Origin of the sequence: Microcoleus sp. D2_18a_B4 (assembly GCF_036702475.1) — a bacterium.
Classification (GTDB): domain Bacteria; phylum Cyanobacteriota; class Cyanobacteriia; order Cyanobacteriales; family Microcoleaceae; genus Microcoleus.
The window spans coordinates 1-57,671 of the sequence record NZ_JAUBTL010000046.1 but is presented as its reverse complement, the minus strand read 5'-3'; the positions used below and the strand labels follow the sequence as shown (position 1 = coordinate 57,671).

The following is a 57,671-nucleotide window of genomic DNA, read 5'->3' as shown; positions in this document are numbered from 1 at the left end:
CTTCGGTGATTTCCAATTCGGTGGTCATAGACTTCCCTTCTTCCAGGGAAATCACGCCTTCCTTGCCCACCTTGTCCATTGCGTTAGCAATCATTTGGCCGACTTCATCGTCGTTACCAGCAGAGATGGAGCCGACTTGAGCGATGGCTTTGGAATCTTCTACTTGTTTGGCGTGTTCGGCAATTTTTTCGACCAAAAACGTGGTTGCTTTGTCAACACCGCGCTTGAGGGCGATCGCATTTGCGCCGGCTGCTACGTTACGCAGACCTTCTTTGACCATTGCGTGAGCCAAAACGGTAGCAGTTGTTGTACCGTCGCCTGCTGCGTCGTTGGTTTTGGAAGCTGCTTGACGGATCAGGGCAACGCCTGTATTTTCTACGTGGTCTTCTAGTTCGATTTCTTTGGCGATGGTAACACCGTCATTGACGATCTGAGGAGCTCCGAATTTCTTTTCGAGAACCACGTTACGGCCTTTGGGGCCGAGGGTTACGGCCACTGCTTCGGCCAAAATGTCCATACCGCGTTCGAGGGCGCGACGTGCATTTTCGTTGTAGATGATACGCTTAGCCATAGTTTTTGGGGATTTGAGGGTTTGAGATTTTGGATTGGGGATGATGGATTTTAGTCATTTGCCCCGTGTCATTAGTTGTTTGGCGGCGTTCGCTTTAAACTAATGACTGATGACTAAGGACTGATGACTAATGATTAATTAGTTAACGATCGCCAGAATGTCTTTTTCTGCAAGCAAGACGTATTCGTCAGTGCCGAGTTTGATGTCGGTGCCGGCGTACTTCGAGTAGAGAACTTTGTCGCCGACTTTGACTTCCATTTCAGTGCGGCTGCCGTCGTCATTGCGCTTGCCGGGGCCCACGGCCGCGACTTCGCCTACTTGGGGCTTTTCCTTAGCTGTGTCGGGCAGAAGGATGCCGCCGGCGGTTTTTTCTTCGCTAGCGCTTACTTTCACGAACACGCGCTCGCCTAACGGTTTAACGGTAGAAACACTCAGTGATACTGCTGCCATAAATAAATCTCCAGATTACAGATTGTCGTGAGTCAGTCGTCAGGGGTCACGATGAAAGCAACAGCGGACTACTTACAACTGACATATTAGCACTCTCGGCTCCTGAGTGCTAATTTAGCTTTAGTCAGGGGCGATCGCAACTTAGTTGTCAGTACGGGTTCCCGAACCGAGAATGAGTAGGAGGCAAGGAGAGGGGGAGAGGGGGAGAGAGGGAGAGGGGGAGAGAGGGAGAGGGGGAGAGAGGGATATGGGAGAGAGCCAGAAGCGAAAAAGCCCGGATTTCGACTGTTATGCCTTTAAAACTTGCCTCTTGCTTGCCCTCAATTTCTGAATTGTAAAAAACCTACCCTGGAGACGGGAGGGAGTGGGGGCTGTGATGATGACTTTCGATCGCTAACCAATTACTTTTGATTGATGAAGACAATGACAGAAAATAACGATGAATCTTGCAGCCAAGGCTTGAGCGCTTGCGTCCAAAGCCTGGGAATCCCTCAAATCGAGCGACATATTTTTATCTGTGCCGACCAAACCGTGCCCAAGTGCTGCGATCGGCAAGCCAGTCTGGAGGCGTGGAATTACTTAAAAAAACGCTTGCAAGAATTGGGGCTCGACAAGCCAAGTGCCACTCGACCAACCTGCGTCTTTCGCACCAAAGCCAATTGCCTGCGAGTGTGCGCGTCTGGCCCGATTATGGTAGTCTATCCAGACGGAGTGTGGTATCGCGACGTTACTCCCCCCGTCATTGAGAGAATTATTCAGGAACATCTCCTCAACTCAAAGGTCGTTCAAGAATACGCTTTCTTAACTCATCCTTTGCCTGTGCCTTCTGAAGCCCAGCCAAACATTTAATTATAGCGCTGTTAAAGTACAGGGTTATAATTAAATGTTAAGTTTCAAGGTTAAGGGTGAGAAATTTAGACGGTTGGGCGTCCGGGCGATCGCACCTGCTACAGCTCAATAAAACTGTAGTTAGGTTCTTGTCTTCCTTGTGCGGCTTCCCGTGTTCCTGGTGTTTCTCAAAAGGTACAGTAAAAAAAATCGATCGGAGGAACTGTGAAATTTTGTGCAAAAATTTCTCAGTGGCCGACACTAAGCAGGTTGCCAAACTACACTAGAAACAGTTAAATACGTAAGTAGGGAGTCTGCTTAAATTTCTCTATATCAGAAGTATCATTTAAAACCGGGGCATTAACCTGAAATTGAACCGATCGAGATTAAATATTTAACTTGGGCTCTGTTAGGGAATCTCCAATCAATCAAGGCTGATCTTGACAGGGCGATCGTCGATTACTGGTTTGGGCTGCGTTCCAGGTCGTAAGACATTCACAAACAGCCGTCAATTATAGGTTGGGAAGCGGTAATACCCGCCCCGCTTTCCCTCACCGCCATCCCTTCAGTCGATCGTCGTCCTCCACTCCCAGCCGGGCGGCGGGGGACTGACGGAAAAAACCGAAGTGAAAACAAGGAAGCGTGCGGGATACTTTAGCGGGAATAAACATGACAAAGGACAATAATTCAGGAGAGCAAAAACGGCTGATGCTGGTTGACGACGACCCCAACTTGATCTTGCTCGTCAAGGACTACTTGGAGTTTCGGGGTTACAACGTCATTACAGCAGAAAACGGCAGAGACGCTCTGGAAAAACTAGAACAAGAAGTTCCCGACTTGATTATCTGCGATGTGATGATGCCGGAAATGGACGGCTACACTTTAGTCAAACACATCAGAGAAGACCCGCGCACTAACTGGATTCCGGTTCTTTTCTTGTCCGCAAAAGGTCAAAGTTCAGACCGAGTAAAAGGCTTGAGCACTGGGGCGGACGTTTATATAGTCAAGCCTTTTGAACCAGAAGAACTGGTAGCCCAAGTGGAATCTTCTCTGAAAGCTGCCTCCCGCTTGATTCGCCACTCAAATCCCGGTATAGAGAGTGGCACAAAAATTAAGGCGCGCCGCAATGTCGAATTGACTCCCACTGAGTTAAAGGTGGTACAGTTGCTAGCGCAGGGTATGGCAAACCGCCAGATTGCAGACGTGATGAATGTCAGCCAGCGGACTATCGAAAGCCACGTCAGCAATATGCTGGGCAAAACAGGTCTGCACAACCGGACAGAGTTAGCTCGCTGGGCCCTTGAAAGCAAAAAGGCTTGAGCTGAGGTAGCCTGCGCTATGAAATCAGGGGAGCAAAATCTACTGCTATGCGCTGGGCGTATGCCTGCTTGGCGGTAGGGCGGTGGGCGCGGTAGTTTGAATGCGCCATTAACCTTGACACGGCAGCCGGTATTGAGTTACTAGGCGTATAGTTTGTGAGGGCCCCTCGCTCAAATGCAAGCAGGGTTAAAAGAACCCTCTGGCGGTAGAGCCGAAAATATGAAATACTGGGGAGATGGAGTTTTCTGAAGTTTAATCTATTGCCTCAGTTAGCTCCATGTTGCTAAAATGTGATATTTAGATTAACTTCTTTCTACAATTATTAGGTCTAAGTTTCTATGACAAACTTAATGAACCGCCTTTCTATTTTTGTGGACGGGAACAATATGTTCTACGCTCAACAAAAGAACGGTTGGTTTTTTGATCCTCGCAGGGTGCTCGAATATTTCAAAACTTCGCAGCCGAATGTCATCTTGATCAATGCTTTCTGGTATACGGGTCTAAAAGACCCCCAAGATCAAAGGGGATTTCGAGATGCCTTGATCAGTCTGGGTTACACGGTTCGCACTAAGATTCTTAAGGAATATTACGACGATGCTTCGGGCAGATATTCTCAAAAGGCTAATTTAGACATTGAGATTGTGGTTGATATGTTTAATACGGTGGATCAGTACGACCAAGTTGTACTTTTTAGCGGGGATGGGGATTTTGAGCGGGCGATCGAGCTGCTGCGATCGAAAAATACTCATATTACTGTGGTATCCACCGAAGGAATGATTGCGAGAGAGTTACGAAATGCTACAGATAGGTATATAGACCTAAATGAAATTAGGGAACATATCGAGAAAATGGATTATTAGTCATTAGTCATTAGTCATTAGTTATTAGTCATTAGTCATTAGTCATTAGTCATTAGTCATTAGTCAGCAGTCATTAGTCAGTAGTTATGGGTTATGGGTTATTAATTATTCGTTATTGGCGCGAAACACGGGACTGGTGACTGGGGACTAATTGCCCAGAACAGGGGACAAGTAAAAATCAGGAAAACACTTTTTTAGAGCTATGAAAACTCAACCAAGTCAAGACCGGATTATTATTTTCGATACGACTTTGCGGGACGGAGAACAATCTCCGGGTGCATCTCTGAATGTGGATGAAAAGCTGACTATTGCCCGCCAGTTAGCGAGATTGGGCGTGGATGTGATTGAAGCGGGTTTCCCTTTCACCAGCACGGGAGATTTCGAGGCAGTCCAAAAAATAGCCCGATCGGTTGGCACGGAAGGTGGGCCGACAATTTGCGGTTTAGCAAGGGCGAGAAAGCCGGATATTAAAACAGCAGCCGAGGCTCTGAAACCCGCCGTAAATGCGCGAATTCATACGTTTCTGGCTACGTCTGATATTCACTTGGAGTATAAGCTGAAAAAGACGCGGGCTGAGGTTCTGGAAATTGTGCCGGAAATGGTGGCTTACGCTAAGTCTTTTGTGGATGATGTGGAGTTTTCGCCGGAAGATGCTTGTCGATCGGAACCGGAGTTTTTGTATCAGGTTCTAGAACGGGCGATCGCAGCCGGTGCGACTACTGTTAATATTCCCGATACTGTCGGCTATACGACTCCGAGCGAATTTGGGGCTTTGATTCGCGGAATTAAGGAAAATGTGCCGAATATCGATCGGGCAATTATTTCGGTTCACGGTCACAATGACTTAGGATTGGCTGTTGCTAACTTTTTGGAAGCTGTGAAAAATGGCGCCAGACAGTTAGAATGCACGATTAACGGGATTGGCGAACGGGCGGGAAATGCAGCTCTGGAAGAGTTGGTAATGGCGCTTTACGTGCGACGCCAATATTATAATCCGTTCTTGGGCAGGCCTGCGGATTCTGAGGAACCGCTGACAAATATTGACTCGCGCCAAATTTACAAAACTTCCCGCTTGGTTTCCACTTTGACGGGGATGTTGGTGCAGCCAAATAAGGCGATTGTCGGGGCAAATGCTTTCGCTCACGAGTCGGGAATTCACCAAGACGGGGTGCTGAAAAATAAGCTGACATACGAGATTATGGATGCTGAGTCGATCGGCTTAACTGAAAATCAAATCGTGCTCGGTAAATTGTCGGGGCGCCACGCTTTCCACACTCGCTTGAAAGAGTTGGGTTTTGAAATGGCCGACGATGAGCTAAATAAGGCTTTTGTCAAGTTCAAAGATTTAGCGGACAAGAAAAAAGAGATTACTGATTGGGATTTAGAGGCGATCGCCAATAACGAAGTGCACCAAGCACCGGAACTTTTCCGCTTAGAATTGGTGCAAGTTTCCTGCGGCGACAAATCTCGCCCGACAGCAACTGTCACTGTGCGGAATCCGGCGGGCGAAGAATTGACCGATGCTGCGATCGGCACTGGGCCTGTGGATGCGATTTACAGGGCAATTAACCGGGTGGTAAACGTACCGAACGAGTTGATCGAGTTTTCTGTACAGTCGGTGACAGCGGGCATAGATGCGATCGGCGAAGTAACAATTCGCTTGCGCCACGAAGGCAAAGTATTTTCCGGTCACTCGGCAAATACCGACATTATCGTAGCGTCCGCAGAAGCATACATCAGCGCTTTAAATCGCCTGTATCAGGCATTGCAGCATACTACGGAAAAATCCTCGGAACAGCCAACTCCGATCAGAAATGAAGTTGTTGCAGAAGCACAGCGCTGATAAATTTCTTGTCAGCCCTTTTTCTTGAAACAAACCGCAGACGAACCCAGATCGAAGCAGATAAATCTCAATTAATCTGCCTTGAGCCGGGTTTATCTGCGGTTTAAAATTACTTTTTTTACTAATAACCAACTCTTGAAAAATGCAAGACGAAACCTTAAAAAAAGAGCGGCAATTCCACGATGCTTGGGCATCTACGATCGATATTGACGGCATTCGAGTCAATGATTACTTTGAAGCTTGCACCGCCCCAGAAAATAGATTTATCGTCCAGCAAATGGGCGATATTACGGGCAAACGCCTGTTAGATTTAGGCTGTGGCGCGGGAGAAAATAGCGTTTATTTTGCTAAAAAAGGCGCGCATTGTGTGGCGGCGGACTATTCTCAGGGCATGGTAGAAGTTGCCCTGAAATTGGCTGAGAAAAACGGCGTCAAAATAGACGGCTGCACGGTGAATGCAATGGCTATGGATTTCCCCGACAACAGTTTTGATATTGTCTACGCTTCTAATTTGCTGCACCATTTGCCGGAACCGGAAAAGGCAATTCGCGAAATGCACCGGGTGCTGAAGCCTGGAGGAAAAGCTTGTTTTTGGGACCCGATGAAGCACAATCCGGTGATTAATGTTTACCGCAGGATGGCTACTGAGGTGCGGACGGAGGATGAAACTCCTTTGGATATTAATATTGTGAATTTTATCAAGTCTTTGTTTTCGGAGACGGCTTATGATACCTTTTGGCTGACATCGCTGTGGATTTTTTTACGCTTTTATTTAATAGAAAAAGTGCATCCAAATGAGGAGCGTTATTGGAAAAAGATTATCATTGAACAAGAGAGATTGAAACCGGAATACTCTCGGTTAGAAGGGTTAGATGGCTTTTTGAAGAAGTTGCCTTTGATGAAGCGCTTGGCTTGGAATTTGGCTGTGGTGGCAACGAAGTAAGCTGTCGCGCATTTCACTGGTTCCTAGGCTTTGCCTGGGAACTGATATCTAGAGGCTCTGCCTCGCTTTTGGAGAAGGAAAATAGGAGGCTGAGCCTCCGGGTCTGTGTTACCAGGCAGAGCCGGGGAACAAGAAAACAAGAAATAGTTTTGAGTTAAAGTACAATAAGTCAAAGCATTTAATTAAGAGGCTAATTATGCCAGAAACTATTACTGCTATCTACGAAAACGGGGTTTTTCGTCCATTGAGTTCTGTGTCTTTCAAGGATGGGGAAACTGTGCACATTCAACTCTGGCCAGATGATCCAAAAAAGCAGGCAGAATTGGCAATCCAGTTTTTAGTTGACCGAGGATTGGTGACTCCACTACCTAACAATCCCCATAACGTCGAGGCTGTCACCGATGAAGATGTGTATGAATTGGCTAAAAGGTTAGGGGCAAAACCGGGCAAGCCTCTATCAGAAATGATTATCGAGGATCGCGGCCCGTGGTAAACATTTATTTTTTGGATAGCAGCGCCCTCATCAAAAGATATGTGGCTGAAATTGGCAGCCCTTGGATAAAAACGCTCACGGATTCCCAGACTGGTAACTCGCTGCTTGTTGTCCGCATCACCTGGGTGGAAGTTCTTAGTGCTTTTGCACGCAGACAACGTGAGGGCGGTATAACTGCTGCGGAAGTGGCTGCACTTATTCAAAAATTTCGCTCTGAATTCAATAGTCGGTATAGAGTTATCGAAGTTGATCTGGCACTGGTTGAAAGGGCGGGTGAATTGATTGTTCAATATCCACTGCGGGCTTATGATGCTGTGCAATTGGCGTCTGCTTTGCGCGTTCAATCTGTTTTAACATCAATGCCAGAAACTCAACTAATTTTTGTTTCGGCGGACAACAGATTGCTGGATATTGCTCAGTCGGCAGGGTTGGCGATTGACAATCCTAATAATTATCAGTAATCAAGATGTTTGTAGTGAGGAATCCAAGTCCTCATAAAAATCACAGGACTAAAGTCCTTACTAGAAACTAATTTTAGTGCGATCGTTATTTAGAGAATTTCTTTCAAAGTTTTAACTAAGATTTGATTCTGTTCCTCCGTACCTACACTAATCCGCAATTTGTCTTCTAATCGCGGCTGATTGAAATATCGAATCAATATTCCCCGTACTTTGAGTGTTTGATAGATTCTTTCTGCATCGCCGTTTGGTGGCCTAACTAGCAAAAAGTTGGTTTGCGAGGGCCAAACGTCAAAGCCTAATTCCTGGAAGCTAACGGCTAGTTTTGCTCGCGAGGCCTTAATCTTTTCGGCGTTGGCTATTTTGTGGTCTTGATCTGCGATCGCAGCCGCCCCCACTGCATAGGCTAAAGCATCCACATTATAGCTGTCTTTGATTTTATTTAATTCTGCCAGCAGCGCCGGATTTGCTATGCCAAAACCCAGCCTCAATCCTGCCAGGGAATAACCTTTGGAGAGCGTCCTCAAAACTATAACATTACTGTACTTTTTTGTCAAGTTCAAAGCATTATCTTCGGCGAAATCTACATAAGCTTCGTCGATCACAAGAATGCCCGATAACTCTTTAGCCAGTTTCTCCAAATCTGCAACAGATATGGCTGTTCCCGATGGACTGTTTGGCGAAGCTACAAATGTCACTGCACCCTGGGCTGCTATTAGCAAATCGACGGGTAACTTGTAGTCATCGGGATAAGGAACTTCCACAAACTCTGCATCTTGAATTTCTGCCAATGTGCGGTACAATACATAGGTAGGCGCGGGACAAACAATCTGTTTCCCGGATTCGCCCACAGCGCGAACTATCAAGTTTAATAAATCGTCGCTGCCGTTACCTACAATAATCCAATCGTCAGCAACTCCAAAAATTTTACTAGCAGCAATGCGGAAAACTTTGCCAGTTGGATCTGGATAGCGCCGCAGCATTTCTCCCTCTATTTCCTGAAGCACTTTTAAGGCTTTGGGAGAAGGTGGATAGGGATTTTCATTAGAATTTAGTTTAATAATTTTTGTGCCTAGCGGTGGCTGTTCTCCCGGCACATAGCCAGACATTTCGTGGATGCTTTTGCGAAAGTAATTCATCTATATAATTGAGTTTTGTGGAACGGGCATCTTGCCCGTTCTTGATAATGGTGCAAAATAAGCTGTTGTGCATTTAATTTGTATGTTGAGGGCGGGCAGGATGCCCACCCCACAAGAGGAAAAATTTATTTTACTATGCAATTTAAATGCGGATTAGCTTATCAAGTTAAACAAATTATATCAAACAATTAGTGACTATCCGCGTTATACCCAAATCAATTAACTTTTGCATATCCGCTCGATCGTCCACCGTCCAGGCCACAATGTCAACTCCCTGACTCCGGGTTTCTTGAATCAGTGCGGGGTTTTCCAGCAACACGCGATACAGACTGCTAATCAAATTATCCTGATGGGCTACAGCTTGAGCAAATTGAGTTTTGTATGCTTCTAGATTAGCAACAATATGTCCGATCGCCAAATCGCCAGATAGCCGCCGCACTTGTTCCAGAAATCCATCGTTAAAGGAAGTAATAACGCATTTTTGTTGGATTTCTTCGCCCTTCAAAGTATTGACAAAATCCGCGACATCTGCATCAGACCACTCGCAGTGAGGTTTGACATCAAAGTAAAGAAATTTGTCAACATTTTTGAGGATAGCTAATGATTCTTTTAAGGTAGGAATTTTTTCTTGTGAAAATTCATCGCTAAACCATTTTCCCGCATTAAGTGTTTGCAATTGGGACAGAGTTTTTTCCCTAACTTTGCCAGAAACTCCCGTGATTCTATCCAGTGTTGCGTCGTGAAAAATCACTGGTACGTTATCGGCGGATAGCTGGATGTCAAATTCGATCGAATGAGCTCCACGGGCGATCGCCAGTTCAAAAGCTGCTAAAGTATTCTCCGGGGCGATCGCCGAAAATCCCCGATGTGCGATAATTTCTAAATTCACTGTCTTGTGCCCTCTAAAAAATCTGCCACAGTTTGATTAAAAGTTTCCGGTTCAGTCAAAAAAGACCAGTGATTCCCCGGTACTTTTGCAACAGTAAGATTTTTCAAATATCTCTTGTAGGGCTGCATTTGCCAATCCATGCGATTTACGCCTTTTTCCGGCTGTACAAACAAAGTCGGGATATCAATATTTTCAGTTAAACCGGCAACTTTCATCACTTCTGCAAATATCTGATTTCTGGCTGCAATCACAAATTTACTGCCCCAAGTTCCGTCGGATTTTTGTTCGATTTGCTGTTGGAATACCATTTGCTGCAAGTCACTCCAATCTGCGTATTCTCCCGATTGTTTTGCTGCTGCTTCTGCTTGGGATAAAGTCGCAAACGGGCCCACACATTTGAGACAGTCTAATTTTCGGTAAACAATTGGCAGGGTGAGTTTCATCGCGGCGGGAAGTTTGGTGATGAAGATGGGGTCTACTAAAATCATACTGCAAAAGCGATCGGGATTTTGCCTCGCCCAAATCGGTGCTAGTTTTCCCGTCCAAGAATGTCCTAAAATGTGTGCGTCAGGCCAGTTGAGATGTGCCATCAAAGCTTCTAAATCTGCGATCGCACTTTCAAAAGTATAGCCGATTTTTGGTTTGCTACTTTCTCCGTGACCGCGCATATCTGGCGCTACAATATGATAGCGGTTGGACAAGTAATTGCCTAAGTTAGTCCAGACACACGCACTATCTGCTAAACCGTGCAGCAGCAGCAAACGGGCAGATTTTTCTTTCCCTGTGTCTGGCTGCCATTCTAGATAGGAAAGTTCGATTTCTGCTAATTGCAAAGTGTTACGACTTGGCATAATTAGGGCATTTTATATTTGGATAAATTTGATTTAACTTTTTTATGAACAGGCAAGATGCCTGTTCCACAAAGAGTGAATTTTATTGTGCGGTTTTCCTCAATAGGCTTTCCGGCTTTTTTCACAAAGAATAAATCTTCTTGTGGGGTGGGGTGGGCTTCTAGCCCGCCCTTCTGACTTAACGTTTGCCCTTCAAACTCAACAAGATAAACTGAGTTTTCTGCGCTTCATCAAAATTGTCATCGCTGACCAAAACTAAACTCTGGCTGCCATCTGGCAAGCGCGGGCCGAGGGTCATCCCCTCTAAATTGTACAGCGGAATTCCGAGTTCGCTTAAGTCTAGGAGCAACTTTTTCTTAACAGGTTCGACCGCCACTCGCCCTTTAAAACTCTGGATTCTCGAAGTATCTGTAGCCGCCCCAACCGCTAGTTGATAAATCCTAGCGCTGTATCCCGACAGCCCAAAAGAACGTTCTAAACTCAGAATCTGACCGCCACCGACAGTTACTAATTCTGTTAAACCGTTCAAAATAGTCATGGGAACTTGGTCTAAATTGTAAAGATTCTCCGATACTAATTGCGGCGTTTTATCGACGATGACATAATGTAAAATACGGAGTTTGCTTGCCTGTTCGGGGTCTAAATCTTGCATTAACGGCGCTTCCGTAGCTGCGAACAAACGAAACGGATCTAGACCGCCCGGACTAAAAGTTTCTGGGTCGATGGTTAAAGATTCAAAACCTAAATTGTCCACCACTCCTTGCTGCTGTTTTTCATCGCTGGCATCGGGAATATAGCGCTTTGGGATCGGCAAATTTCCCCGCATTTGCCCTGTTTTGAGGTCGAATTCACCGAGAAAAGGAGGGATGCCCACATGAGTAACGCCTTCGCTGGCGACAAATACTGAGTTGCGGGGAGAAAGGGCGATGCCTTCGGGATTGATGGCACCCCAAGAGAAGGTTTCACCGTCTGCTTTTTTGAGGGAGGTAACGCCGTCAACGGTAACTTTTTTCAGGCGAATATTGGCGGGGTCGCTCGATGTGAGGTCGAGTCTGAGACTGTAAAATCTCGCTTCTCCGTTTTCGCTGGGGTCGTCGGAAAGAGCGTAAAAGCGATAAGCTTTGGAAGTGACTGCGCTAATACCTTTGGGATCGTAGGTAATTCCTGACAAACCGCCGACTGGTACTCCTTCAAAATTCATTTTTGGCAATTCGTACTCGCCCAAAAATTCGAGGGACATTTCTGGAAAAGAGCGGTCTTTTGCAACTGCGGGAGGGGGGGCGCAAGCTGTGCAAACAGTTAAGAGAATTAGGGCTAGACTAAATAAGCGTAAAATACGCTCGCCCAGCGTCTTTAAATGCCCATAATTGCTCAGCACGGTAATTTTTATTTTGTTGCTCTTGTTGAACTGTTTACTTTTGTGCCATCTTTGTGACATAATTTATACCGTTTTGTAGATATGCAAAACTTGATGTTTCCAGAAGAAATGCCGAATCGCGGCAACCAAATTTTGAGAATGAGAAGTTCTGTACCAATTGGGTGCTTGCTTTTCTTGTGGCTGTGTGCTGGTTCTATTGCTAGCGCCCAAACTAATCCACCAGCCCTCGATCAATTTTCTCCTAATCCTCTAGAAATTACCACACCCGATCCCCTAACTCCCGCTAACGAATCTTTGAGCAGCACTCAGCGGGACGAACTGACAGCGGCTTTGGAAGAGTTAAACTTAGAAGCAGCGGCTAAACTGCAAGCTGGAGACGGCGCCGGTGCTTTTGAAATTTGGTTCCGAGAATTGCGGCTGCGGAGGTATCTGGGCCCGGCGGCGGAAATTGCTGCTTTGAGTCGGGTGGGAAGTGTTGCTTGGAGTAACGGTAAAAACCTCGAACTACAGCTTATTACCAAACGGTTGCAAGCAATTCAAAAAGAAGTCAAATCGCAAGTACCACTTAATACTGAGTTGCTACCCGCCTTCGCTGCGGCTTTTCAGCAGGTGCGCGCTAAAGGCCCGACTGTAGAAGTTTACCAAGAAATTCTCGAAAATGCGCGCCAAAACCAAGATATATTGGCTGAAGGTCAGATTTTGAAGGCGATCGGGCTTATTCACATCAATTGGTTGAGTTACGATAAAGCTGCTCCCGTGTATGAGGAATTGGCTACTTTAATTCAGGAAAACCGCGCTTTATTTGCTGCTAATTCTGCTGTGCAAAATTCTGCTGTTGTGGCGGGAAACGGTGCGCCGCCGCAGCCTGTAACTCCTCCAACTGAGGTAGATACTCTGAGACAGTTGGCCTATGTTTACCAACAGTCGAAACAACCCCTAAAGGCGATCGCAGCCAGGGAAAAACTAGCATCGGTGTATCTTAACTTACAAAATCCGAGCGCCATACCACCGCTCAAAATTGCGATCGCCAGCGATTACCAAACAATAGGTCAAATCAATTTAGCAGCTCAATACTATCAGGAAGCCTACAATTTAGCCGTCCCCATTCAACAGTATGCCCAAGCTAGCGAAGCTTTAGATAAATTAGCATTACTTTATCGAGCGCAAAAGCAGTGGGAGCCGAGTTTGCGGATTTATCAAATGCAGTTGCTTTTAGAAGAGCGGGCTTACAATTTCTACGGATTGATGAACGCTTACGACAATATCGGTCAAGTTTATCAAGAGATGAAGGCTTACGATAAAGCTTTGGAATCCTATCAAAAAGGGTTGGACGTGGCTCAAAGATTGGGACACAGACAAGAGTATTTTGCTAAGAAAATTCAAAAAGTTAACAAGCAATTGCAAAGGACTTCGTAGTTGTCAGCAGGCAATAATGACCAATTGCAATGTGAGTAATTTAAATGCAGTAAGGTGTGCAACGCACACCCTACAAAACTACTTTTGATTCGTAGGTTTCTCGCGAGATAGAGTAATATAGTACATCCGTTTCGTAATAACGAGCATTTTTTTCATATTTCATGCCAACTTTCTGTATCACCCGCTGAGAGGCGATATTTTCTGGTCGGGCGATCGCAACTATTCTATCCAAATTTAATATTTTAAATCCATAGTTTAGACTAGCAAAAGATGCTTCAGTCACCAATCCTTGATTCCAATAAACTTTGTCGAGGGTATAGCCTAGCTCAACTTCCGCTGTCTTGTCCAGAAAAACCAGTCCGCAGCGACCAATCATTTTACGGTCTATTTTATGTACTAAAGCCCACATTCCGAAGTTGTTTTCTTCCCAACTTTTGAGCATGGTATGAAGGGCGATTTCTGTTTCTTCTCTAGTTTTAACTCCTCTCAAGTATTTCATTATTTCTGCATCACTGTAGATGCGGTACAGCTCATCTAAGTCGTCTGGCGTAAATTGTCTCAGATACAATCGGGCTGTCTCTATTTCTTGCATGATAAATATAAGTTCTACCAGTAGATTATAATACCAGTTTTGTCGGCCTACAAACATTTTGGTTGGGTTTCGTTCCTCAACCAAACCTGCTGTTACAAGAAAACACTCTTTGTGAAACAGGCATCTTGCCTGTTACTGATATGAGTGCAAAATATTCATTTTATTTGTTACAATTATTAACTAGATATATTGTACAGTTTTTGCCATCAATGACTATTTCCTCACCAGTAGCAGACACCAAAAACAAATCCGGCCAGGAAACAGACTGGCGGTTATTCATGAGGTTGGCATCTTACGCAACCCGCAGCAAACGCTTGCTGATTATTGCGATCGCACTATTAGTACCGCTAGCAGTCTCAGGAGCAATTCAACCCATTCTCATCGGACAGGCAATTTCGGTAATTCGCTCGGAACCTACCTACGAATTCTTGCGGGGATTGTCTCTATCTGCTGCCTTGAATATTTTGGCTATTTTGCTCATGCTAACTATAACACTTAGATTAGCACTGCAATCAGTTCAAGGCTATTTAGTCACGAAAGTAGGGCAAATAATTACTACAGATATTAGAAATGATTTGTTCGCCCACGTCACATCGCTAGCAGTGAGATTTTTCGATCGCACTCCTGTCGGTAAACTGATGACTCGCCTCACCAGCGATGTAGAAGCTTTGGGAGAGGTTTTTTCTTCAGGGGCGATCGGCATTGTCAGCGATTTATTTTCAATTTTAGTAATTGCCATTTTCATGTTTACCATGCAGTGGCAACTAGCTTTAATGTTGGTGCTGATGATGATACCAATTACCGCAGTCATAGTTTATTTCCAGTATCAATATCGCCTAGCCAATTACACTACCAGAGAAGAACTTTCCGATCTCAACGCCCAACTGCAAGAAAACCTGACTGGTATTGGGGTAGTGCAGCTATTCCGCCGCGAAAGATTCAACTCAGAATTGTTTCGCGTCACGAATAAACGCTACATTAAAGCAGTTGACAAAACTATATTTTACGACTCAGCCGTATCTGCGACATTAGAATGGATTGCTTTAGTAGCGATTGCAGCCGTTTTGTGGATGGGGGGTCAAAGGGTTTTAGCCGGTAATCTTAACTTCGGTACTCTCTCGGCATTCATTTTATTTGCTCAGCGTCTCTTCGATCCGCTGCGGCAATTTGCTGAGAAATTCACTGCAATTCAAGCAGGATTTACCGCTGTCGAACGGATTAGCGATATTCTCAATGAACCCATCGAAATTAAAGATCCAACTAGCGGGAAGAAGGAAGGGCACAAGACGGATTTTGACACGGATACACGGATGTTTGAAGGAAGAGGCAAGAAGGAAGAAGGAAGAAGGGCAGGTTATTCACCGTTGTTGATAACTGGACATCCAGAGGCAACGGCTTACAACTTGTCTCCGTTCGATCGAGAATTGCCAGATAATCATCAAAATCCAGCAAGTTCAGAATATCGTTTAGTGCCTAACAATCCCCAATCACCCCCCGCCAACCCCACCTTGCTAAGGGGAGGAGAAAATGCCAAATCGCAAAATTCAGAATCGGGAGAAATCCAATTTGACAACGTGTGGTTTGCTTACAAACAAGACGAATATGTCCTGCAAAACCTCAATTTCACCATCAAATCCGGCGAAAAAGTAGCATTAGTCGGCCCCACTGGTGCGGGCAAAAGTTCGATTATCCGTCTCCTGTGCCGCCTTTACGAACCTAGCCGAGGACGGATTCTGGTTAATCATGTGGATATTCGGGATTTGCCTCAAGCAGAGTTACGCAGGCACATAGGCGTAATTATCCAAGATGGCTTTCTATTTGCTGGTGACGTGAAGAGCAATATCAGCTTGGGAGAAAGTTACTCGATTGAGGAAATTCAAGCAGCAGCCGAAAAGACAAATGTTGCCCGTTTAATCGAACAGTTGCCTCAAGGTTATGATACGCAATTGCGGGAACGGGGAACCAATCTTTCGGGGGGACAAAAGCAATTATTAGCGTTTGCTCGTGCCGCTATTCGCAATCCCAGTATTTTAGTTCTAGACGAGGCAACTGCTAGTTTGGATGTGGGGACGGAAGCTTTAATTCAAGAAGCTCTAGAGCGTTTGATGGTGGACAGAACGGCGATAATTATTGCCCACAGGCTCTCGACTATCCGAAATGTCGATCGTATTTTAGTGCTCAAACGCGGGCAGTTAGTAGAATCTGGCAGCCACGAAGAGTTGTTGCAGCAACAAGGGTTGTATGCCAGTTTGTACAAGCTGCAAATGCTGGGAAGTTAATATCTGAAGGAAGAAGAAATAAGGAAGGAAGAGGATTTTTATTGACGGGGTGACAACGCCTCTGGAACCTTGATTGTAAAAGCATTGAAGCCGCTGAAGATCAAAAAAGATAGTGCATTATGAACAGGCTTATTGACTCATAAGATTGTCCGAGAGCGCCTTGAACCTAATTCAAGGCCTCTCGCCACTCTCTTTTATTGACTTACGCACAGTAAGCGTATCTTTTCGCTTCGTCACTCAACTCAAAACCTTTTGGGTGTTTGTTGGGGGATTAGTCGGCTGCACTTTCAGGTGCGTTTTCGAGCAAACTGTTGCCCGCAAATTCTGTCAAACAATAGATTAACCTTGTGACGTTGTTTTATTCTGCTGACTTGATTTCTTTCGTTTCAGCCATCCTCCTACACCTAGGGCTATAGCTGAACCAAAGATTGTGGTCGGTTCAGGCACAGGCTCAGCAACGTCGGCGGTTTCAACTATCAGCCTTGGTTGGATACCAGAAAATTGGCCTCTTTCCAGGGCGAGGCCACCAAAGTTCAAGGCGCGAATGCCAAACCCAGCAAAAGTATCGCCATTGCTAACTCGCTGATTAACAAACGGAGTCACGTCAAAGTTAAGAATATCACCGGGAGATGAAGATGAAACATCTACAGAACTTAAGAATACTCCAGCCTCAAAATCTGATGCATCGACTGTTCCGTTTCCTACATAGCCAAAGATACCCAGAGTACCAGGGTTAGTATAGTCATCAACCCCAAGACCCGTGACTAAAAAACTTAGAAGTTCAGCCTGAAAAACAGCACTGCTAATAACTGTATTAGGGGCAAGAGAAAAGCTGCCGATATTGAATTCGGCAAACTCTGCTGCTTCACCGAACGTTCCCCTCACCACAGTATCAAAATTACCAGGGAAAACCAGGTCTCCCAGTCCGTCAAAGCGGTTGGGACCCTCTTCTAAATCTATGACTTCAAAAGTGATAGTAGGTGCAAATGTAAACGAAGCTGCTTTAGCTTCGGGGCTTGCTCCCAGGGCAAAACTTAGAGCGGTGCAAGCAGAGGCAACTGCGACTTTGTGGTAAAGATTGTTCATGAAAACTACATTTCCTTTTATAGTAAACGACTTGACTGGAAAGCTCACTCAGTAATCAAACTATCTAAATACTAGCTAGCTTACTTAAAAAACCCTAGTTGTGTATTTAAATTATTAAATCTTAACAAGAAAGTTACCTGCATAAATGCTGTAGAGAGCCGGTAGCGATCGGCATTACCAAAACAGAACCGCTGCGAACCATCGCCTCACACCGAATCATCCATCCACCCGCACTCCAAGCAATCCCAGTGAATCGGGGGTGTTTCGTATCACTTGCCCGAAATCATTTTCCCCAGGGTTTCCGGCAGGTGAATTATATGCTGGAAAAGCTGATTTGGGCCGATGCCAAACAATAACTGCATCGTCAGCACAATTGCTGCTAAACCAATCGCTGTACCGATGCTGGCTTTCAACACTTTAAAAGCCCAATTAAAGACTAGCCAAGAAACAAGTAACGAAGCAATTAAGATAATTAGTTCTATTGGCATATAACATTTTTAACTCTATTTTAACTATACATAACTTACGCATCAATACCAAAGAAACCTGGTATTTTATCAGTGTTAAATGCTCAATTTCAGTATTTCCTTAAAAAAACCCGTTTCTGCGTCCAAGACTACTCTACTTATTACTTTAAGCAATACTGCCGCGCTTCCGTGTTTCCTTATAAGAAATTCCGACATTTTTTAAGCCGGCTTTAATCATTTGCTGCTCTAACAAAGCGAAAAAGCGAGTTCGATCGCCCCCCGTGACTACCGCTTGATTGTGAGCTTCTGCTAGCGTCACCGGATAGCCGCCACCTTTGTGTACTTGAGCCAGCATCATTCCTAATGCTAAATCTAGCTGTGCTGTATCTTGTGCTACCCATTCGGGCACTTCTATTCTAGCAATTTCTGTGCCAACGTGAACGTAACAGAAATAGACGGAATTAATGCCGTACAAATCTAAAATGCGAGCTTGGGATTTCCACAAAGGGCTTCTTTGTCCCGGTGACAGGATTGTTGCCCACAATATGGCATCCCGCAAGGGTTCAAATTCTTGACAAGGTGCTTTTTCGGCGAAAGAAATTGTGGCGGCAAATCCGACGTTGGGGCAATTTGTCATGCAGTCTGGTACTTCGTGGGTGCAAGCTTCAAACCGTAAAAAAGATAAGCTTTCGCTGCTGCGAGAAGCGCTTAAGTATCCTAACAGCGGAATTCCTGCTAAACGCAACTTATCCCAAGCTTCTAAAATTGGCAGCAAAATTTGATCGCGCGCTTCGCTGGGTAACTGTTCCAAAAACCAATAAATCAGGGAACCGTCTACCATTGCTAAAGCTGGCGCAGGCAATTTATTGTCGTTAACTTTTGCCCAATTGCAGCCCATTTCTGCTAAGGCAATTGCTTCGGAAACTGCCCGCCGGTATCCCATCCATTCTTCGGTTCTAATTCCCCACTGTCGCGAACCGTACAAGTCTTCGGGTTTGTAGAAAACCTCCGGCACGCTGTCTAAAACTGGGTGGCGGCTTTGTCCGTAGTGCAGCATGACTGTGCCGACGTTTAGCAGGTAGCAGTAGGCTATTTCGTGATGGTTGGGGGAAATTTGCGATCCGTCTGTGGCAAAGACTGTGTGGGCGGCGGGGGGGGCGGTGATGTAGGTGCGATCGGACAATGGCTCGATCGGCGTGGCAGCATTGAATAAAGTGCGATCGCGCCAACTCTCTTGCAATTCCACCAATTTTTCCTGTTCCGCAGCAGCCTTTACCAGCAAATTCTGAGCCACTTCCAAACGTTGGCGAGCGGCAGCCGCTTCCACATTCAAATGTTGGCTCATTCCCTGCATTGCCTTGGCTGCTTTAGTTAAATCGAGCATGGGTTTTAAGTCTCAATATTAGAAAGCTTTCAAGCTGAGAAATTATCAAAACACTTTTCAATTTTTTGGTTCCGAAGCTTGTTTTTTTGTCACACAGGCGGTTTGATAAACTAAAATAGTTCGTACCCGCCCGCAGAAATAGTAAAAAAACCGGGTTTTTGAGGTCAAGAGTACCTGAAAAAAAAACCTTTTTTTTTGTCGAGATCCTTGCTTTTTTGAGGAATTTCTGTTATATTTATCTTATGATGGGATGGTGGCAAAAATAATATTTTTGCCACCATCCCATTATATTAAAATACCATGTCTACGCCGCAAAAGTCAACAAAAAAGATGTAAATTTTTGTTGTTTTTTTTGACTCTGAAAAGCGAAAAAAAATCACCACTGTAAACAAATCTAACATCAACAGTCGATCGGCAGCCAATCGGCAAAATCTCCGGCAAACTGGGACAGAGAAAGCAATTGAACTGGTGGATTTTGAGCCACAGATTCCCGTTCGGGCAAAGTATTGTAGCCCCAATCAGCCAAAAATAACCTCACCTGAGATAAATCCGGCTGCTGCTTCACCGACAGCAAAGTTTTTAACCGATCTTCCACAAACCAAATAGTCGAATCTTTGGCAGACGCGGCCAAAAATTCCCGCAAAATTTGGTGTTTCGGCTTGTTGTATTCCTTACCAAAAATCAACTCCGGCGGCATTTGTACGCCTGCTAGCTGCAAAAGTTCCCGCACAAAACGGCCTTCCTTTGTAGTGACGATCGCCACTTTCACCGAACTCTCCTGCAACGAGTGCAAGCGATCGGCAACCCCTGGATAAAAGCGGTGCAAAGACAGCCACCCCGCTAAATCCTCAGCAATCCAATTATCGCGCAATCCGTCTAACATAGCGCCTACAGACTGCGCTTTTAAATTATTTTCCGTCAACAAATACGGTACTATATTGGGCCACTCTAGCAAAATTTGCTCTGGGGAAATTCCTGTCAGCAGTGCGCGGATCAGCAGCGGCATTTCCCAACCGGTTTCGATGGCGGGCCGCACTCGGTAAAAACTCAAAGCTAAATCTGGATCGGGCACTGTTTCGACTGGTTTCCAGATTTGACAGTAGGTACGCCAAGCAGTTTGGAAATATTCGATTAGTCCGTCACAAATCACACCGTCAAAATCAAGAGCTAGAATTGTCGGAAAGTTATTAGCCATCAATCGATTTTAGATTTTAGATTTTGGATTTTGGATTGAAGAATTGAAGAATTTGAGAATTGAACAAAGCGATATCATATCATTTCCGGTTACAGCGGAATGATGTTGACAGTGAACAGTGAACAGTCAACAGTCAACAGTCAACAGTGAACAGTCAACAGTCAACAGTGAACAGTCAACAGTGAACAGTGAACAGTCAACAGTGAACAGTGAACAGTCAACAGTGAACTCGAATTTACTATTCCGATGCTAACGGATTTGATATCACTGATGACTCCGGGGACTTGTTATCGGATACTATTTTTTGGTTGTGCCAAGATAAAGACGGGGGCTTGTACCCTGGCTGCTTTCGGTAACTGGATTGAAGCATTGAAGAATTGACTGTGCAAACAATCAGCAATGATTGGTGAAGAGTCGTTATTAAAAAGACTGAACTAGCGGTTGAGCGGCAATCGATTCTAGTCCTTGGGACTGCAACAATTGCGTCCACTCGGTTGTCAGCCGCGAATCATTGGGTGCGAGACGCCGCATTTCGGCTAGAGTAGCAAGAGTCTCGTACCAAATCCCATTTTTAGCATAAGCAATCACCTTAGCCATAGGGTCGGGATTTGCCAAATCGTTCTTGAGATTTGCCTGGGGTTCAATTCGCTGCATCCATCCTTTAACAATATAATCTCCAGAACGCTCCAGAGGATCGCAGGCTAGTGCAAACGACCAGACATATCGCTTACCAACCTCAATTTTTTTTGTCTTGTCTTTCTCCGAAAGGCTAACTCCAACTATTCCGGCTTTGTCATTTTTTAAAGTAGTTTCGTAAACTACTTCGGATTCATCTGCGTTTAGCAAAATAAACTCTACTTGAGCTGCCGGTTGAGAAACATATACAAAAAATGTTGGCGACTCTGTTAGCGTTAAGCCAATATTGCTTTCAGGTACTAAGGGAGTAATGAATAAACCATCCCGTAACTTACAGCCTCGATGCGTCCCCCCTTGCCGGTTGTCGGGGGCTGTTACATCGGGAGGTTTGAAATTAACATTCTGACTCAGGAGAATGGGTGCAGGTACAGCCTGCATCGGTGTCAGCAAACTGGGGAGAGTAACGGCGATCGCCAATACAGTCATCACCAGTGCAGTAAAATGTATAAAACGTTTCATTTTTCCACCCACTTGTAAAAATATTTATAGAGCGCATTTCTAATGTTAACCCGGAGTTTTAGCTCCGGGCGCGATCGAGTAAATGGGTCAATTTTCACATCGCCATCGGCAGACCGACCAAACTTCAAGAAATAGCGAGATTTAAAGAGGCGCAACCAGTGGTTGAGTTGCAACAGATTCCAGTCCTTGGGACTGCAATAATTGCGTCCACTTGGCTGTCAGCTTCACATCCCCCGGTGTCTGGCGCCGCATTTGGGCTAAAGTAGCGAGAGTTTCGTACCAAATCCCATTTTGAGCATAAACGTTGAGCCTAGTCATCGGGTCGGGATTTGCCAAATCGCTCTTGAGAGTTGCCTGCGGTTCAATTCGCTGCACGAACCCTTTAACAACTAAATCCGCAGCTCGGTCTTCGGGGTCGCAAACCATCGAAAATGACCATACGTATCGCTTGCCAACTTCAAGGGATTTGTTGTTGTCCACTGTAGCAGGAATACTAACTCCTACAATCCCGGATTTGTCAAGTTTAAAGGTTTTTTCGTAGACTACTTTGTCTTCCTTTTCGTTGAGCAAAGTAAACTCTATTTCGGGCGAGGTGTTAGGAATATAGACAAAAATTGTGGGAGAATCTGTTAGGGTTAAACCGATATTAGTTGGAGGCACTAAAGGAGTAATAGATAAACCCGCTGGACAAAGCTTGTTGCCGCGATGTGCCCCTCCTTGTCGGTTGGCGGGGGCTGTTACGTCGGGAGGCTGGAAATTAAAATTTTGACTCAGCAGAAGCGGCTGGGATTGTGCGCGCATCGGTGCAAGTGAACTGGGGACGGTAGCTGCGATCGCAGATACGGCGACCGCAAGCGTAGCCCGATGTAGAAAACGTTTCATTTTGTTGTACCTTTCAGTATAATTGCAAACACAGGCATTCGCTGATGGCGACAAATATTTTTGAGATGCTAGTCGAGGGCGCAGATACACAATTTAAACCTTTACATATCATCAATAACATTTATTAATTCGATCGGCAAGTGGATTCTCCGTCCGAAAAATCAGATTGCCTCGGTCGCAAGTATCATTGGATACAGTTGCTCGCCACGTACTGTAAATTTTTGTAACAAAGTGGTCGGATTTTCCGAGTGTTCTAAGATGGAGGAAGTCTCCAGCAGGCGGGAAATGTGAAACAACTGCTGTTCCAGAAACGAGTCAAACTTTTATGCTGGGATAGTCAATCACCCGGCGCTGCTCGGAGTACCGAGACAGCGCGGGCACAGAAATTGCCTAGTTGACCAGTCTAAGTGGTTCGCCCACTACGTTTAAGGCAAGTGTTCAAGTACCTACCGGAGGATGCGTGCTAGTCTTCCGCTCTAGAACTTAAAAGTTAAACAGGTGTAAGGGTTAAGCCAGTGCTTTTAAGATAGTTACCGACCTTAAACATTGACGAAGCAAACATTACCCCGTAAGGGAGGACTTAAATGTCTAATTTGGTTTTTGTACTTGATACCAAAAAACGACCGCTCAATCCAATCCGCCCAGGATTGGCACGTAAATTGTTAACCAATGGCAAAGCTGCTGTCTTCAAAAGGTATCCATTCACGCTAATTTTGAAAGTAGAGGTAACAGTACCGCAAAAACCAATCACACTCAAAATAGATCCTGGCTCGCGAACTACTGGAATTGCGTTAATACAAGGAGAAAACGTAATCTTTGGTGCAGAGCTAACTCACGCCCGGACAAGCTATTAAAGCCAGTCTGGAGTCTCGCCGTTCATTGCGTAGAGGCAGGAGAAATCGCCATACCCGCTATCGTCGGGCTAGATTCTCAAACAGGAATCGCCCTAAAGGTTGGTTAGCACCAAGTTTGCAAAATCGTGTCGAAACAACCCTAACATGGGTAACTAGATTGATGAAACTCGCCCCCATTGCTTCTATCGCTCAAGAGCTTGTGCGATTTGACTTACAGCAATTAGAAAACCCAGAGATTTCTGGAATCGAGTACCAACAAGGCGTTTTGCATGGCTATGAGATCCGCGAGTATTTGTTGAACAAATGGGAGAGAAAATGCGCTTACTGTGGTGAAATTAATACACCGCTACAAGTCGAACATATTCATCCCAAAGCCAAAGACGGATCTAATCGCATTTCTAATCTTTGTCTTGCTGGCGACGCTTGCAACAAAAAGAAAGGTACTCAAGATATTGAGCAATTCTTGTCTAAAAAACCAGAGATTTTGAAGCGGATTCTATCTCAAGCAAAACGTCCATTAAAAGACGCAGCAGCCGTTAACTCAACTCGTTGGACATTATTTAATCGACTCAGTACAACAGGCAAGCCTGTTTCTACAGGCAGTGGCGGTTTAACTAAGTTCAATCGCACTCGACTAAATTTAACTAAAACTCACTGGCTAGACGCAGCTTGTATCGGAAAGGTTGATTCGTTGAAGATTTTAACAAACAAGCCACTATTGATCAAAGCAACTGGTCACGGGACAGGTCAAATGTGCCGTACCGACAAATTTGGCTTTCCATCTCGCTATGTTCCCCGGTTTAAGTTTGTTAAAGGTTTTCAAACGGGAGATATTGTCAAAGCGATTGTAACCTCTGGTAAAAAAATTGGTACATACGTTGGACGTGTTGCGGTAAGAACCAGTGGTTCATTCAATGTTTCTGCCGAGCGAATTGGTGTCAGGAATTAGCCACAAATATTGTTCAATTGTTCACAGAAAGGATGGTTATTCGTATGCAGCATAAACCTTGCCCCCCTTTTCCTCTCGCCGCTGACCTGGGTACAGGTACAGCGGGAGTCTCCAAGGGGGAAGACAGATGAGTAAAATATCTAACAAAATTCGATCGGCAGCGACTCAATTGAGTCAAAGGTATAAACCATCACTAGCATTGGCTAAGTCTGTCTTAATTGCCAGCGCGGCAGTAACATTATCCTTGATGGGGGCCAGACAGCTAGGAATACTCGAACCAGTAGAATTAAGCGCTTACGACCAAATGGTGAGGTGGCGTCCCGATGAACAGCCAGACTCGCGTTTGCTAGTTGTGGGGATTACCGAAGCAGACATTCAGAAACTGAATCAGTGGCCAATATCCGATCGCAAAATAGCTGAAATCTTACAAAAACTCGACAAAATGCAGCCGGCAGTCATCGGTTTAGATATACTGCGAGACGTACCTTTAGGAGACGGGCGCGAGGAATTAACCAAAGTTTTACAAAAAAGCGATCGAATTATCGGGGTATGTTTAGTCACCGACGGAAGCCCGGACAATCCCGGTTCTCCGCCTGCGCCGGGGCTGCCACAAAACCGGGTGGGATTTGCAGATTTCGGAGTCGATCCGGGTGGCATACTCCGCAGGGCTTTATTATTTATGAAACCGCCGACAATTGAGGGCAACTCCTCGGCCCAAAAACATCTTTGCAATGACAATTCTCAAGTTTTAGCTTCCTTCAACCTCCAGCTAGCACTCCGCTACCTGCAAGGGCAAAAAATCTATCCCAAACTGGCACCCGATCAATCTTTATGGCTGGGAAACACCCAATTAAAACAACTAGCAAGCAATGACGGAGGATACAAAAATGCTGATGTCAGGGGATATCAAATATTAATTAACTATCGTTCCAGGCGGCAAGTCGCAAACCAAGTCAGAATTACGGATGTTTTAGAAGGGAAAGTTGACCCAAATTTAGTTAAAGATAAAATAGTTCTCATCGGTTACACCACGGAAACCGTTAAAGATTTGTTTTATACTCCTTACAGTGGGCGACAGCAAAGCAACCAATTCATGCCTGGTATCGTGGCACACGCACAAGTGGTCAGCCAAATTTTGAGTACAGTTTTAGACAACAGACCGATGTTTTGGTTTTGGCCGGAATGGGCAGAAATCTTGTGGATTTCGGGATGGTCAATTGTGGGAGGAACCTTGGCATCGCGGATGGCTCACCCAGCGAAGTTGACAGTGACATTCGGAGCACTGCTGTCGGGGTGCTGCGCGATCGGCTTTGGGATTTTTCTGTTGGGAGGGTGGGTGCCTGTGGCAGCGCCAGCCTTAGCATTAATCGTAACTGGCGGTAGCATAGTATCAGCAGACAGATTTAATAAAGCCGGATACGGGAAAGCAATTAGCGATCGAGTAAAACAAGTCTTCAAAATCGAAATAGACCAAGCCAAAAAAGAACAGCAAGTCGCAGAAATCACAGAATCGGATTTCTTTAAAGAATTGCAGCAAAAGAAAGATAAACTGAGGATTAGCAAACAAGAAACCTCTGAAAAAACACCTTCCGAACCCCAAGAAATAACTGCAAGTACCCCAGAGCTTCCCAAGGCCGAAAGTCAGACAGACGATTACTTAGCTCAGTTGCAGGAAAAAGCCAAACAGCAGAAGCAGCGCGCCGCCGTGACTGAATCGGAAAGCGGCTCTCAAACGGGTGTCCCGATAGATACCGGTTGTCGTGCTAGTTCAGCCGAAACTAAACCTGATGACGAGTTGAGCGATTTGCAAACCAAAGCCAAACAGATGCGGCAGCGCAGGGGCGCCCAAAAGATGATAAAAGAGGAAAAAATTGATACTTTCACAGATAAGGAGGATTTGGGGGGGAAGGAAGAATGACCGACAACTCTACTGCATCATCGAGAATTGCATCATAATGGGTTCTCGCAGTTTCTTACCCTAATACGCAGATCATGTCCAAAATCATCTCTGTCCACTCTTACCGGGGCGGAACTGGCAAATCGAACACGACAGCAAACCTGGCATCTATTATCGCTCGCGGCGGAAATCGGGTCGCCATTGTGGACACAGACATTCAATCACCGGGGATTCACGTGCTGTTCGGTTTCAGCGAGAGCAACATGGATCGCTGCCTGAACGATTACCTGTGGGGCCGCTGTCCGATCGCGGATACGGCCTACAATGTGAGTTCGCTGCTGCCAAAATTAGCCAGTAACGGCAACCTCTACCTGATTCCTTCGAGCATTAAAGCAGGGGAGATAGCGCGAGTTTTGCGGGAAGGCTACGACGTGGGACTGCTTACCGACGGCTTTCAAGAACTGATCGAGGTTTTGAACTTAGACTACCTATTTATAGACACGCACCCGGGGCTCAACGAAGAAACCCTCCTCAGCATCACCATTTCCGACATCCTGCTGCTGATTCTGCGTCCGGATCAGCAAGATTTTCAGGGAACGGCTGTCACGGTAGATGTGGCCCGCAAATTAGAAGTTCCCAAGATTTTGATGACTATCAATAAAGCCCCTGAATCCCTAGATTTCGAGGATTTGAAGCAACAAGTAGAGAGTATTTACAACATCCCAGTGGCAGGGGTACTGCCCCACAGCGACCAGATGATGCTGCTCGCCAGCAAGGGAGTGTTTGCGCTGCACTTCCCTAACGACCCTCTAACTAAGGTTGTGGAAGGGATTGCCAAACAGATTGTGGGATAATTGCTGCAGCGAATGCCGATCGCCCGCCCAGGAGTTTCGCTTTCGCTCTCCATTCCTGCGGAGCGATGTCCTCCTGCGTATCCCGAATATTTGGTTAAACAGTCAAGAGAATCGCGACAAAATGAGATACAAATAGATTATGAGAATTTGTTAAAAAACTTTAGGAGGAGAACTCATGGAATTTGACTTCCGCATACTAATAGTATTGATGCCCGTATTGTTGGCGGGCGGCTGGGCTGCTTACAACATCGGCAGTATAGCTCTCAAACAAGTGCAGAAAATGTTGAACAAGCAAGCATGAACTAAGCATTATCACCAGTAATTTCGCAGCCGGCTGTTGTTTGAGATACAAAACAGCCGGCTGATTTGTGCATGGGATCTGCTTCAGTGATGGCTGATTCTTGGTGGGCAATTTACGACTGCAGAGAGATGGGGCAAAAACCCAAGAAAAGTTAAATTTAAAGATTAGGCAGAAACCGGGTACGCTCAAGCAAAATACTTTGTTCCAGCAAACGAGCCTGGGTAAAAAAACCTAGCTGTGAAAGCAGGGCGAGCGTGTAATTTCTGATTTTGATGTTTTGAACTTTACTCAGGATTTATGAGTAGAGTGCCCTAAAAATATTTGGTAAGCACGTTATCGCAGAAAATATGAGACAATCACAAAAGTATTTGCCCTAACAATCGCCCTAAAAACTACGAAGTTTAACTCGTAGGGAAGATAGGTCAAATTGTCAATGTTAAATTCCTATATCTTTAGATAGATTATGCTTTTTCCCCGATCGAGCGGCATGCTAGTCCACCCCACATCCTTTCCCAGCCGATTTGGCATTGGGGACATGGGAATAGAAGCATATCGCTTTATTGACTTTTTAGTTGAGAGCGACCAGCAATACTGGCAGGTATTGCCGCTGGGCCCGACAGGATACGGAAATTCTCCTTATTCGTGCTATTCAGCAATGGCGGGAAATCCGCTGCTGATCAACCCAGAAATGCTGCGGGACGCTCAATGGCTCGCCGATGAAGACTTCGCTAATTTACCAGAATTTCCGCTCGATTATGTAGACTTCGAGCGGGCGATCGCCCTGAAAGTGCCTTTGCTAAAAAAAGCTTGCGAAAACTTCAAAGCCAAAGCATCCCCGATCCAGCAAAAAGAATTCTCAGGTTTTTGCGAAAGCAAAGAGAATTGGCTGGAAGATTACGCCTTATTTATGGCACTAAAAGATCACTTTGGCGGTGTTAGCTGGAACAATTGGGAACCAGAAATTGCCCGTAGAGAGCCAGAGTCGCTAGAGAAGTGGCGCCAGCAGCTAAATGCTGAGATTTATTACTACAAATACGTCCAGTTTGAGTTTTTTCGCCAGTGGACAGAGTTGAAAGGCTATGCTAATATGCGGGACATTAAAATTATTGGCGATATTCCGATTTATGTAGCTCACGATAGCGCGGATGTATGGTCTAATCCAGAAATATTTTGCTTGGATGAAGCCACCGGAGAAGCAGCTTTAATGGCCGGAGTTCCCCCAGATTACTTCAGCAATACAGGTCAATTGTGGGGCAACCCCGTATACAATTGGGAGAAGTTGCAAGCCACTAATTTCGAGTGGTGGGTGCAGCGTTTTGAAGCGATTTTCGCTTATGTAGACGTGACTCGGATCGACCACTTTCGAGGATTTGAGGCTTACTGGGCGGTGAAGCGCGGGCAAGAAACTGCTATGTACGGAGAGTGGATTAAAGCGCCGGGAACAGCTTTGTTGGATCTAATTAATGAAAAGTTTGGCAACTTGCCGATTATCGCTGAAGATTTAGGGGTAATTACTCCAGAAGTGGAAGCTTTGCGCGATCGGTTCGAGTTTCCGGGAATGAAGATTTTGCAGTTTGCTTTTAACTCAGGCCCGGGCGAGCCTTTTTTGCCTTTCAATTACGATCGCAACTGCGTAGTTTACACCGGCACTCACGACAACGACACGACTGTCGGATGGTTCAATCAACTGCAACACTACGAAAGAGATGACGTTTATCGTTATTTGGGCTGCATCGATCCCCAAGGAATTCACTGGTCTTTAATCCGCATGGGTTGGATGTCTGTTGCTAATTTGGCAATTGTGCCGTTTCAAGACTTGTTGGGTTTGGCTACAGACGCGCGGATGAATTTTCCGGGGAAAGCAGAGGGAAATTGGGGCTGGCGGTATCGACCTGAAGCTTTGAATTGGGAAGTGCGCGATCGGCTCAAAACCATGACTTACATCTCCGGCCGCGCTCCTAATAAACATTGATTGTCGGGAAGGGGTAATTGGTAATTGTTAATGGGTAATATAGCCTTTCTCAGAAAGATGAGGTACTATCCGGCATAGGGCATAGGGCATAGGGCATAGGGCATAGGGCATACCTCACTTTTTTGAGAAAGGCTATATCAAATCTGTTAGCATCGGAATTATTCCTATCTCTATACTCTTGATCTGCGTAAATGGGCGTCAATCCCTTGTCCTCTGCGGCCGGAGAAATTCTCTTTTTTTGACCGCAGATACAGGCAGATAAACACAGATGAACGCGGATGAATTCTATCAAATCCGGTTGCACCATCCGTGATTCTTGATTGGTGACTGGATGGATTTGACTATTCCGAGGCAACCGGATTTGATCTAATGGGTAATTGGTAATTGGTAATGAGTGAATCAAGACGGACATTCTAATTAAACTCTGTGGACTGCCCCCTATTACCTATTACCCATTAACCATTACCAATTAACACTCAACCTTCATTCTTGGGCGGTGCTGAAGGATTGAGTTCCTCTGCTTTAAAAACAACTTCTTTGGCGACTCCAGGAACTCCGAGTAGTTCGGCTTGTCCGTTATTAACAGCAACCATTACCCCGCCGGCGTTACCTGCTACCACTACTAATTGCTTTTGAGCCCCCCAGGTGCGAACAGTCCCGGTCGGCAAAGTTCCCTCAAACTCTGTTTTACCATCGACTTCAACCTGCATCCACGATTCTGCTTTAAAAGTGACGTTAACCATTACTGGTTTATTGCCAGATTTATTTGAATTTTGACCGGTTCTTACTGCTTCGACAGCCTCGTAACTATCGGGTTTCTGATTTTGTGAGGCTCTCGATGCCTCAGCAGCGGCGCGAGCTTGTTCTTGCTGACCAAGCGCTAGTTCTTCGGCTCCCGCACGGTTTTTTGCGGTAAGAGAACCGCTCATCAACTGAGATAAGACATTGACCGAACAGATAATTAGAAATGTGTAAAAGAGGTAGAGGTGCATCGGCCGCAACTGAGGCCCATCTTGCCAGGATAGCTTGGTTCTCGATCGGGGCGGCGGTTCGATCGGGAAAAATTCGGCAAACTGATTTCCGTCCAAACCCATTGCTTCAGCGTAGCGCTTGATCAAACCCTGAGTGTAGACGGGTTCGGGAAGTTGGTCGAGTTGACCGTCCTCGATTGCTTGTAGCAGATTCCGCCGAATCATTGTTACCACGGCTACTTTGTCCAAACAAATCGACTGCTGTTCGCGGTACTGACGGAGTTTAGTTCCAATTTCCGCTAGCTTCTTCTGAGCTGTTTCTGGCTCTTGGGAGTGCAGTTTCTGCTTAGTTGTTTTGAAGAATAAAAACAATAAATTCTTTGTCATATGCTGTGCTCCTGGGAATTTACTGGCACGCTTATTGATGTTAGGTTGACTAGATTCCATAAATAAATAATTTCCGCATCTTCTAGGGGTCGGCAGCAGCCTGGTGCCAATATTGGCGAACCGGGCCGCTGCAATTGAATCGGGCCAATGGCTGTGCGGTGCAGGCGCACCACGGGATATCCCAACAGCTCGGCTGTTCGCCGAATCTGTCGGTTTCTGCCTTCTGATAGAATTACTTCTAACAGAGTTTGGTCTTGCGCGCGATCGATAACTTTAACTTTCGCGGGCAAAGTTTTTCTGCCGGACAAGATGATGCCCTGACGCCACGTTTGTAGTATGGGTTCCGGGGGATCGCCGCTCACCCAAACCTGATAAGTTTTGGCGATCGAGTGACGCGGATGGGTCAAACAAAATGTCAGCTTACCATCATTGGTGAGCAAGAGGGCGCCGGTGGAATCTGCATCTAAGCGTCCTACGGGGTGGATGCCTTGACCGGATCGCAGTTGTGGTGGCAGCAAGTCAAGAACTTTCGATCGGGCCCTTGGATCGCTGCAAGTAGAAACTACGCCTGCCGGTTTGTTGAGCAACAGATATACCTGTGCGGGTCGATCCGTTGGTTTCACCGGGACTCCATCGACTTGGATGAGATCGCGATCGGGATTCGCTTTTTCTCCTAAGCGAACAATATTGCCATTAACTCGGACTCGTCCAGCTACAATCATCTGTTCTGCAAGACGACGAGAGGCAATGCCCCACTGGGCGAGGATTTTTTGCAGCCTTTCATCAGACATGACGGGAGTGTGGAAATCCCCAACGAGCCAGCGGTGGGGAGGAAACACGACACGGTTAATTGATTAACCGTACTAGCAATGCTCAATTCCTGATTGGGAATAAATTATAATGCTGACCAATTATTACAGGACGCCCGGCCTGGCACAGATTGTCCTTGTGCCCGGTGCAGATTGTCCTGATGGCATTACCCTGAATGCTGTGCAAAAACTACGACGAAAAGACTCGCGGCAGGCACAGGTTTGCACCGTTGGTTTGCGGCTGGTTTGAAAGGTGTGGGTCTGACCCGACCATAAACCAACACTACCATAAATCCCGTACTCCTGGTTAAATTTATACGCTCGATCGCGAATTTTTCATCGGGATCGCACAACTCGTGAACTACCCAAAGATCCCAAGGGGACAAAGGTGAGAATTTTTCTGCTTCTGGCGTGGCTGATGCCAGATTTCTGCTTGATTTTGGAGTGAATCGGACTTGTGTTCATCAACCCGGTTTCTCAGGAAAATCAGAGGTTGACGGCGATATATCTGTGCAGAAACCGGGTTTTTGAGATTGGATGTGCAAGCTCTAGTTAAATTTCTGTGCTTGAATATTAAGGTTTATATTCTGAAATTGTTTATGACTGTCGATCGAAACTCTCTTCAATTTGACAATAGAGATGGCGCTGCTGGCTCTGGTGGGACTGTTAATCTCGGCGAGGAACCGGGGAGACCTTCGCCGAGTCAAGGCAGCCGGATCGCGAGCGCGGTGCTGTCTCCGGCGGTGCAGTTGTGGCTGCGATCGCAAGTTCAGCACGTGGACGAGTTGAAGGTGAAAATTGAGGGGAGCGATCGACAAATCTTCAGCGGTGCGATCCCCAAAGTCACCGCTGCCGCGATCGGTGCTGTGTATAAAGGACTACACCTAACTGAAGTTGCCATAGAGGGCTGCGGCATTCGCATCAACCTCGGTCAAGCTCTCAAAGGCCAACCCCTGCGCCTCCTGGAATCCGTTCCCGTGGCAGGCGTTTTGAGGGTCAGCCAAGCGGATTTGAATGCGTCGCTGAAAGCGCCTTTGCTGGCTGATGCTTTGAGCGAATTTTTGCTGCCTATGCTGCCACTAACAGATAGGGAAAAGTCGCTGAAGTTGCAAAATTCGCAGATTGTAATTGAGGCGGGTTTGTTGACGCTTTCGGCGGCAATTTTGCGCGCTGGCGGTAGGCAAATTCCTTTGGTATTGCGGACTGGTTTGCGGATAGCCAGCGGTCGCGAATTGATGTTTGAATCACCAGAAATCGAACTCGATGGAGAATTAAAGAGCAGTGATTTCAATGGTTTTCAAATTGATTTTGGGCCGGAAGTTGAGATAGAAGAATTGATTTTGAGTCCGGGGGAGATGGTTTGTCGGGGAGGAATTAGAGTTTTGCCTTAGTTAGTTGACTGTTGACAGTTGACAGTTGACAGTTGACAGTTGACAGTTGACAGTTGACAGTTGACAGTTGACAGTTGACAGTTGACAGTTGGCTTTAACCTGGTTCTTCGGTAGATCCTGGGAATACATACCCAATGCCCAATGCCCAATTCCCAATTCCCAATTCCCAATTCCCAATGCCCAATGCCCAATTCCCAAGGCCCAATTCCCAATTCCCAATTCCCAATTCCCAATTCCCAATTCCCAATTCCCAATTCCCAATGCCCAATTCCCCATTCCCAATGCCCAATGCCCAATGCCCAATGCCCAATGCCCAATTCCCAATTCCCAATTCCCAATTACCGATTAATTAAAAAAGAGTCGATCGCGGGCAACAGTAAAGTGACAAAATAGTAGACTAACGGCGCGGTAAAAACATAACTGTCGGTGCGATCGAGAATGCCGCCGTGACCGGGGATCAACTGTCCCGAATCCTTAACGCCGGCGTCTCGCTTCATCATCGACTCAGTTAAATCTCCCAACAGGCTAGCAACCCCAATCAACAGACCAAAAGCAGCCCCAGTATACTGCCACCCCGGCCAGTGTAAATACCAAGAACCAGCGACTGCCACGGTGATGCTGCCACAAACTCCAAATACGGCACCTTCAACGGTTTTTTTGGGGCTGATGTGGGATAGGCTAGTGCGGCCGAAGAATTTGCCGACAAAATAAGCCCCAATGTCAGCGGCCCAGATACAGAAGAAAGCCAGCAGCAGCGAAGTCAATCCTAAAGATATATGGCTGGAAGTTGTCCAAGACGGCGGCGAGGAAATGTTAACGGGCAAATTGCTTGCTACTGCTTGCGAAAGTTGGGTTGTAGCAAGATTGCCGGGGTCGAGGCCGACTCGCAGCCGTACCCAATAGCTGGGCAAATAACCGCCGTAGAACAATCCTAAAACTGAGGAGGCAATATCGGCGATCGTCGATAATTTAGGTTGGAATAACAGGTAGAAACAAATTAAGGTTCCCGCTAAGGGGAACATGGCATCTACGAGTTCCGGTGCTAGGGCGGCAGTAATTAATAGCCCTTGACTGACGGCTAAGGTAGTTTTGGCAGCGGGTGCAATACCTTTAGCCCTGGCTAATTGAAAATATTCCAATTGCCCTAGGTAGACGATGACTCCAAAGCCGACGGTGAAGTACCATCCGCCCATAATAATCATTCCCAAAGCAAGGGCGATCGCAACTATTCCACTCAGGATACGAGACCAAGGCATAAAATGAATTTCTCTTGCAGACGGCGGTGGATCATTCGATTTTGGATTTTGGATTTTGGATTTTGGATTTGAGATTTTGGATTTTTCTAGAGCACGAGTTGATCCCTTGCACAACTAACCCCCATCCCCCATCGGTCATCCAATATCTCAAGTCAGGCGGTCAATCCAGCTATGGTGGCCCCTATTCTTAAGTATGAAGGTTAATTGAACGTAAAAAAGGTTAAGAATTACATTTAGGAATGGGCATAGGGCATAGGGCATGGGGCATTGGGTATGTATTCCCAGGATCTGCCGAGGAACCAGGTTAAAGTTAACTGTCAACTGTCAACTGTCAACTGTCAACTGTCAACTGTCAACTGTCAACTGTCAACTAACTTCTAATCCAGCTTTTCGCCGCTGAGAATAAATATGGGATTGACGGCGGCAAAGGTTTGACTGAGGCCGCGAGTCTCCAAGCGGTTGACGGCGGACTGGACTACTTCAATGTTGCGGACTTGTAACTCGGCGAACCCTTCGGAAAGGGCGTAAAGATTCTCTAAATTCGATGCTGTGGCGACAACTCTACCGTGGGGTTGCAAGTACCGCCAGACTTCTTGGAGAATGGCTTTAATGGGGCGACCTCCTTCGATGCAGACTCTGTGGGGGGGTTGGGGCAGGTTTTCCAGGCATTCCGGGGCACTGCCTTCTATGACTTCTACGTTGTCGAGATCGAATCGATCGCAATTTCTGCGAATCAAGCTTGCTACTTCTTCGTCCCTTTCGACGGCGATAATCCGACCTTTGGGACACAGCAAACCTGTTTCTACGGCGATCGTACCAGTACCTGCACCGATGTCCCACACGACTGAATCTGCTTGCAGCCGCAGGTGGGAGATTAACAGCAGTCGGACTTCTCGCTTACTCATGGGAATTCCCGGTAAACGTTCAAATAAGTCATCCGGGATGCCTGGAGTGACGTAGGGCCAAAGCATAGTTATATTTTTGATTTTTGATTTTTGAGTGAAGCAAGACCGAAGTTGGAACTCGCGGAAGAAGTAGAAATTCTCCCAATTTCCTCCAAGCCTTAATATTTACTGTCGCACAACCTTGAGAGTTTGGAGGTTGGGATCGCTACAACCTGTGATTTTGCCACCGGCGGCAAGGATTTGTTGCAGGTAGTCAACGGCTGCTGGGGTAATGATTTCACCGGGCATCAGGACTGGTATTCCTGGGGGATAGGGACAGATGAGTTCGGCGCACAGGCGATCGACTGCTTTGTCTGCAGGTACTGTTTCCGCTGGGAAAAAGAAGGCCTCGCGGGGGGAAAGGAGAGGGGGAGAGGGGGAGAGTGCGAGAGTGGGAGATTGGGCAAATCTTCCATCGGACATCGGACTTCTTATCTCGGACTTCTTCTTTCGGACTTCTTCCTTCTTCCTGACATCCGTTACATCCGTTACAGAATCCGTTGCCGAACTTTCTTCTTCCTTCTTCCTTCTTGCTTCTAAAAAAGTACAAGCTTTAACTAAATTGTCAATATCTAATTCTGTATTTCCCAAGCTGATAATAAATGTTAAATGTTGCGGCATGGGAAGTTCTGCGGTGACGGCAAGTTGAGAGTGCAGAATTTCATCTGCTGCAAATCCTGTGATTCCTAAATCTGATACTTTTACTGTTAGCCTGGTGCGGTCTAATGCTGCAAAACCAGGTGTATTTAACGGTTCTAAAACAGATAAGCCTGGAATTTGACTGATGCGCGATCGCGCTTTTTCGGCTAGCTGTAAAGTTTGCGCCATTAACTCTTTGCCGTGGAGTGCGATTTGTTGGCGGGCTGCGTCTAGGGATGCTAATAGTATGTAACTCGGACTGGTAGATTGTACTAACTGCAATGCTCTATTTAATTTTTGGATATCTATGCGATCGCCCTTGACGTGCAGCATCGATGCTTGTGTCATTGCACCGAGGGTTTTGTGGATTGATTGTACTGTTAAATCTGCACCGGCTGATAGTGCCGATTCTGGCAAGTTTGGATGAAAGTTAAAGTGCGCGCCGTGGGCTTCGTCTACTAATAACGGTATGTTGTATTGATGGGTAATTTGGGCGATCGCCCGCAAATTCCCGCAGACGCCGTGATAGGTTGGGTAAACCATCATTACTGCTTTGGCGTCGGGATGTTGTTCTAATGCGGAGGCTGTCGCTTCTGGGGTGATGCTGTTGGCAATATCCCAATCCGGGTTGTACTCTGGATTGACAAAAATTGGAATTGCACCGGATAAAATTAAACCAGAAATTGCCGAGGAGTGGATATTTCGAGGTAGGATAATTTTATCGCCAGGGCCGCAAGTCGCTAAGATGGCCGCGATAATACCGCAAGTCGAACCGTTGGCCAAAAACCGAGTTGATTTTGCTCCAAAAGCTTCTGCGGCTAAGTCTTGAGCTTCAGCAATTGCACCTTCTGGATTAAAGAGATTATCTAATTCCGGCAATTCCGGCAAATCCGATCGAAATACTGCCGCACCGAATAAGTCAATTAGGGGTTGAGAGATTCCTTGTCCGCGTTTATGTCCGGGGGCGTAGAATGGGGCGTGCGGGTGATTTGTGCGATCGCGCAAAGCATCTAATAGGGGAGTTCTTGTTTGAGAGTTTGCTGGTGACACGATTAATCTTGATTGCTGTATTTGATATCTAAGTAGAGCGATATGAAAAAACCATAATATCTTGTAGGGACGGGCCCGGCCAGTACCTTTACTCTCAGGCAGTTTCTTGCTTTCCTCACGCGCCCTCCCCATCTAATGTTTATTTGTAACCACCTACTTAGTTTAATGCTAAAGGCATAAATTTATGCGAAACTAACAGTTAATTATAGCTATTTAGATAGATGTTATCGCTGGAATCTTGAGTTTAAAATTATGATATAAAACCATACCACAACTCGGTTAATTTTGTAGAAAAATATAGCTAGAAGTGGCGACAAAATGTTTTTGGAACATCTCTATTAGCGAGCAAAACACTAACATGATTTTTCCCAACCCTAGTCCATTTCCCGGCCCGCAGATTCCCAGTACCGAACCGGGGCTGCCGACTATACCCGCATCGCCACCAGTGCCGGGCCCAGTACCCGAACCGATTCCCGGCTTTGTACCGGAACCCGTACCTGCGCCAATTCCGCAGCCAATTCCCGAACCGGTGCCGGAAACTGTACCCTCTCCCATTCCTCAGACAGTGCCGGAACCTATTCCTCAGACAATCCCTGAACCTGTTTAAATTATGTTTTAGTCGAGCGCAAAATTTAAGATTGTTTGTCAGGTCGATCGCAAAAACCGGCTTTCTCCAAAGTCCCCAATCTTTTTGATGAATATCAGACTTGAAAAAACTCGGTTTTTGCGTAGATTATCGATTACTTGAAGTTGAGCGCAGTCTCTTTACAAAGGTCAACAGCACCCAAAGCAGTCCATTTGCCGTCCTCGTATTCGGCCATGACATCAAAAACACAGCCCGCATCCGAACCCTCGTAGTCAGCTCGATCCCACTCAAAATCTGCCTTTTCCCGATCGGCAATCGGGGCCGGCAACTCGTTTTTTCCCCAAGCCTCCTTATCGGGAGGAGACATATAGACGGCTGTCATCGTCTTGCCGCTGTTGTTAATCACCGAAATTGTGACCGTCTGAGCGAAAACGCTAGCTGCTGTGAGCGCTAACAGAGGCAGCGACAGCCCCGCAGCCATCGTTACTTTGCTTAACCACTGGTTAACCATTGAGCCATCTACCTCAAGTTGTATATTTATTCAAGCTTAGCTCTAGAAGTTAGAAGGCACAAGTCAGATATATTGCTATTCCTTATGATATTTTGAAACAGTGATATGTTTCTAAATAGCTATGCTTACTGCCGGAATTGTCGGACTGCCTAATGTTGGCAAATCTACTTTGTTTAATGCTCTGGTTGCTAATGCCAAGGCGACTGCTGCTAATTTTCCTTTTTGTACGATCGAGCCAAATACGGGTATCGTGGCAGTGCCAGACGAACGGTTGAAGGTGCTGAGCAATATTTCCAATTCGGCGCAAACTGTGCCGACGCGGATGGAGTTTGTGGATATTGCGGGTTTGGTGAAGGGGGCGAGTCAGGGGGAAGGACTGGGAAATCAGTTTTTGTCTCACATTCGGGCTGTAGATGCGATCGTCCATGTTGTCCGCTGTTTTGACAATGATGATATTATTCACGTTGCCGGTTCTGTCGATCCCCAGCGAGATATTGACATTATCAATCTCGAATTAATTTTAGCAGACTTAGCTCAAATTGAACGCCGGCTCGATCGCACTCGCAAGCTGGCCCGCAACAATAAGGAAGCTCAGGCAGAAGTGGATGTACTCGAAAAATTAGTCGCCGTTTTGAATGCGGGCAAACCAGCGCGGCAGTACAATTTCACCGATGAAGAAGCTGAATTAGTTAAAGGTTTGGAATTACTCACCAACAAACCAATTATCTATGCTGCTAACGTGTCTGATGACGATTTAGCAACGGGAAATAACTATGTCGAACAAGTGCGGGAAGTAGCAGAAGCAGAAAAGGCTAAGGTTGTCATAGTTTCGGCGCAAGTTGAGTCAGAATTGGTGGAGTTATCCGAGGAAGAACGAACGGATTTCCTAGAATCTCTGGGGGTAAAAGAAGGTGGCTTGAAATCTCTGATTCGAGCTACTTATGAATTATTGGGTTTGCGGACTTATTTTACTAGCGGCCCGAAGGAAACTCGCGCTTGGACAATTATCGCGGGAATGTTAGCACCGCAAGCTGCGGGGGTGATTCACTCTGATTTTGAACGGGGATTCATCCGGGCCGAAACTGTAGCATATGAAGATTTGGTTGCTACGGGCGCGATGAATGCGGCTAAGGAAAAAGGCTTAGTTCGCAGTGAAGGTAAAGAGTATGTTGTACAAGAGGGGGATGTGCTGTTGTTCCGATTTAATGTTTAGCTTTTTTAAGGAGATGGCCGCATGAAAATCGACATCTTTTCGCTGGCAATTGCTTGGCTGGTTACTTCAGTGAGCTTTTTTATAATTTCCAAGCTGCCCATCGGGGTAGATATTGACAGTTTTGGAAAAGCGATGATTTCGGCGGCGGTTTTTGGATTGCTGAATGCTTTTGTGCGGCCTATTTTTGTTGGAAATGTTGAACCCTTTGCGTTGCCAACTTATAGCTTGTTTGCGATTGTTATCAACGCTGCTATGTTTGGATTGGCGGCTTGGCTAGTCGAAGGATTTCGGTTGCGGTGGGGAATTTGGAGTGCAATGCTTGGGGCGATCGCCCTCGGTTTTATTAACTCTCTTCTCTATGACGTGTTGGATAAGCTGCCAAATGTACGGTAGATCAAGGTAACGCGCGGGCGGAAGGAAGGGGCGGGTTTATTCATCCTGTTAGTTATCGCCAATATTTCAGGTGAAACCCGCCCCGACGGCAAATATTTTAGGTTTAATTCCCCCATATCAGGTATTTATTTTTTGGTATGGGTTGAGTTATTAGCCTTCGCAGTAGTCGATAAATTTGTCTGGAACTAGGCGCAATTCGCCCGATCGAAAGCGATCGATAGGTATCCAAAATGCAGTATGTTCCCCATCTCCGTCTGCAAAATCCAGACTATCCAATTGATAAAATTTGGAATCGACAAAATCGCACTGGTATAGTTGTATTAATTCATGTCCGGCTTTGCCATTATAAACAAAGAAGTTTTCCAAACAAGCCAAATATTTGATATTTGTTAACTCGGCTTTAATTTCTTCTTGAAACTCTCTTTGCAAAGCGTCGATGCTGTGTTCTCCGAATTCTATGCCACCGCCCAGAGCTCGGTAAAATGTGTCTTGTTTGACCGCATCTTCGCATTCTGACACGAAGATGCGATCGCCCGATCGAATTAATCCTAAAACAATTACGCGAACTTTACCTTTTTGCATAATTAGTTATCAGTCATTAGTCATCAGTCATTAGTGATCAGTTAACTGGTTCCTAGGCTCTGCCTAGGAATCAATGTCCAGAGGCTCTGCCTCGCTTTCGGAGCAGCAAAATAGGAGGCAGAGCCTGCGGATATGTGTTACCAGGCAGAGCCTAGTAACGAGTAGAATCCGCCCCTAATGAGTAATCACTAATGACTAATTATCAGCAGCAAAACCCTCTCTGCTCCTCCTATTTTCAATTGGCCAGTCTATATTTTCACCGCCGATAATTAGTTTTTCAATCGTTACGAATTCTTTGCTGAGTTGCTGGAAAACATTAATCAAAACATCGAGGCCAATTGCGTCGCTAGTGCCCAAATCAAACCAGCAGCGAGCCCAAGAACCTTGATACTCCATTTCTCCCATATTGTGCATCAAAGCCATCATGCTTTGGTCGGCTAGATTAACATCGTAATTCATATCACTGATGTCTAAGCCTTCATCTTGAACTTGCAAATTTTCCGCATTAAATCCTCCGAGTTTTCCCAAGAAAAACCAAGAGTCAAACACTTCTTCAACATACTGTTTTTCACCGTTTGAAGGCACGTTGCTGAACTTCAGCCAAATCCAGAGGTCAAAGGGGTTAAACTCGCGAAACTCTACTTGCATCAATTTTTTCAAAGAAAGGGAATGGAATTGCAGGAATGGGATTGCAGGAGAGAGGAAAAGTGGGAGAGAGGGAGACAGAGAAAATTTTCCTCCTGACTCCTGACTTCTGACTTCCCCTCTGACTCTTTTTATAGTGGTGGTAAGGCGGCCGGCCCCCAGACTCCATCTGCATCTCTGATTTTATCGCGCATCGGGTCACAGTCGCGAGATTTGCTGTCGAGACGGTTGCGGGTTCTGCACTGCTGAAAGAAGATTTCTGCTACTAAACTGCGCGGCAGTTGGTCGGGTTTTGCTAAGGCTGCCTCGAAGTTTTTGCGGGCTTCCTCAAGTAAGGTTTTGTTGCTGTCTTTTCCCTGGGATTGGGAAAACAAGATTTGTGCTTTTAGATAGAGAACTTCTGGATTGTTGGGCGTTTCTGCTAGGGATTTGTTGGCAAACTCTAAAGCGCGATCGTACTTTTTCAAGTCTCGATAGCCTACTGCCATGCCGCGATAAGCTAAGTAGCGGGGAGAGGCTTTTTGTTCGAGTCTTTGAATTGCTTCGTTGGGGTTGGAAAAGGGCAGGTTTGTGGCTAGCATTAAGTCCATGTAGCCTTTGATCAGGTTTAGTTCTGGGTCGTTGGGCGCTATTTTGTCGGCGGCCTCTAGGTATTGAAATACTACTCGCAATTTACTCAAAGCTTGGGGCGCGCCTTTGGCTGTTCCTTCTTTGGCTATAATGTTCGCCCCTTCTAGAAAGTGACCTGCTGCTGTGTAAATATTGCCGCGCAAGGGATTAGTTTTAGTCAAGTTTTCGCCGACTTCGCGGGTTTTTTGCGCGTAGGAATTCATCGAGTTGAAGTCTTTTTCGATGTAGGATAGGGAGGCGGCCATCGCATAGGCTAGCGGCTCGTTTGGTTCGGCTGATAGTGCTTGTTGAACTTGAGTTTTTGCTTGTTTGTAGTTTCCTTGCTGAAACATTGTTTTGAAAGCGGTTTCGGTGTTGGGCCCGATCGCCTGCGGGTTGCTGCTGCGAAAGGGATCGCCCGCTACTGCTGAGTTAATGCAGATGCTGAGGGCGATCGCTGCTGCACTGGCGATCGCCCGCACTGTCTGTTTAGAACTTAACATTTGCTTGCCCACCGATGCTAAAGGGGTTTTCGTCATCGTCAATTCTCTCAATGTAATATACTGTAAACTAGAAACAAGAGAGTTAAATTTTCAGACTTTCGGGCCGCGGTCAAAAAAAGAGTTAAATTTGCTTGATTTTTTGTGGTTGTTGATGTATATTTTAATAATGGGACTGTGACTTGTAATATATTGACGGACAGATTTCCATTATTAAAATATACCATGAAAAAACAGAAAAATCAAACGCCACTTCTGAAAAAAAAAGGAAATTTTTGTTAAGATTTATGTAAAATAATTGTGTGCGATCGACCCCAGCCAAAAACCGCCTTAACTATCAATAGCACAACCCGAAGTTACCCGCTCCCACAATAACTATTTTTCTGATTGTTAACTGTTAACTGTTAACTGTTAACTGTTAACTGTTAACTGCCAACTGCCAACTGCCAACTAACAACTGCCGTTAATGCTTTATCTAAAAAACTTAGTATATCATCCTACCGCCTGTCCGAATCCTATTCTGAAAAATATTAACTTAGAACTGCCCTCGCAGCAAATGGGGCTGATTGTGGGTCGCAGCGGTTCAGGCAAAAGTACGCTATTAGAAATATTAGCAGGTTTAGCCGAAAAAACTAGCGGCGACATCCGTTGGCGGGAACAAGAATTAACACCGGAACACTTGCAACAGTTAGGAGGGTTAGTGTTTCAGTTTCCAGAAAGGCATTTTTGCGGTGGCACAATTTTAGAAGAATTGCGGTTGGGGCATCCTGAATTGGGACAAGAACAAATTAACTCAGCAATGGCAGAAGTGGGACTCGGACATTTGCCGCTGCGCGCTTCCCCCCACGCTTTGAGCGGGGGCCAACAGCGCAGGGTTGCCCTGGCAGTGCAGCTAATTCGGCAGCCGCATTTGCTACTTTTGGACGAACCGACGGCGGGTTTGGATTGGTCGATGCGGCGGCAGTTGGTAAGCTTGTTGAGTAAGTTGAAAAGTCACTGGACTTTGTTGATTGTTACTCACGATGCTAGCGATTTGTTGAGCGTTGCTGACCGATTTTGGACTCTAAACCACGGGGATTTGCAGGAGGTCGATCGGGCTAAATTAGAAGCTAAGGAAACGAGTTTTGTTAGTCATTAGTCATTAGTCATTAGTGATTAGTCATTAGTCATTAGTCATTAGTCATTAGTTATTAGTTATTAGTTATTAGTGATTAAGCTGTTCTGCATTTAAATTGTCTGTCAAAAAACAATCTAACTCTTGTGGGGAGTAGGGGTTGGGCGTCCCGCCCGCCCTGAATATGCAATTTAAAGGCGCAACAGCTTAGTCATTAGTCATTAGTTAGTGCGGGCGGGTCTATCGCATTATGAAGCATTTTTAAGTGCAGAGAATTTGCAGAGCTTACAAAAGAGTGGGAAGAGAAGATGAATCAGATTACAATGCCTGTGTTGCCCCAGATGAACGAGTTGTGGCAAAAAACGCTGAATTGGCAGCCGGATGAGTCGCAGCAACAACAATTTCAGCGGCTTTACGAGTTAATTGTCGAGGGCAATCGCTCCTTGAATTTAACTCGAATTACTGAGCCGATGGAGTTTTGGGAAAAACATTTGTGGGATTCTCTGCGGGGAATTGCGAAACTGCTGCCAGCTAATCACAATTCGGCGGAAAATCCCGAATTTGCCGCCGAGTCGGTGCAGAAAGCGATCGATATCGGGACAGGTGGGGGTTTTCCGGGTCTGCCGATCGCGATCGCCCTGCCGCAACTATCAGTTACTTTGCTCGATTCTACGCGCAAAAAAATTACTTTTCTGGAAACAGTTGTGCCGTCTTTAGGGATAGAAAATGCTGCAACTTTGTTGGGCCGAGCCGATGAAATTGCCCGACAGCCGCAGCACAAACAAGCTTATGATTTAGCGGTTCTCAGAGCAGTGGGAGCCGCTCCTCTCTGCGCTAAATGCGCGCTGCCCCTGCTGAAAAATGGCGGTTTGGCTGTACTTTACCGTGGGAATTGGACGGTGGAGGAAGAAACGGAGTTGCAAAGGGCGATCGAGCATTTGGGCGGCACCGTTGAGTCAGTAGAAGCATTCACAACGCCCACGAGTCAGGGTGCGCGGCACTGCGTTTACTTGCGGAAAGTTGTACAGCAGTTCGAGCGTCCCGTGCGCTAGTAGGGACACGGCACTGCCGTGTCCTGTATTTCATCGGCCGTGTCCTGTATTTCATCTAATTGAAAACTACCCGATCGCCTTTTCGTAGCGCTGGTTAATTTCCGCCCAGTTAACCACATTCCACCAGGCTTTCAAATAGTCGCCGCGCAAATTTTGGTATTTGAGATAATAAGCGTGTTCCCAAACATCGTTGCCCATAATTGGATAATTTCCCTGCATGAAAGGAGTGTCTTGATTGGGAGTAGTTGCAATCTCAAGTTTGCCGGCTTTTGTGCGGACTAGCCAAACCCAACCACTGCCAAAACGCTTTGTACCTGCATCATTGAATTTTTCTTTAAAAGCGTCAAAACTGCCGAAAGTTTGCTTAATTGCTGTGGCAATTTCCCCTGTGGGTTCGCCACCACCATTGGGACTCATGATTTTCCAATACATATTGTGATTTAAGTGTGCGCCGCCGTTATTGCGAACAGCCGTGCGAATATCTTCCGGCACTTTACTCAAGTCTCGCAGCATATTTTCCGCACTCACGTTTTTTAGTTGCGGGTATTTGCTGATAGCCTCGTTGAGGTTTTTAATGTAAGCGGCGTGGTGTTTGTCGTGGTGAAATTGCATTGTCCGCGCATCGATGTGCGGTTCTAAAGCATTGTATTCGTAGGGCAGAGGTGGCAGTGTAAAAGGCCCCGGAGTTTGGGCTATTTTTGGGCTTTCTGCAGTTGGACTTGGTTGCGTTAAATTATTCCCTGATGCTTGGCAAGCACCTCCGGTAATAGCTCCGACGCTGGCAGTCAGCAAATACAAGAAATCTCGGCGTTTGAGAGTCATAAAAAGTACCTAAGTGAATTATTAACTGTTTTATCTCAGATTGAAGCAAAATGGGAGTGAGTTGAGAAAAAAAGTTGTATCGCCCGAATGGATGAGACGGATGGGCGATGGTTGTGAGAGTTTCTCAAGTCTACGCTAATGGTGTGTGCGTAAGTAAATCTCGCGTGCTCCGGCTAACCAACCCGGTTTCTCTGTCGAAACCGGGTTTTTTTGCGATTATTCTTGGGACAAACGCTGGATGGCTTCGCCTCCAAAAAGCCGATCGGCTGCTTGGAGAATACCGGGAATTTTAGCAGCGTGGGGACTGTGGGCTAGGCAGCGGCGCAAGTCTAATTCATGGAGGCGATGGCGTTCCGCCCCGCAAGCTACGGCTTTTTGGCCGGGGAACCAGTGGCCCGCATTACCTAAAAGGTTGTAGCGCATCTTGCAATAGTCGATCGTATCGTAAGCCTGCGCCAAATTCCACAGCCACAGAATCACATAAATATTAATACCTCCGGGAGTATTTTCGATAGTTGGTAAACCGACGTGCCAAGTCTTAAACCAATCTTCTCCTAATTTATCAATTGCTGCTTTTTCTAATTTTTCTAATATCGGTGGCAATATTTCATCGGCTCTATCTAACAATTCTACAGTTTTCAGATGCTCGTTAAAATCTTCAGGTTTTGCTGCGCCCAAACTCAAAGTGTGTACTTGCGGATGCGACAAACAAAACAAATCATTAAACACCATCGGACTCAACGGAGAACACAAGTCTACCAATTTTTGCGGCGGGCTGTAAAGTTGACCGCCTTTGTCGGAAGGACTGATAATAAAAACGCCCATATCGTGACGTTTAGCAGCTTCAATAGCTGGCCAATTACTTTGATTGATGTAGTACCAGTGCAAGTTAAGATAATCAAATTGATTAGTTTCAATTGTTTTGACAATCACATCCGTCGGGCCGTGAGTGGAAAAACCAATAAACCTAACTTTCCCTTCTGCTTGCAACTTTCTCGCCACATCCATGCAGCCGCCCGGACGCATAGAATCCTCTAGCAATTCCCACGTATTAATGCCGTGCAGCGACAGTAAATCCACGTATTCTAGTTGCAAATAAGCTAAGGATTTATCAAAGTCTTCGCGGAAGTCTTGCGAGTTTGGTTTGGGGCTAACTTTCGTTTGCACTATCAACTTTTCGCGGGGAAATTTCGGGAAAATCCACCCCAGTTGCATTTCGGAAGTGCCGTAACCGCGAGCTGTTTCTATGTGATTTATGCCACATTCAATCGAGTAGCTAATCGTCGCTTCTAGATTTTGTTGATTGTCTGAGGGAATTTCATTGGCTGGCACGTCTTGCCATTTATACTGATATCTCATGCCACCGCAGGAAAAGACGGGCATGGATAATTCTGTGCGACCGAATCTGCGATATTGCATCATAAACAGTTGACAGTTGACAGTTGACAGTTGACAGTTGACAGTTGACAGTTGACAGATGAATCGCGTGGTTTTTAGGATGGAGATTTATAAACCACCCTAAAAATATTCCTCCGTCATACAGGAGTTTAAACCCCTGAATTTTGACAATCAAAGTCAAGGTAAGCCCAAGTGCATTTAAATTGTATAGTCAAATTTAAGAAAAGTCTTGTGGGGAGTAGGGGTTGGACCAGAAAGCCCGCCCTAAAAATACAATTTAGATGCCCTACAGCTTAACTCCCATATTGCAGCATTCTCCTGAACAGGCAAGATGCCTGTTCCACAAAGAGTTTTTGACCGCCAGTGGGCAGTTTTGACTATTTAGAAATCTCCCGTACTACGGGTTTTCCGTCTTGGATTTCCCCGACTAAAACCAAATCGGTACAGTCTACAAACAAACCATTTTCTAACACACCGGGAATGTTATTCAAGCTTTTTTCCATTTCTCCGGGGTTGGCAATGTCATCAAATTTGACATCTATTACCATATTACCTTGATCGGTAATTACGGGGCCTGCTTTTTTCACACCCATGCGGAGTTCGGGTTGGCCACCCAATTTTTCAATGGCGCGCATCACTGGTGTTAATGCCATCGGTATAACTTCGATGGGCACGCGAAAAGTCGAACCCAATTTATCTACGATTTTGGAACTGTCAACTACTACAATAAATTGAGTGGCGAGGTAATCGACTACTTTTTCGCGGGTGTGGGCTGCGCCGCCACCTTTAATTAAGTTGAGGTGGGGATCTACTTCATCAGCGCCGTCAATAGCCACATCAATTCTGTCAATTTCATCTAGTGTTGTCAGGGGTACTCCGTACTGTTTGGCTAACACTTCTGATTGAAAAGATGTCGGAACTCCTTTGATGTCTTTGAGTTGACCGGATTTTATGCGATCGCCCAATGCTTGAATAGTATAAGCTGTAGTTGACCCGGTGCCGAGTCCGACAATCATACCAGATTTTACGCGATCGGCTGCAGCAAAGCCGACTTGCTGTTTCATCAATTTTACGGGATCTTGTTCTGTGGTCATGTTCGGTACTCCTTAATAGTTTTAAGATTATACCATTTATTATGGATTTATTTAACCGCAGAGAGCGCAGAGAACGCAGAGAGGAAGAAGAAGAAGAGAGGGAACTCGCAAATTATTTCAAGTGGGAACTTCTCTCTTTTTTCTCTGCGCCCTCTGCGTCCTCTGCGGTTAAATAAAAAAAATCTAGTTCACAAATCGGTGGATAATTGCCACAATGAAAATCGGCTTTCTCGATACCTACACTTGGGATTACAATATTGAAACTCCTTACTGCAAACCTTTGGGTGGCACTCAGTCGGCTATTTGTTACTTAGCTGAGGCGTTGGCTGCACAGGGAAATGAGGTATTTTTGCTCAACAATACTTCCGAGTCGGGGATGTGGCGCGGCGTTGATTGCAGGCGCAGGGTGGGGGACAAATCTAATTTAGAATTGCTGCGATCGCTCGATTTTTTAGTTATAGTCAATATAGTCGGCAAAGCGCTGGAAATCAAACCGCTTTTGGGGCATCGAACTAAGTTAATTTTGTGGATTCATAACGAACCGGGCTTTGTATTCCTCGAAAATTTTAAGAATGAGCGAGAAATCAATGCTTGCGATGCCTTTGTATTTGTCAGCGACTGGCAACGCGAGCAATTTCATCGGCGCTTTGGGATTGACTCTAATCGCAGTTGTGTTTTAAGAAATGCGATCGCACCTTGTTTTGCTAACATTTTCGACGATAATATTTCTATCCTCTCTCATAAATCTCGACCGCCCATTCTAGCTTACACCAGCACTCCATTTCGCGGACTCGATATTTTGTTAAAAGTCTTTCCCGAAATTCGTCAAGCTGTCCCCGGAACCAGATTAAAAGTATTTTCAAGCATGAAAGTACACCAAATAGACGACAATGATAACCAGCTTTTTTTCGGTCAACTTTACCGCCAGTGTCAGGAAACAGAAGGCGTGGAGTACGTCGGTTCCGTACCGCAACCCGAACTCGTCCGGCAACTGCGTTCAGTGGCGGTTTTAGCTTACCCGAATACCTATTTGGAAACCTCATCTATTGCCGTGATGGAGGCGATGGCCTGCGGTTGCCGGATTGTGACGAGTGAATTGGCAGCTTTGCCGGAAACAACTGCTGGCTTTGCCCGTCTAGTTTCAATGTCAGGCGTGGAAAATTTTGCATCGATAACTAATTGGAAGCGGGCGGGCAACGCAGATTGGGAGGGATATACAAGGCGGTTTTTAGAGGCGATAGTCGGAGTTTTAAATGAGAACCTGGGTGCGGGCAGCGCCACTGCTGAAAATCATTTAAGACAGCAGGTAGAATATATAAATCAAGGGTGTACTTGGTCTGTACGTTCCCGAAAGTGGGTAGAATGGCTGAATAGTATTAGTGTAAAACCTGTAAGAGTGGCAGAGCAAATGATCGGGAATTCTTTAGTAGGTTTAGAGGCAGTGAGAGATTATTTTCAAAAGGGAAATTGGCGGAAAGATCAGGGTGATCTCGGTGGCGCTATCGAGAATTATCAGAAAGCTTTAGAGTTTAATCCAGGAGATGCAGAAGTTCATAAAAAGTTGGCGGAAGTTTATGTTTTGCAAGGAGAATTTGAAAAGGCGATCGCCTCTTGTAATGTCGCTCTTCAATTTCAACCCACTTTTGCTCCTGCTTACTTGACAATGGGCAATGCCCTGCACAGTCAAGACAAACTGGAAATGGCAATTCAAGCTTACTTGCAAGCTTTAAAAATTCAGCCGGAATTTGCCGAAGCTAGCGCGAATCTCGGCAGTATGTATTACAAGTTAGGGCAATTGGAAGAGGCTGCCAGTTATTACCAAAAAGCTCTGGTAATTAATCCTCAATTGTCTTCGGTAAATATGATGCTGGGCAGCGTTTTGCAGCAGCAAGGAAACTTAGATGCAGCAATTAGTTGCTATCAAAAAGTGCTGCATCTGCAACCGGGAGATGCCAGCGCTGCTGAGAAATTAGCGAGTTTAATCGCACAAAAAGAGCGGCAAACTACTGACAGCAACTTTATCGAATTAGAAACAGAATCAGGGGAATCGCAACCAGTATCTGTCAACAAAGATGAAGGCTACGGCTTGCAGCCTTCGAGTATCAATTTGCCGGCAGCGCCCACCACTCAGACTTTAAATACTCCGTTTACCAACCCCGCTGAACTTTCCGAAGAAGTTACCTCGCTCAATGTTCCAGATAGCGGACAAGTTGCCAATTTTCAAGAAGTAGAACCGTACAATAAACTCGCAGAAAACTTTTTAGTTCAAGGTAAAATTAAAGAGGCGATCGCAGCTTGTCAGCAAGCGCTAAAAATTCGACCGGATTTCATCTACGCTTACGTCACTTTAGGCAATGCCTTGCAAGCAGGAGGCAAAACTGAAGCTGCAATTCGATCGTATTCTCAAGCCCTAGTATTGCAGCCAAATTTTGCGGAAGTGCGCGCCAATATCGGCAGTATGTATTTCAAAATGGGGCGTTTGGAAGAAGCGATCGCCCATTACCAGCAAGCCATCGCCCTGAGTCCCGATTTAGCGGGAGCTCACTGGAATTTAGGGAAAGTATATCACCAACACGGCAACATCGAAGCAGCGATCGCCTGTTTTAAAAGAACATCCGAACTCAACCCGCAGCTAGTCGGTGCAGACTTCCACTTTAACTTAGGTAATCGACTTTTGGGCCAAGGAAAGCGCGACGAAGCCATCGAATGCTACGAAAAAGCGCTCGCCATTAAACCGGATTGGGCCGAAGCTTACGGTAACATCGGCAGCGCGCGATCGCAACAAGGAAATCTCGACGCCGCCATCGCTTACTATCAGAAAGCTGTAGCTTTAAAGCCACATTTAGAAGTTTTGCACTTCAATATAGCCAACTCTTTTTTACAGCAAAACAAGTACGATGAAGCGATTACTAATTATCAAAACACTCTGAAAGTTAAGCCCGACTGGCCGGAAGTTCACGCTAACCTCGGCAATTGTTTTTCCATGCAGGGGCGGCTGGAAGAAGCTGTAGCCAGCTATCAGCAAGCTTTGGCATTAAAACCGAATTGGGCAGAGGTTTACTGCCGGATGGGACACATTCAAAAACAAGATAAGCCGTTGGAGGCGATCGCCCATTTTGAAAAGGCGATCGAATGCAACCCCAAATTTAGCGAAGCCTACCAACAACTGTGCGACTTGCTAAGCCATTCCACCAACCTCGCCGGAGCCCGCAGCGTAGCCGACAAATACTGCGAAAACTGCGGCGATGTCGCCCCAGTCATGTCAGCTACAGCCTACGTCTTTTCCTACCTGCAATCAGGTGTCAGCAAACAGGCAATTCAGAAACTCGAAGAAATCGAAAAACTCTGCTACGAAAAGGTCGAAACCTTTAGCGGGATCGAACTAAAACTGCTCTACGAAATCTTCCTGTTTGCAGTTTCTCACCTGCGAGACAACCGCGAAAAGAATGCCAGTTTCTACAGACTCATTGCCAAAGAATACTACCAAAAAGCCGTTCCTAAGCGCCAGGAAATTAACAGAAGCAACCTAGCCAAGTACCAAACAAAAGAACAGCGTCCTTTAAAAATCGGCTTCCTTTCCAAACACTTTCGCCGCCACTCAGTAGGCTGGTGCAGCGAAGCTTTAATTCGCGAATTAAGCCACATCACCCCCCACGTTCACCTTTACGTCACCGGGAAACTCCACCGAGATGAGGTTACGCAGCGGTTTGAAGACATGGCGGGCAAGTTTTACTGGCCTAAAAAATATCCAAACGGCTTTGCTGATGGCGGTGAAATCTTCGCCGAAGTAGCGCAAGACAACTTGGATGTTTTGATAGACTTAGACTCGATGACAGTCCCAACAAATGTCGAAGTGCTGTATCAATATCCTGCGGGAATTTGCGTTTCTTGGCTGGGATTCGACGCACCCTACATTTCAGATAATCACTACTTTCTGTGCGACGAACACACTCACCCCCCTGGTGTTGAAAAAAATTACTTAGAACAGTTAGTAAGATTGCCTGGTGGTTCGGTAGCAATTGGCGCACTGCAAAGCATTCCTGTGAATCGAGAGGCGATTAGAAATGCTCTCGGAATTGGCTTAGATCAAATGACTTATCTGTGCGTTGCGCCAGGGAGAAAAACCAATCCAGAAATGGTACGAGCTCAAGTTACAATTCTGAAGGAAGTACCAGATAGTGTGTTAATCCGCAAAGGTCAAGGCGACCCCGATGTTATTCACAGCACTTACCGCCAAGAATGCGAAATTCAGGGAGTAGATTTTGCTCGGATTAAGTTTATAGGGCAAACCAGAAGTGAGGAAGAACACCGCGCTATTTATTATGTAGCCGACGTGCTTTTAGATTCCTATCCTTACAACGGCGGGACTCATAATTTAGAGGCTTTGTGGGCGAATTTGCCAGTGGTAACTCGATCCGGCGACCAATATCTTTCGCGGATGGGTTACGCTTTTCTGAAAAGTGCAAATCTTGATGTTGGTGCGGCGTGGAGTTGGGAGGAATACACGCAGTGGGGAGTTGAGTTTGGCCGCGATGCTGGTTTGAGAAATAGGGTGAAAGAGCATTTAGTAAAATCTAAGCAGCCAGAACATCTTGCACCTTTGTGGAATCCTAAAAAGTTGGCTGAGGATATGTATGGGGTGTTTCAAAAACTGTTAGCTAAATAGGGGGGGAATTGGGAATTGGGCATCGGGCATCGGGCATCGGCCAAACAGGGCATTGCGAATTGCTGCTATGGCAATCCCTCATCAGTGTGTGAACTCCCTTCTTTCTCCCTTCTCTTCCTCTGTGCCCTCTGTGCCCTCTGCGGTTCCATAAAAAAAGAGAGATCAGGTAGAGAAACGTGGTTTTTGGATATTTGTACGCTACTCACCGTAAAGTTTTGTAAAAAAATCCGTGAAAATGCGTAAAAATTCTGCGCCGAGTCTGATTAATACATAGCTGATTCATAGTACCGCGATCGCACTAACTTTATGCCAGTTAGGGCGATCGCTTTTTTAGTAATACCAGTTTCAAACAAGAATGCAACTGCAGACAAGCTCCCAACCAGCAGCTTCATCAGTAATTCCCAAATCTAAAATCTAAAATAACCTGACTACTCACTAATCACTAATAGCGACTCGATCGCGCCCGCCAGACTTAGCTCGATACAGTGCCTTATCCGCAGCTTCAATCAACATTTTTGGGGAATTTTGACTTTGCGAAACGACCGCAACTCCCAAGCTGAGAGTCACAGAATCACTGACAACAGACTTGATGTGGGGAATTGCCAAGGCTTTGACGCTGCTGCGGATTCCCTCAGCAACAGCCTGTGCAGCCACGATATCCGTATTTGGCAAAATTACCGCAAATTCCTCGCCGCCGTACCTAGCAGCCAAATAGAGGCGTTCTGCGGGTGCGTTCGTGCAAGCCTCCCCGATCGCCCGCGCCACTTGCTGCAAACAAGCATCCCCGGCTTGATGGCCGTAATTGTCGTTGTAAAGTTTAAAACAGTCAATGTCGCACAGAATCAAAGATAGCGGTTCCGAAGAGCTCGACTGTTCCCATTCTCGATTGATCACCTCGTCAAAACGGCGGCGGTTAGCTAGTTGAGTCAGACTGTCCAAATTCGCCAACCCGTCCAACCGCTGGTTGGCTGCAGCTAGCTGCTGGTAAAGTAAAGATTGTTCGATCGCGATCGCCACTTGAGTCCCCAACTGACTCAGCAAATCCACATCAAACTGCTGCCACTGGCGGGGTGCCGAACAGTGGTGGGCAATCAGCAAACCCCACAACTTCGGCACTTGACAAGAACCGTTACCTTCCCTCGGTTCTATTCCCTGCTGGACAATGGGCACTACCAAATTTGCCTTCACCTGACAAGTCTCCAAAAAATTCAGGTGACACTCAGTCAAATTAGAAGCATGAATATTCTCTATGGCGCGAATGCGACCCTTTAAATACTGTCCGATGTAAGTATTGGCAAAACAGCAATCCTCAATTCCCATCCCCTTGAGTGGCATCCATCCTTCTGCAACCGACTCCACCACCACATCTCCGTTCCAGTCGGGCCGGAAGCGGAAAACCAGCACGCGATCTGTTACCAAAAACTCCCGCACTTCCGCTACTGTAGTGTTGAGAATATCTTGGAGATCCAGAGAAGAACGGATGCGCGATTGAATCTGTCCGATCAAACGTTCCCGTTCTATTTGTTGCCGCAGCGCGACTTGGGCTTGCTTACTTTCAGTAATGTCCCGACCTTCCGGCAGCAACAATACTATTTTGCCAGTTTCATCCGCGACCGGTTTGAGAGAAAAATCAACAGTTGCCGTCCGATTTACACCTTGAACTTCCACTTCATAGCGGACAAATTCACCTTTTGCCGAGCGAGAAATCGCCTCTTGCAACTGTTCCTGAACTTCCTGAGAATCTCCCCACCAAGGCAACAGCCAAAACGGTTTATTTGCAACATCCCGTAGCTTAATTCCCGCAAAATCCAGAGAAGTTTGGTTAGCTTCCAGCAGAGTGCCGTCGGGTTTCAATAAGCTCACAAATTGGAAAGAAGAATCAAAAATTGCCCGAAAGCGCCTTTGAGAATCTCCCAACATTGCCGTCACCTTTTCGCGAGAGGTAATATCGCGGAAGCGCCACACCCTGCCAATAATATTTTGTCCGACTCTAATTGGCTGCGTGTAGCGCTCAAAAGTGCGACCGTCTTTAAATTCTAGAATATCGCAACCTTCCGACTCCGCATCGCTATAAAATTCTTTAACTCTCTGCAAAAAAGCTCTCGGATCTTTAACTTGCTTAGTGAGAAATGCCAGCCGCACCGTTCTATCCATTGAGTTTCTAACTTCTTCATAAATTCCCCACATTTGAACTAACTTTTCGTTATAACTAATCATTTCTCCGGTGGTAGTAACGGCGAGAATGCCGTCTGCCGTTGCTTCTAAGGTAGCGTGCAGCAGAGACCGCGATCGCTCTAATTCTGCTGCGGTCAATTTGCGTTCCGTGAGGTCTCGGACTGCTTTCACCTGTACTAAACGACCTTCCCAAAATACGAATTTGCTGCGAACGTCAGCAGGAAAAGCAGTTCCATCTCGCTTGAGAAAAATAGTTTCACAGACTGTATTGCTGGCTGCAGAAATCATTTGCGACGCCTGTTTGTATGATTTCGGCGACAGTAGTTCCAGCAAGCTCATTCCCACCATTTCCGCAGGTTCGTAACCGAAAAGTTCCGCAAAAGTGCTGCTGACGCTCAAAATTGTGTCGCGGTCAGCCACGGCAACTGCTTCAAAATAAGCTTCGCATTCGAGCAAGCGATCTGCTGAGTGGCTGCTGCCATTTTCGCCCCCAGAATAGCGGTTGTTAATTAACTGTTGCAATTGCGTATTTGCCGAGTACAAAGCGGTCATGGCTTGCCTGTACATAGCAGTACGTTTTTCGACTTTTTGTGCGAGGCGATCGCGATATTCTCGCAGTTCTTTTTCGACTCTAATTAAATCAGTAATATCTACTGCAAACACGATTACACCAGCGACTTTACCTGTTTCATCGCGGTAAGGTATTTTATCTGTCCGCACCCAGCATTTTTGACCCGAAACTGTTGGTAGCAGTTCGACTTGCCCCTGCTTGGGAACGCCGGAATTGATTACTTCCAAATCTTCTAAATAATATTGCTCTGCTTCGTCTGGATAGATTTCATAAAAAGATTTACCTTCTAATTGAGCTGCGGGCAAACCTCTCGATGCAGCGGCGGCTTGATTAATTCGCAGCAGGCGACTTTCGGTATCTTTGAGCCAAATCATCGCCGGCACGGAATCAAAAATAATTTGCTGTTCTTGTTGCTGCAGGCGTAGTTCGGCTTCTGCTTCTTTTCTTTTTATTATTTCTTTTTGCAGTTTTTGGTTAGCTTTTTTGAGTTCAGCAGTGCGTCTTTCTACTCTTTCTTCGAGTTGATCGTAGTATTGGGTCAGCAAGTTTTGCTGCTGTTCGTGTCGCAGTGCTTCTAATTTTAACTTTTCGCTAGCTGACAAACTTGAGGATACAAAATCTGCTAATATTTGCGTAAATTCGTGTTCTTCTTCCGTCCAATCACCGTCGGAACCCTGGCGTTCAACGCTGACTATTCCCGCCATTTTACCTGCTAGCACAATCGGTACGTTTAACAGGGAAGTCGTGCCCCGATCGAGCAAATAAAGACCGACCAGTTCTCGCGTTCTGGGGTCATTTTCTGCGGCCACTGTTGCGATCGCACTTGCCGATTTTAAAGCTTGAAAATATGCCGGACAGTCGGCTGATGTGATGATTATTTGTACAGAATGGAGTTTAGTATTTTGTTCGTAAAGGTCGATGCAGTGAAGCTGCGTTTTATCTTCGCCATACAGCCAAATACTGGCTCGATCGCAGTTGACAATACTAACAGCGGTTTCTGTTACTTCGCGGATGAAGTCTTCTATATTGTGGCGTTGTTTAAGTTGACTTTTGGCTAATTTTGCGATCGCTAAAGTTGGACTGCGCCAATTTCCTCTCTGGTTGGGCGACGTGGGCGACTCCGAAGCAGCCTTAATTTCTTCGCAAACTAACAGTATAGCCGGCCGTTGGAAATTCGCAATTGAGCGACCATTAGTATTTTCCTCTATTTTCCAATCTACCGCCGGCATTGGGCGCGCGGTTGCTTTTACCCTCATAATCCTGCCGTCTTTGCAAGTCAAGCAGCCTTCCCAACAGGCAATTTTTGGAGTTGGCGTACCGTTTTCCGGCTGGGCCAATCCGGCAAATTCTGCCTGCATTTTGCCTTGCTCTTGGCAATAAAATATGTTAAAGATTGAATGACAAATTAATTCCTGCGATTTGTAGGCAAGGCGAGACGCGCCGAATTGATTGAGCGAAAAAACTCTTCCCAAAGCGTCGAGAACGAAGTAAATGCCCGGAAAATTCTCGTAGAGAGTTCCATACCAATCTTGTTCGACTTGTTGGCTGCACGAAAGTTTGGCTGTCGCGAACTCGCCGTCCGTGTCGAGCAACTGAGAATAGTTGGTTTCGGGGCTGCTTGAATGACTTTTTTTAGCAAACACTTTTAGCTTAACTCGACTGTAATTAATTTTACTTTCTGGAATTTAACTTTTTTGTGAAACTAAATTAAACCTGTTGTTTGAAAAAAGTTACAACTTGTAACAAAAATACCACTTGTCCAGCACCCTGATTTTCGCTTCCCAATGCAACCACTGTGTTTGTTTGTAGCTGGTACACGGTCGGCCGACGATATTTCCCGCTAGTTGCAATGCCAGCAGGTTTAGCTGCAATTACCCGGTCTGTACTTTTAGCATCCTAGACAATAAAAAAAACCGGCAATCACTGATTTTAAGTATATACGATAACACTCAAATACCTAGTATTGGGACTGACCTACTTCGGATTCGGTTTGGGATATTGGCCGGGGCTGCGGATGAACCGGGCGGCGGTTGCAATTATCGGGTGAGATGAGTGCGGTGGCTTTGGGGATACTCGACAGGAAAACTGCTTGGGAGGCGATCGACCCCAGTACGATCGTTTTTTTGCTGGGAATGACGATCGTGAATCTAATTAATTAGACTGTTTAATAAATATTTATAATACTTAAGTTAAGTAAATCTTATAATGCACAATCGGCCACGAGCTTTAGTCCTATAGTTTATACTTAATCTTGTGCAGCAAACGCTAAGGAGGTAAGAAAAAGTGAGTATCCAACCCGCTGCGAAACCCAGACTTAATTCTGCGTTCAAACAACTGATGTCCTTACACTGGGTAATGTCAGCTTGCTATTTAGTGCTGTTTATTACCGGTACGTTTATGGCTCAATTGCCGAGAGAATTGTTTATTCGAGGCCCCCTGTACGATTTTCACAAATCCGTAGCCGTGCTGACAATGGCTTTGCTGACTTGGCGGATTTTAACTCTCCTCCGGGTATGGTGGAAAAAATATACGAAACGCCTGCCAAAGTTTACAAAGGAATGGTACAAAAATTTTGCTCTGCACGCAAGTTTGTACGTTTTTATGTGGCTAGTTCCGGTTAGTGGTTTCTTTTTTTCTAACTCTTTCAAAAGTAACAATGTGAAATTTTTCGGCATTGTTTTGCCGGATGTGTTTCCGCAGAATTCCGCAATGGTTGATCTGGGAAGGAGTTTGCATTTTTGGCTGGCGTACACATTTTTAGCGTTCGTACTTTTGCATATTTTAGAGCAGAAGAAAGTTGTGAGAGCTAATTGGCGTAGGTTGACAAATTTTGTTAGCACTAAGTTCCCAAAGTCTCAAAAGGTGGGATAAATTTGCGATGGGGTACTATAGCCTTTCGAGATCTCATAGGAGGTACTCATGGGCATAGGGCATAGGGCATAGGGCATAGGGCATAGGGCATAGGGCATAGGGCATAGGGCATAGGG

50 protein-coding genes and 1 pseudogene (1 of these 51 running past the window's edge) are annotated in these 57,671 nt (G+C 45.8%); 23 read left to right on the top strand and 28 right to left on the bottom strand.

Translation table 11 applies throughout. From position 1 onward, the window contains the following. Positions 1–571: the 5' portion of a chaperonin GroEL gene (gene groL, locus QUB04_RS23280; protein WP_333130301.1), read on the bottom strand. The gene continues 1,070 nt to the left of window position 1, outside the view; only the first 571 of its 1,641 coding nucleotides appear in the window; it begins with the start codon at positions 569–571; its stop codon lies beyond the left edge, outside the window. A gap of 138 nt (positions 572–709) precedes the next feature. Continuing rightward, entirely contained in the window at positions 710–1,021 is a 312-nt protein-coding gene (groES, locus tag QUB04_RS23275) for a co-chaperone GroES (RefSeq protein ID WP_006633072.1), read from the bottom strand. Positions 1,022–1,444: 423 nt separating this feature from the next. Here groES and QUB04_RS23270 point away from each other — a divergent pair, with 423 nt between their 5' ends. From QUB04_RS23270 to QUB04_RS23240, 7 genes are all read left to right on the top strand, one after another. Beyond that, complete coding sequence (locus QUB04_RS23270; RefSeq protein WP_333287996.1) at positions 1,445–1,870, top strand: ferredoxin; 426 nt, start codon at positions 1,445–1,447, stop codon at positions 1,868–1,870. A 648-nt stretch (positions 1,871–2,518) separates the two neighbouring features. Next, complete coding sequence (locus QUB04_RS23265) at positions 2,519–3,169, top strand: response regulator transcription factor (protein ID WP_333287994.1); 651 nt, start codon at positions 2,519–2,521, stop codon at positions 3,167–3,169. Between the two features lie 338 nt (positions 3,170–3,507). Continuing rightward, a complete protein-coding gene (locus tag QUB04_RS23260) occupies positions 3,508–4,029 on the top strand; it encodes a LabA-like NYN domain-containing protein (protein WP_006633075.1) in 522 nt (173 codons plus the stop codon). Between the two features lie 202 nt (positions 4,030–4,231). Continuing rightward, positions 4,232–5,872, top strand: a complete 1,641-nt coding sequence (locus QUB04_RS23255; RefSeq protein WP_333287992.1) for a 2-isopropylmalate synthase — start codon at positions 4,232–4,234, stop codon at positions 5,870–5,872. A 142-nt stretch (positions 5,873–6,014) separates the two neighbouring features. Further along, positions 6,015–6,815 carry a class I SAM-dependent methyltransferase gene (locus tag QUB04_RS23250; RefSeq protein WP_333287990.1) on the top strand — a complete coding sequence of 267 codons (801 nt, stop codon included), beginning with the start codon at positions 6,015–6,017 and terminating at the stop codon, positions 6,813–6,815. Positions 6,816–7,011: 196 nt separating this feature from the next. Next, positions 7,012–7,308, top strand: coding sequence for an antitoxin family protein (locus QUB04_RS23245; RefSeq protein ID WP_333287988.1), 297 nt, complete (start codon positions 7,012–7,014; stop codon positions 7,306–7,308). Continuing rightward, entirely contained in the window at positions 7,302–7,769 is a 468-nt protein-coding gene (locus QUB04_RS23240) for a type II toxin-antitoxin system VapC family toxin (RefSeq protein WP_333287986.1), read from the top strand. Before QUB04_RS23245 ends, QUB04_RS23240 begins: the two co-directional genes overlap by 7 nt. A gap of 89 nt (positions 7,770–7,858) precedes the next feature. Here QUB04_RS23240 and hisC read toward each other — a convergent pair whose 3' ends face one another. From hisC to QUB04_RS23220, 4 genes are all read right to left on the bottom strand, one after another. Then, positions 7,859–8,905, bottom strand: a complete 1,047-nt coding sequence (hisC, locus tag QUB04_RS23235; protein WP_333287984.1) for a histidinol-phosphate transaminase — start codon at positions 8,903–8,905, stop codon at positions 7,859–7,861. Between the two features lie 175 nt (positions 8,906–9,080). Then, the gene (locus QUB04_RS23230; protein WP_333287982.1) at positions 9,081–9,794 is read right to left on the bottom strand and encodes a glycerophosphodiester phosphodiesterase family protein; all 714 of its coding nucleotides are present in this window, start codon (positions 9,792–9,794) and stop codon (positions 9,081–9,083) included. Further along, positions 9,791–10,645 carry an alpha/beta hydrolase gene (locus QUB04_RS23225; RefSeq protein ID WP_333287980.1) on the bottom strand — a complete coding sequence of 285 codons (855 nt, stop codon included), beginning with the start codon at positions 10,643–10,645 and terminating at the stop codon, positions 9,791–9,793. The genes QUB04_RS23230 and QUB04_RS23225 overlap by 4 nt, the downstream gene beginning before the upstream one ends. A 178-nt stretch (positions 10,646–10,823) precedes the next feature. Beyond that, positions 10,824–12,083: an esterase-like activity of phytase family protein gene (locus tag QUB04_RS23220; protein WP_333287978.1), complete on the bottom strand. Its 1,260-nt coding sequence runs from the start codon at positions 12,081–12,083 to the stop codon at positions 10,824–10,826. Between the two features lie 33 nt (positions 12,084–12,116). Between QUB04_RS23220 and QUB04_RS23215 the strand changes: the two genes are divergently transcribed. Then, complete coding sequence (locus QUB04_RS23215) at positions 12,117–13,439, top strand: tetratricopeptide repeat protein (RefSeq protein WP_333287977.1); 1,323 nt, start codon at positions 12,117–12,119, stop codon at positions 13,437–13,439. Positions 13,440–13,509: 70 nt separating this feature from the next. On the opposite strand, the gene QUB04_RS23210 is transcribed toward QUB04_RS23215, so the two are convergent. Beyond that, positions 13,510–14,088 carry a GNAT family N-acetyltransferase gene (locus QUB04_RS23210; protein WP_333287974.1) on the bottom strand — a complete coding sequence of 193 codons (579 nt, stop codon included), beginning with the start codon at positions 14,086–14,088 and terminating at the stop codon, positions 13,510–13,512. A 152-nt stretch (positions 14,089–14,240) separates the two neighbouring features. On the opposite strand from QUB04_RS23210, the gene QUB04_RS23205 reads away from it, so the two are divergent. Then, positions 14,241–16,310, top strand: a complete 2,070-nt coding sequence (locus tag QUB04_RS23205) for an ABC transporter ATP-binding protein (protein ID WP_333287972.1) — start codon at positions 14,241–14,243, stop codon at positions 16,308–16,310. Between the two features lie 339 nt (positions 16,311–16,649). Here QUB04_RS23205 and QUB04_RS23200 read toward each other — a convergent pair whose 3' ends face one another. The 6 genes from QUB04_RS23200 to QUB04_RS23175 all read right to left on the bottom strand — a co-directional run bounded on the left by QUB04_RS23200 (position 16,650) and on the right by QUB04_RS23175 (position 22,479). Beyond that, complete coding sequence (locus QUB04_RS23200) at positions 16,650–17,396, bottom strand: PEP-CTERM sorting domain-containing protein (protein ID WP_333287970.1); 747 nt, start codon at positions 17,394–17,396, stop codon at positions 16,650–16,652. A 269-nt stretch (positions 17,397–17,665) separates the two neighbouring features. Beyond that, entirely contained in the window at positions 17,666–17,884 is a 219-nt protein-coding gene (locus QUB04_RS23195; protein WP_006633087.1) for a hypothetical protein, read from the bottom strand. A gap of 145 nt (positions 17,885–18,029) precedes the next feature. Then, positions 18,030–19,247, bottom strand: a complete 1,218-nt coding sequence (locus QUB04_RS23190) for a DNA double-strand break repair nuclease NurA (protein WP_333287968.1) — start codon at positions 19,245–19,247, stop codon at positions 18,030–18,032. Positions 19,248–19,647: 400 nt separating this feature from the next. Further along, on the bottom strand, positions 19,648–20,442 hold the full coding sequence (locus QUB04_RS23185) for an HAD hydrolase-like protein (RefSeq protein WP_333287966.1): 795 nt from the start codon (positions 20,440–20,442) through the stop codon (positions 19,648–19,650). A gap of 420 nt (positions 20,443–20,862) precedes the next feature. Then, positions 20,863–21,597 carry a DUF928 domain-containing protein gene (locus QUB04_RS23180; protein ID WP_333287964.1) on the bottom strand — a complete coding sequence of 245 codons (735 nt, stop codon included), beginning with the start codon at positions 21,595–21,597 and terminating at the stop codon, positions 20,863–20,865. A 141-nt stretch (positions 21,598–21,738) separates the two neighbouring features. Further along, entirely contained in the window at positions 21,739–22,479 is a 741-nt protein-coding gene (locus QUB04_RS23175) for a DUF928 domain-containing protein (RefSeq protein WP_333287962.1), read from the bottom strand. Between the two features lie 584 nt (positions 22,480–23,063). On the opposite strand from QUB04_RS23175, the pseudogene iscB reads away from it, so the two are divergent. The 5 genes and pseudogenes from iscB to malQ all read left to right on the top strand — a co-directional run bounded on the left by iscB (position 23,064) and on the right by malQ (position 29,306). Beyond that, positions 23,064–24,337 (top strand): annotated as a pseudogene (gene iscB / locus QUB04_RS23170) (RNA-guided endonuclease IscB). 72 nt (positions 24,338–24,409) lie between these two features. Next, a complete protein-coding gene (locus tag QUB04_RS23165; protein WP_333287961.1) occupies positions 24,410–26,200 on the top strand; it encodes a CHASE2 domain-containing protein in 1,791 nt (596 codons plus the stop codon). Between the two features lie 74 nt (positions 26,201–26,274). Continuing rightward, positions 26,275–27,033 carry a MinD/ParA family protein gene (locus QUB04_RS23160; protein WP_333287959.1) on the top strand — a complete coding sequence of 253 codons (759 nt, stop codon included), beginning with the start codon at positions 26,275–26,277 and terminating at the stop codon, positions 27,031–27,033. A gap of 175 nt (positions 27,034–27,208) precedes the next feature. Beyond that, a complete protein-coding gene (locus tag QUB04_RS23155) occupies positions 27,209–27,334 on the top strand; it encodes a photosystem II protein Y (protein WP_333157538.1) in 126 nt (41 codons plus the stop codon). A gap of 463 nt (positions 27,335–27,797) precedes the next feature. Beyond that, positions 27,798–29,306 (top strand): 4-alpha-glucanotransferase, encoded by a 1,509-nt coding sequence (malQ, locus tag QUB04_RS23150; protein ID WP_333287957.1) that lies wholly within the window; start codon positions 27,798–27,800, stop codon positions 29,304–29,306. 476 nt (positions 29,307–29,782) lie between these two features. Here malQ and QUB04_RS23145 read toward each other — a convergent pair whose 3' ends face one another. Further along, positions 29,783–30,664 carry a RodZ domain-containing protein gene (locus QUB04_RS23145; protein ID WP_333287955.1) on the bottom strand — a complete coding sequence of 294 codons (882 nt, stop codon included), beginning with the start codon at positions 30,662–30,664 and terminating at the stop codon, positions 29,783–29,785. Beyond that, positions 30,661–31,455 carry a pseudouridine synthase gene (locus QUB04_RS23140; protein ID WP_333288004.1) on the bottom strand — a complete coding sequence of 265 codons (795 nt, stop codon included), beginning with the start codon at positions 31,453–31,455 and terminating at the stop codon, positions 30,661–30,663. The genes QUB04_RS23145 and QUB04_RS23140 overlap by 4 nt, the downstream gene beginning before the upstream one ends. Positions 31,456–32,012: 557 nt before the next feature. On the opposite strand from QUB04_RS23140, the gene QUB04_RS23135 reads away from it, so the two are divergent. Then, positions 32,013–32,864 carry a DUF2993 domain-containing protein gene (locus QUB04_RS23135; RefSeq protein WP_333287953.1) on the top strand — a complete coding sequence of 284 codons (852 nt, stop codon included), beginning with the start codon at positions 32,013–32,015 and terminating at the stop codon, positions 32,862–32,864. Here QUB04_RS23135 and QUB04_RS23130 read toward each other — a convergent pair whose 3' ends face one another. The 4 genes from QUB04_RS23130 to QUB04_RS23115 form a co-directional block, all read right to left on the bottom strand. Continuing rightward, positions 32,865–33,188, bottom strand: coding sequence for a hypothetical protein (locus tag QUB04_RS23130; RefSeq protein WP_333287951.1), 324 nt, complete (start codon positions 33,186–33,188; stop codon positions 32,865–32,867). A gap of 14 nt (positions 33,189–33,202) precedes the next feature. Next, positions 33,203–34,120 carry a phosphatidate cytidylyltransferase gene (locus QUB04_RS23125; protein WP_333287949.1) on the bottom strand — a complete coding sequence of 306 codons (918 nt, stop codon included), beginning with the start codon at positions 34,118–34,120 and terminating at the stop codon, positions 33,203–33,205. A gap of 377 nt (positions 34,121–34,497) precedes the next feature. Further along, positions 34,498–35,091, bottom strand: coding sequence for a precorrin-6Y C5,15-methyltransferase subunit CbiT (gene cbiT / locus QUB04_RS23120; RefSeq protein WP_333105613.1), 594 nt, complete (start codon positions 35,089–35,091; stop codon positions 34,498–34,500). A 99-nt stretch (positions 35,092–35,190) separates the two neighbouring features. Continuing rightward, entirely contained in the window at positions 35,191–36,753 is a 1,563-nt protein-coding gene (locus QUB04_RS23115) for an aminotransferase class I/II-fold pyridoxal phosphate-dependent enzyme (RefSeq protein WP_333287947.1), read from the bottom strand. 358 nt (positions 36,754–37,111) lie between these two features. On the opposite strand from QUB04_RS23115, the gene QUB04_RS23110 reads away from it, so the two are divergent. Then, entirely contained in the window at positions 37,112–37,360 is a 249-nt protein-coding gene (locus QUB04_RS23110) for a gamma-aminobutyric acid A receptor, epsilon-like protein (protein ID WP_333205858.1), read from the top strand. A gap of 133 nt (positions 37,361–37,493) precedes the next feature. Here QUB04_RS23110 and QUB04_RS23105 read toward each other — a convergent pair whose 3' ends face one another. Beyond that, positions 37,494–37,850 (bottom strand): hypothetical protein, encoded by a 357-nt coding sequence (locus QUB04_RS23105; RefSeq protein ID WP_333205857.1) that lies wholly within the window; start codon positions 37,848–37,850, stop codon positions 37,494–37,496. A gap of 121 nt (positions 37,851–37,971) precedes the next feature. Between QUB04_RS23105 and ychF the strand changes: the two genes are divergently transcribed. Both ychF and QUB04_RS23095 read left to right on the top strand, forming a co-directional pair. Then, positions 37,972–39,063, top strand: a complete 1,092-nt coding sequence (gene ychF / locus QUB04_RS23100) for a redox-regulated ATPase YchF (RefSeq protein WP_333287945.1) — start codon at positions 37,972–37,974, stop codon at positions 39,061–39,063. A gap of 27 nt (positions 39,064–39,090) precedes the next feature. Next, on the top strand, positions 39,091–39,456 hold the full coding sequence (locus QUB04_RS23095; protein WP_333288002.1) for a phage holin family protein: 366 nt from the start codon (positions 39,091–39,093) through the stop codon (positions 39,454–39,456). A 150-nt stretch (positions 39,457–39,606) separates the two neighbouring features. Here the strand turns inward: QUB04_RS23095 and QUB04_RS23090 are convergent, their stop codons facing one another. The 3 genes from QUB04_RS23090 to QUB04_RS23080 form a co-directional block, all read right to left on the bottom strand. Then, the gene (locus tag QUB04_RS23090; protein ID WP_333287944.1) at positions 39,607–40,038 is read right to left on the bottom strand and encodes an NUDIX hydrolase; all 432 of its coding nucleotides are present in this window, start codon (positions 40,036–40,038) and stop codon (positions 39,607–39,609) included. A gap of 195 nt (positions 40,039–40,233) precedes the next feature. After that, positions 40,234–40,686: a DUF3531 family protein gene (locus QUB04_RS23085; RefSeq protein ID WP_190659407.1), complete on the bottom strand. Its 453-nt coding sequence runs from the start codon at positions 40,684–40,686 to the stop codon at positions 40,234–40,236. A gap of 128 nt (positions 40,687–40,814) precedes the next feature. Next, positions 40,815–41,831: a Sll0314/Alr1548 family TPR repeat-containing protein gene (locus QUB04_RS23080; RefSeq protein WP_333287943.1), complete on the bottom strand. Its 1,017-nt coding sequence runs from the start codon at positions 41,829–41,831 to the stop codon at positions 40,815–40,817. Between the two features lie 427 nt (positions 41,832–42,258). Here QUB04_RS23080 and QUB04_RS23075 point away from each other — a divergent pair, with 427 nt between their 5' ends. Then, a complete protein-coding gene (locus QUB04_RS23075; RefSeq protein WP_333263828.1) occupies positions 42,259–42,930 on the top strand; it encodes an energy-coupling factor ABC transporter ATP-binding protein in 672 nt (223 codons plus the stop codon). A 284-nt stretch (positions 42,931–43,214) separates the two neighbouring features. Then, complete coding sequence (gene rsmG / locus QUB04_RS23070) at positions 43,215–43,958, top strand: 16S rRNA (guanine(527)-N(7))-methyltransferase RsmG (protein WP_333287940.1); 744 nt, start codon at positions 43,215–43,217, stop codon at positions 43,956–43,958. A 66-nt stretch (positions 43,959–44,024) separates the two neighbouring features. Here rsmG and QUB04_RS23065 read toward each other — a convergent pair whose 3' ends face one another. From QUB04_RS23065 to rpiA, 3 genes are all read right to left on the bottom strand, one after another. Further along, positions 44,025–44,780, bottom strand: coding sequence for a Fe-Mn family superoxide dismutase (locus QUB04_RS23065; protein WP_333140310.1), 756 nt, complete (start codon positions 44,778–44,780; stop codon positions 44,025–44,027). A gap of 216 nt (positions 44,781–44,996) precedes the next feature. After that, on the bottom strand, positions 44,997–46,202 hold the full coding sequence (locus QUB04_RS23060) for an aldo/keto reductase (RefSeq protein WP_333140308.1): 1,206 nt from the start codon (positions 46,200–46,202) through the stop codon (positions 44,997–44,999). A gap of 353 nt (positions 46,203–46,555) precedes the next feature. Continuing rightward, entirely contained in the window at positions 46,556–47,272 is a 717-nt protein-coding gene (gene rpiA / locus QUB04_RS23055; RefSeq protein ID WP_333140306.1) for a ribose-5-phosphate isomerase RpiA, read from the bottom strand. A gap of 214 nt (positions 47,273–47,486) precedes the next feature. Here rpiA and QUB04_RS23050 point away from each other — a divergent pair, with 214 nt between their 5' ends. Further along, positions 47,487–51,938 (top strand): tetratricopeptide repeat protein, encoded by a 4,452-nt coding sequence (locus QUB04_RS23050; RefSeq protein WP_333287938.1) that lies wholly within the window; start codon positions 47,487–47,489, stop codon positions 51,936–51,938. Between the two features lie 263 nt (positions 51,939–52,201). On the opposite strand, the gene QUB04_RS23045 is transcribed toward QUB04_RS23050, so the two are convergent. After that, on the bottom strand, positions 52,202–52,330 hold the full coding sequence (locus QUB04_RS23045; RefSeq protein WP_333287936.1) for a hypothetical protein: 129 nt from the start codon (positions 52,328–52,330) through the stop codon (positions 52,202–52,204). 43 nt (positions 52,331–52,373) lie between these two features. Continuing rightward, complete coding sequence (locus QUB04_RS23040) at positions 52,374–56,327, bottom strand: PAS domain S-box protein (protein WP_333287934.1); 3,954 nt, start codon at positions 56,325–56,327, stop codon at positions 52,374–52,376. Between the two features lie 387 nt (positions 56,328–56,714). On the opposite strand from QUB04_RS23040, the gene QUB04_RS23035 reads away from it, so the two are divergent. Both QUB04_RS23035 and QUB04_RS23030 read left to right on the top strand, forming a co-directional pair. Next, positions 56,715–56,843 (top strand): hypothetical protein, encoded by a 129-nt coding sequence (locus tag QUB04_RS23035; protein WP_333287933.1) that lies wholly within the window; start codon positions 56,715–56,717, stop codon positions 56,841–56,843. 124 nt (positions 56,844–56,967) lie between these two features. Continuing rightward, positions 56,968–57,555: a cytochrome b gene (locus QUB04_RS23030; RefSeq protein WP_333287931.1), complete on the top strand. Its 588-nt coding sequence runs from the start codon at positions 56,968–56,970 to the stop codon at positions 57,553–57,555. The last annotated feature ends 116 nt before the right edge of the window (positions 57,556–57,671 follow it).

Coding starts and splice junctions, on each gene's coding strand:
- groES (WP_006633072.1), bottom strand. CDS start 1,021: ATGGCAGCAGTATCACTGAGTGTTTCTACCGTTAAACCGTTAGGCGAG.
- QUB04_RS23270 (WP_333287996.1), top strand. CDS start 1,445: ATGACAGAAAATAACGATGAATCTTGCAGCCAAGGCTTGAGCGCTTGC.
- QUB04_RS23265 (WP_333287994.1), top strand. CDS start 2,519: ATGACAAAGGACAATAATTCAGGAGAGCAAAAACGGCTGATGCTGGTT.
- QUB04_RS23260 (WP_006633075.1), top strand. CDS start 3,508: ATGACAAACTTAATGAACCGCCTTTCTATTTTTGTGGACGGGAACAAT.
- QUB04_RS23255 (WP_333287992.1), top strand. CDS start 4,232: ATGAAAACTCAACCAAGTCAAGACCGGATTATTATTTTCGATACGACT.
- QUB04_RS23250 (WP_333287990.1), top strand. CDS start 6,015: ATGCAAGACGAAACCTTAAAAAAAGAGCGGCAATTCCACGATGCTTGG.
- QUB04_RS23245 (WP_333287988.1), top strand. CDS start 7,012: ATGCCAGAAACTATTACTGCTATCTACGAAAACGGGGTTTTTCGTCCA.
- hisC (WP_333287984.1), bottom strand. CDS start 8,905: ATGAATTACTTTCGCAAAAGCATCCACGAAATGTCTGGCTATGTGCCG.
- QUB04_RS23225 (WP_333287980.1), bottom strand. CDS start 10,645: ATGCCAAGTCGTAACACTTTGCAATTAGCAGAAATCGAACTTTCCTAT.
- QUB04_RS23220 (WP_333287978.1), bottom strand. CDS start 12,083: ATGTCACAAAGATGGCACAAAAGTAAACAGTTCAACAAGAGCAACAAA.
- QUB04_RS23215 (WP_333287977.1), top strand. CDS start 12,117: ATGTTTCCAGAAGAAATGCCGAATCGCGGCAACCAAATTTTGAGAATG.
- QUB04_RS23210 (WP_333287974.1), bottom strand. CDS start 14,088: ATGTTTGTAGGCCGACAAAACTGGTATTATAATCTACTGGTAGAACTT.
- QUB04_RS23205 (WP_333287972.1), top strand. CDS start 14,241: ATGACTATTTCCTCACCAGTAGCAGACACCAAAAACAAATCCGGCCAG.
- QUB04_RS23200 (WP_333287970.1), bottom strand. CDS start 17,396: ATGAACAATCTTTACCACAAAGTCGCAGTTGCCTCTGCTTGCACCGCT.
- QUB04_RS23195 (WP_006633087.1), bottom strand. CDS start 17,884: ATGCCAATAGAACTAATTATCTTAATTGCTTCGTTACTTGTTTCTTGG.
- QUB04_RS23190 (WP_333287968.1), bottom strand. CDS start 19,247: ATGCTCGATTTAACTAAAGCAGCCAAGGCAATGCAGGGAATGAGCCAA.
- QUB04_RS23185 (WP_333287966.1), bottom strand. CDS start 20,442: ATGGCTAATAACTTTCCGACAATTCTAGCTCTTGATTTTGACGGTGTG.
- QUB04_RS23180 (WP_333287964.1), bottom strand. CDS start 21,597: ATGAAACGTTTTATACATTTTACTGCACTGGTGATGACTGTATTGGCG.
- QUB04_RS23175 (WP_333287962.1), bottom strand. CDS start 22,479: ATGAAACGTTTTCTACATCGGGCTACGCTTGCGGTCGCCGTATCTGCG.
- QUB04_RS23165 (WP_333287961.1), top strand. CDS start 24,410: ATGAGTAAAATATCTAACAAAATTCGATCGGCAGCGACTCAATTGAGT.
- QUB04_RS23160 (WP_333287959.1), top strand. CDS start 26,275: ATGTCCAAAATCATCTCTGTCCACTCTTACCGGGGCGGAACTGGCAAA.
- QUB04_RS23155 (WP_333157538.1), top strand. CDS start 27,209: ATGGAATTTGACTTCCGCATACTAATAGTATTGATGCCCGTATTGTTG.
- malQ (WP_333287957.1), top strand. CDS start 27,798: ATGCTTTTTCCCCGATCGAGCGGCATGCTAGTCCACCCCACATCCTTT.
- QUB04_RS23145 (WP_333287955.1), bottom strand. CDS start 30,664: ATGACAAAGAATTTATTGTTTTTATTCTTCAAAACAACTAAGCAGAAA.
- QUB04_RS23140 (WP_333288004.1), bottom strand. CDS start 31,455: ATGTCTGATGAAAGGCTGCAAAAAATCCTCGCCCAGTGGGGCATTGCC.
- QUB04_RS23125 (WP_333287949.1), bottom strand. CDS start 34,120: ATGCCTTGGTCTCGTATCCTGAGTGGAATAGTTGCGATCGCCCTTGCT.
- cbiT (WP_333105613.1), bottom strand. CDS start 35,091: ATGCTTTGGCCCTACGTCACTCCAGGCATCCCGGATGACTTATTTGAA.
- QUB04_RS23110 (WP_333205858.1), top strand. CDS start 37,112: ATGATTTTTCCCAACCCTAGTCCATTTCCCGGCCCGCAGATTCCCAGT.
- QUB04_RS23105 (WP_333205857.1), bottom strand. CDS start 37,850: ATGGTTAACCAGTGGTTAAGCAAAGTAACGATGGCTGCGGGGCTGTCG.
- ychF (WP_333287945.1), top strand. CDS start 37,972: ATGCTTACTGCCGGAATTGTCGGACTGCCTAATGTTGGCAAATCTACT.
- QUB04_RS23090 (WP_333287944.1), bottom strand. CDS start 40,038: ATGCAAAAAGGTAAAGTTCGCGTAATTGTTTTAGGATTAATTCGATCG.
- QUB04_RS23085 (WP_190659407.1), bottom strand. CDS start 40,686: ATGCAAGTAGAGTTTCGCGAGTTTAACCCCTTTGACCTCTGGATTTGG.
- QUB04_RS23080 (WP_333287943.1), bottom strand. CDS start 41,831: ATGACGAAAACCCCTTTAGCATCGGTGGGCAAGCAAATGTTAAGTTCT.
- QUB04_RS23075 (WP_333263828.1), top strand. CDS start 42,259: ATGCTTTATCTAAAAAACTTAGTATATCATCCTACCGCCTGTCCGAAT.
- rsmG (WP_333287940.1), top strand. CDS start 43,215: ATGAATCAGATTACAATGCCTGTGTTGCCCCAGATGAACGAGTTGTGG.
- QUB04_RS23065 (WP_333140310.1), bottom strand. CDS start 44,780: ATGACTCTCAAACGCCGAGATTTCTTGTATTTGCTGACTGCCAGCGTC.
- QUB04_RS23060 (WP_333140308.1), bottom strand. CDS start 46,202: ATGATGCAATATCGCAGATTCGGTCGCACAGAATTATCCATGCCCGTC.
- rpiA (WP_333140306.1), bottom strand. CDS start 47,272: ATGACCACAGAACAAGATCCCGTAAAATTGATGAAACAGCAAGTCGGC.
- QUB04_RS23050 (WP_333287938.1), top strand. CDS start 47,487: ATGAAAATCGGCTTTCTCGATACCTACACTTGGGATTACAATATTGAA.
- QUB04_RS23045 (WP_333287936.1), bottom strand. CDS start 52,330: ATGAAGCTGCTGGTTGGGAGCTTGTCTGCAGTTGCATTCTTGTTTGAA.